The 56354-nt window shown below is 66.2% G+C and carries 57 protein-coding genes and 1 pseudogene (1 of these 58 running past the window's edge); 29 read left to right on the top strand and 29 right to left on the bottom strand.

Annotated features, from left to right (window positions below; all coding sequences use genetic code 11):
- Window positions 1–377, bottom strand: partial view of an NAD(P)-binding domain-containing protein gene (locus BST28_RS03155; RefSeq protein ID WP_083079863.1) — the 5' end (the start) only. The gene continues 1543 nt to the left of window position 1, outside the view; only the first 377 of its 1920 coding nucleotides appear in the window; its start codon is at window positions 375–377; its stop codon lies off the left edge, out of view.
- A gap of 119 nt (window positions 378–496) precedes the next feature.
- On the opposite strand from BST28_RS03155, the gene BST28_RS03150 reads away from it, so the two are divergent.
- The 10 genes from BST28_RS03150 to BST28_RS03105 all read left to right on the top strand — a co-directional run bounded on the left by BST28_RS03150 (window position 497) and on the right by BST28_RS03105 (window position 11527).
- A complete protein-coding gene (locus tag BST28_RS03150; protein ID WP_083079861.1) occupies window positions 497–2080 on the top strand; it encodes an acyl-CoA synthetase in 1584 nt (527 codons plus the stop codon).
- Between the two features lie 158 nt (window positions 2081–2238).
- Window positions 2239–3357 (top strand): zinc-binding dehydrogenase, encoded by a 1119-nt coding sequence (locus tag BST28_RS03145; protein ID WP_083079859.1) that lies wholly within the window; start codon window positions 2239–2241, stop codon window positions 3355–3357.
- A 23-nt stretch (window positions 3358–3380) separates the two neighbouring features.
- Complete coding sequence (locus BST28_RS03140) at window positions 3381–4802, top strand: aldehyde dehydrogenase family protein (protein ID WP_083079858.1); 1422 nt, start codon at window positions 3381–3383, stop codon at window positions 4800–4802.
- Window positions 4803–4867: 65 nt separating this feature from the next.
- Window positions 4868–5653: a crotonase/enoyl-CoA hydratase family protein gene (locus BST28_RS03135; RefSeq protein WP_083079856.1), complete on the top strand. Its 786-nt coding sequence runs from the start codon at window positions 4868–4870 to the stop codon at window positions 5651–5653.
- Window positions 5653–6804, top strand: a complete 1152-nt coding sequence (locus BST28_RS03130; protein WP_083080027.1) for an acyl-CoA dehydrogenase family protein — start codon at window positions 5653–5655, stop codon at window positions 6802–6804. The genes BST28_RS03135 and BST28_RS03130 overlap by 1 nt, the downstream gene beginning before the upstream one ends.
- Window positions 6801–7838: an acyl-CoA dehydrogenase family protein gene (locus BST28_RS03125; RefSeq protein ID WP_109560617.1), complete on the top strand. Its 1038-nt coding sequence runs from the start codon at window positions 6801–6803 to the stop codon at window positions 7836–7838. Before BST28_RS03130 ends, BST28_RS03125 begins: the two co-directional genes overlap by 4 nt.
- A 116-nt stretch (window positions 7839–7954) precedes the next feature.
- The gene (locus BST28_RS03120; protein ID WP_083079854.1) at window positions 7955–8461 is read left to right on the top strand and encodes a nuclear transport factor 2 family protein; all 507 of its coding nucleotides are present in this window, start codon (window positions 7955–7957) and stop codon (window positions 8459–8461) included.
- An 18-nt stretch (window positions 8462–8479) separates the two neighbouring features.
- A complete protein-coding gene (locus BST28_RS03115) occupies window positions 8480–9352 on the top strand; it encodes an SDR family NAD(P)-dependent oxidoreductase (RefSeq protein ID WP_083080024.1) in 873 nt (290 codons plus the stop codon).
- Between the two features lie 10 nt (window positions 9353–9362).
- Window positions 9363–10319 carry an alpha/beta hydrolase gene (locus BST28_RS03110; RefSeq protein WP_083079853.1) on the top strand — a complete coding sequence of 319 codons (957 nt, stop codon included), beginning with the start codon at window positions 9363–9365 and terminating at the stop codon, window positions 10317–10319.
- Between the two features lie 131 nt (window positions 10320–10450).
- Window positions 10451–11527, top strand: a complete 1077-nt coding sequence (locus BST28_RS03105; RefSeq protein ID WP_083080023.1) for a hypothetical protein — start codon at window positions 10451–10453, stop codon at window positions 11525–11527.
- A gap of 60 nt (window positions 11528–11587) precedes the next feature.
- Here BST28_RS03105 and BST28_RS03100 read toward each other — a convergent pair whose 3' ends face one another.
- Both BST28_RS03100 and BST28_RS03095 read right to left on the bottom strand, forming a co-directional pair.
- Window positions 11588–11869: a hypothetical protein gene (locus tag BST28_RS03100; protein WP_083079851.1), complete on the bottom strand. Its 282-nt coding sequence runs from the start codon at window positions 11867–11869 to the stop codon at window positions 11588–11590.
- Entirely contained in the window at window positions 11856–13031 is a 1176-nt protein-coding gene (locus BST28_RS03095; protein WP_083079849.1) for a 3-ketosteroid-9-alpha-monooxygenase, oxygenase component, read from the bottom strand. Before BST28_RS03095 ends, BST28_RS03100 begins: the two co-directional genes overlap by 14 nt.
- 135 nt (window positions 13032–13166) lie before the next feature.
- On the opposite strand from BST28_RS03095, the gene BST28_RS03090 reads away from it, so the two are divergent.
- Window positions 13167–14846 (top strand): 3-ketosteroid-delta-1-dehydrogenase, encoded by a 1680-nt coding sequence (locus BST28_RS03090; RefSeq protein ID WP_083079847.1) that lies wholly within the window; start codon window positions 13167–13169, stop codon window positions 14844–14846.
- A gap of 17 nt (window positions 14847–14863) precedes the next feature.
- On the opposite strand, the gene BST28_RS03085 is transcribed toward BST28_RS03090, so the two are convergent.
- Window positions 14864–15523 carry a PadR family transcriptional regulator gene (locus BST28_RS03085; protein WP_083079846.1) on the bottom strand — a complete coding sequence of 220 codons (660 nt, stop codon included), beginning with the start codon at window positions 15521–15523 and terminating at the stop codon, window positions 14864–14866.
- 138 nt (window positions 15524–15661) lie between these two features.
- Here BST28_RS03085 and BST28_RS03080 point away from each other — a divergent pair, with 138 nt between their 5' ends.
- The 3 genes from BST28_RS03080 to BST28_RS03070 are packed head-to-tail and all read left to right on the top strand — an operon-like array spanning window position 15662 to window position 18337.
- Window positions 15662–16189, top strand: coding sequence for a flavin reductase family protein (locus tag BST28_RS03080; protein ID WP_083079844.1), 528 nt, complete (start codon window positions 15662–15664; stop codon window positions 16187–16189).
- Window positions 16182–17729 carry an FAD-binding protein gene (locus BST28_RS03075; protein ID WP_083079842.1) on the top strand — a complete coding sequence of 516 codons (1548 nt, stop codon included), beginning with the start codon at window positions 16182–16184 and terminating at the stop codon, window positions 17727–17729. The genes BST28_RS03080 and BST28_RS03075 overlap by 8 nt, the downstream gene beginning before the upstream one ends.
- A complete protein-coding gene (locus tag BST28_RS03070) occupies window positions 17726–18337 on the top strand; it encodes a PaaI family thioesterase (RefSeq protein WP_083079841.1) in 612 nt (203 codons plus the stop codon). The genes BST28_RS03075 and BST28_RS03070 overlap by 4 nt, the downstream gene beginning before the upstream one ends.
- Window position 18338: 1 nt before the next feature.
- Here BST28_RS03070 and BST28_RS03065 read toward each other — a convergent pair whose 3' ends face one another.
- The 4 genes from BST28_RS03065 to BST28_RS24555 form a co-directional block, all read right to left on the bottom strand.
- Window positions 18339–18938 carry a hypothetical protein gene (locus BST28_RS03065; RefSeq protein WP_337339082.1) on the bottom strand — a complete coding sequence of 200 codons (600 nt, stop codon included), beginning with the start codon at window positions 18936–18938 and terminating at the stop codon, window positions 18339–18341.
- Window positions 18935–19627: an Rv1363c family protein gene (locus BST28_RS03060; protein ID WP_083079839.1), complete on the bottom strand. Its 693-nt coding sequence runs from the start codon at window positions 19625–19627 to the stop codon at window positions 18935–18937. The genes BST28_RS03065 and BST28_RS03060 overlap by 4 nt, the downstream gene beginning before the upstream one ends.
- A gap of 125 nt (window positions 19628–19752) precedes the next feature.
- Window positions 19753–20163, bottom strand: coding sequence for an Rv2576c family protein (locus BST28_RS03055; protein WP_109560629.1), 411 nt, complete (start codon window positions 20161–20163; stop codon window positions 19753–19755).
- A complete protein-coding gene (locus tag BST28_RS24555; protein ID WP_083079837.1) occupies window positions 20153–20548 on the bottom strand; it encodes a hypothetical protein in 396 nt (131 codons plus the stop codon). Before BST28_RS24555 ends, BST28_RS03055 begins: the two co-directional genes overlap by 11 nt.
- 135 nt (window positions 20549–20683) lie before the next feature.
- Here BST28_RS24555 and BST28_RS03045 point away from each other — a divergent pair, with 135 nt between their 5' ends.
- Complete coding sequence (locus BST28_RS03045; protein WP_083079836.1) at window positions 20684–21196, top strand: Rv2253/PknI dimerization domain-containing protein; 513 nt, start codon at window positions 20684–20686, stop codon at window positions 21194–21196.
- A gap of 7 nt (window positions 21197–21203) precedes the next feature.
- Here BST28_RS03045 and BST28_RS03040 read toward each other — a convergent pair whose 3' ends face one another.
- From BST28_RS03040 to BST28_RS03005, 8 genes are read right to left on the bottom strand one after another with little or no spacing between them, the layout of a single operon-like run.
- The gene (locus BST28_RS03040; RefSeq protein ID WP_083079834.1) at window positions 21204–22685 is read right to left on the bottom strand and encodes an MCE family protein; all 1482 of its coding nucleotides are present in this window, start codon (window positions 22683–22685) and stop codon (window positions 21204–21206) included.
- Window positions 22685–23884: an MCE family protein gene (locus BST28_RS03035; protein WP_083079833.1), complete on the bottom strand. Its 1200-nt coding sequence runs from the start codon at window positions 23882–23884 to the stop codon at window positions 22685–22687. The genes BST28_RS03040 and BST28_RS03035 overlap by 1 nt, the downstream gene beginning before the upstream one ends.
- The gene (locus BST28_RS03030; RefSeq protein WP_083079831.1) at window positions 23881–25344 is read right to left on the bottom strand and encodes an MCE family protein; all 1464 of its coding nucleotides are present in this window, start codon (window positions 25342–25344) and stop codon (window positions 23881–23883) included. Before BST28_RS03030 ends, BST28_RS03035 begins: the two co-directional genes overlap by 4 nt.
- Window positions 25341–26423 carry an MCE family protein gene (locus BST28_RS03025; RefSeq protein WP_083079829.1) on the bottom strand — a complete coding sequence of 361 codons (1083 nt, stop codon included), beginning with the start codon at window positions 26421–26423 and terminating at the stop codon, window positions 25341–25343. The genes BST28_RS03030 and BST28_RS03025 overlap by 4 nt, the downstream gene beginning before the upstream one ends.
- Complete coding sequence (locus BST28_RS03020; protein WP_083079827.1) at window positions 26423–27454, bottom strand: MCE family protein; 1032 nt, start codon at window positions 27452–27454, stop codon at window positions 26423–26425. The genes BST28_RS03025 and BST28_RS03020 overlap by 1 nt, the downstream gene beginning before the upstream one ends.
- Entirely contained in the window at window positions 27451–28644 is a 1194-nt protein-coding gene (locus BST28_RS03015; protein ID WP_083079825.1) for an MCE family protein, read from the bottom strand. The genes BST28_RS03020 and BST28_RS03015 overlap by 4 nt, the downstream gene beginning before the upstream one ends.
- 9 nt (window positions 28645–28653) lie before the next feature.
- Window positions 28654–29502 (bottom strand): MlaE family ABC transporter permease, encoded by an 849-nt coding sequence (locus BST28_RS03010; protein ID WP_083079823.1) that lies wholly within the window; start codon window positions 29500–29502, stop codon window positions 28654–28656.
- Between the two features lie 13 nt (window positions 29503–29515).
- Entirely contained in the window at window positions 29516–30328 is an 813-nt protein-coding gene (locus tag BST28_RS03005) for an MlaE family ABC transporter permease (protein ID WP_083079822.1), read from the bottom strand.
- Window positions 30329–30592: 264 nt separating this feature from the next.
- Between BST28_RS03005 and BST28_RS03000 the strand changes: the two genes are divergently transcribed.
- Together BST28_RS03000 and BST28_RS02995 are read left to right on the top strand one after the other, a co-directional pair.
- Window positions 30593–31366: an SDR family NAD(P)-dependent oxidoreductase gene (locus BST28_RS03000; RefSeq protein WP_083079820.1), complete on the top strand. Its 774-nt coding sequence runs from the start codon at window positions 30593–30595 to the stop codon at window positions 31364–31366.
- Window positions 31367–31406: 40 nt separating this feature from the next.
- Window positions 31407–31859 carry a hypothetical protein gene (locus tag BST28_RS02995; RefSeq protein ID WP_083079818.1) on the top strand — a complete coding sequence of 151 codons (453 nt, stop codon included), beginning with the start codon at window positions 31407–31409 and terminating at the stop codon, window positions 31857–31859.
- A 3-nt stretch (window positions 31860–31862) separates the two neighbouring features.
- On the opposite strand, the gene BST28_RS02990 is transcribed toward BST28_RS02995, so the two are convergent.
- Window positions 31863–32729 carry a carotenoid biosynthesis protein gene (locus BST28_RS02990; RefSeq protein WP_165758041.1) on the bottom strand — a complete coding sequence of 289 codons (867 nt, stop codon included), beginning with the start codon at window positions 32727–32729 and terminating at the stop codon, window positions 31863–31865.
- A 75-nt stretch (window positions 32730–32804) separates the two neighbouring features.
- On the opposite strand from BST28_RS02990, the gene BST28_RS02985 reads away from it, so the two are divergent.
- Window positions 32805–33602 carry a DUF1906 domain-containing protein gene (locus tag BST28_RS02985; protein ID WP_083079816.1) on the top strand — a complete coding sequence of 266 codons (798 nt, stop codon included), beginning with the start codon at window positions 32805–32807 and terminating at the stop codon, window positions 33600–33602.
- Between the two features lie 45 nt (window positions 33603–33647).
- On the opposite strand, the gene msrA is transcribed toward BST28_RS02985, so the two are convergent.
- The 7 genes and pseudogenes from msrA to BST28_RS02955 form a co-directional block, all read right to left on the bottom strand.
- Window positions 33648–34175 (bottom strand): peptide-methionine (S)-S-oxide reductase MsrA, encoded by a 528-nt coding sequence (msrA, locus tag BST28_RS02980; RefSeq protein WP_083079814.1) that lies wholly within the window; start codon window positions 34173–34175, stop codon window positions 33648–33650.
- Window positions 34172–34663, bottom strand: coding sequence for a peptide-methionine (R)-S-oxide reductase MsrB (gene msrB / locus BST28_RS02975; RefSeq protein WP_083079812.1), 492 nt, complete (start codon window positions 34661–34663; stop codon window positions 34172–34174). Before msrB ends, msrA begins: the two co-directional genes overlap by 4 nt.
- 37 nt (window positions 34664–34700) lie before the next feature.
- Complete coding sequence (locus tag BST28_RS02970; RefSeq protein WP_083079810.1) at window positions 34701–35471, bottom strand: SDR family NAD(P)-dependent oxidoreductase; 771 nt, start codon at window positions 35469–35471, stop codon at window positions 34701–34703.
- Window positions 35472–35629: 158 nt separating this feature from the next.
- Window positions 35630–36388, bottom strand: a complete 759-nt coding sequence (locus tag BST28_RS02965) for an SDR family oxidoreductase (RefSeq protein WP_083079808.1) — start codon at window positions 36386–36388, stop codon at window positions 35630–35632.
- A gap of 53 nt (window positions 36389–36441) precedes the next feature.
- A pseudogene (locus BST28_RS24550) lies at window positions 36442–36570 on the bottom strand (hypothetical protein); the annotation flags it as partial.
- Window positions 36571–36658: 88 nt separating this feature from the next.
- Window positions 36659–37156: a YkgB family protein gene (locus BST28_RS02960; RefSeq protein WP_080575615.1), complete on the bottom strand. Its 498-nt coding sequence runs from the start codon at window positions 37154–37156 to the stop codon at window positions 36659–36661.
- Between the two features lie 152 nt (window positions 37157–37308).
- A complete protein-coding gene (locus BST28_RS02955; protein WP_029248846.1) occupies window positions 37309–37761 on the bottom strand; it encodes a DUF5709 domain-containing protein in 453 nt (150 codons plus the stop codon).
- A 280-nt stretch (window positions 37762–38041) separates the two neighbouring features.
- Here BST28_RS02955 and BST28_RS02950 point away from each other — a divergent pair, with 280 nt between their 5' ends.
- The 7 genes from BST28_RS02950 (at window position 38042) to BST28_RS02920 (ending at window position 45936) form a co-directional block, all read left to right on the top strand.
- Window positions 38042–38782, top strand: coding sequence for a TnsA-like heteromeric transposase endonuclease subunit (locus BST28_RS02950; protein WP_099459185.1), 741 nt, complete (start codon window positions 38042–38044; stop codon window positions 38780–38782).
- A gap of 5 nt (window positions 38783–38787) precedes the next feature.
- Window positions 38788–40863 carry a Mu transposase C-terminal domain-containing protein gene (locus tag BST28_RS02945; protein ID WP_224860251.1) on the top strand — a complete coding sequence of 692 codons (2076 nt, stop codon included), beginning with the start codon at window positions 38788–38790 and terminating at the stop codon, window positions 40861–40863.
- Entirely contained in the window at window positions 40851–41876 is a 1026-nt protein-coding gene (locus tag BST28_RS02940) for a TniB family NTP-binding protein (protein WP_007172501.1), read from the top strand. The genes BST28_RS02945 and BST28_RS02940 overlap by 13 nt, the downstream gene beginning before the upstream one ends.
- 211 nt (window positions 41877–42087) lie before the next feature.
- The gene (locus BST28_RS02935) at window positions 42088–42777 is read left to right on the top strand and encodes a hypothetical protein (RefSeq protein WP_050483930.1); all 690 of its coding nucleotides are present in this window, start codon (window positions 42088–42090) and stop codon (window positions 42775–42777) included.
- A 71-nt stretch (window positions 42778–42848) separates the two neighbouring features.
- Complete coding sequence (gene cmtR, locus BST28_RS02930; RefSeq protein WP_007170255.1) at window positions 42849–43205, top strand: Cd(II)/Pb(II)-sensing metalloregulatory transcriptional regulator CmtR; 357 nt, start codon at window positions 42849–42851, stop codon at window positions 43203–43205.
- A gap of 81 nt (window positions 43206–43286) precedes the next feature.
- Entirely contained in the window at window positions 43287–43583 is a 297-nt protein-coding gene (locus tag BST28_RS02925) for a DUF1490 family protein (protein WP_033718759.1), read from the top strand.
- 64 nt (window positions 43584–43647) lie between these two features.
- The gene (locus BST28_RS02920) at window positions 43648–45936 is read left to right on the top strand and encodes a heavy metal translocating P-type ATPase (protein ID WP_083080017.1); all 2289 of its coding nucleotides are present in this window, start codon (window positions 43648–43650) and stop codon (window positions 45934–45936) included.
- A 52-nt stretch (window positions 45937–45988) separates the two neighbouring features.
- Here the strand turns inward: BST28_RS02920 and BST28_RS02915 are convergent, their stop codons facing one another.
- Window positions 45989–46375, bottom strand: a complete 387-nt coding sequence (locus BST28_RS02915; RefSeq protein WP_109560616.1) for an ArsR/SmtB family transcription factor — start codon at window positions 46373–46375, stop codon at window positions 45989–45991.
- An 88-nt stretch (window positions 46376–46463) separates the two neighbouring features.
- Here BST28_RS02915 and BST28_RS02910 point away from each other — a divergent pair, with 88 nt between their 5' ends.
- Complete coding sequence (locus tag BST28_RS02910; RefSeq protein WP_083079805.1) at window positions 46464–47252, top strand: arsenite methyltransferase; 789 nt, start codon at window positions 46464–46466, stop codon at window positions 47250–47252.
- A 247-nt stretch (window positions 47253–47499) separates the two neighbouring features.
- Here the strand turns inward: BST28_RS02910 and BST28_RS02905 are convergent, their stop codons facing one another.
- On the bottom strand, window positions 47500–48189 hold the full coding sequence (locus BST28_RS02905; protein WP_046284848.1) for a TetR/AcrR family transcriptional regulator: 690 nt from the start codon (window positions 48187–48189) through the stop codon (window positions 47500–47502).
- A gap of 206 nt (window positions 48190–48395) precedes the next feature.
- Here BST28_RS02905 and BST28_RS02900 point away from each other — a divergent pair, with 206 nt between their 5' ends.
- The 3 genes from BST28_RS02900 to BST28_RS02890 all read left to right on the top strand — a co-directional run bounded on the left by BST28_RS02900 (window position 48396) and on the right by BST28_RS02890 (window position 52565).
- Window positions 48396–48854, top strand: a complete 459-nt coding sequence (locus BST28_RS02900; RefSeq protein ID WP_046284847.1) for a PaaI family thioesterase — start codon at window positions 48396–48398, stop codon at window positions 48852–48854.
- A 90-nt stretch (window positions 48855–48944) separates the two neighbouring features.
- On the top strand, window positions 48945–49379 hold the full coding sequence (locus BST28_RS02895; protein ID WP_083079803.1) for a DUF6188 family protein: 435 nt from the start codon (window positions 48945–48947) through the stop codon (window positions 49377–49379).
- A gap of 69 nt (window positions 49380–49448) precedes the next feature.
- Window positions 49449–52565, top strand: a complete 3117-nt coding sequence (locus tag BST28_RS02890; RefSeq protein WP_082108291.1) for an MMPL/RND family transporter — start codon at window positions 49449–49451, stop codon at window positions 52563–52565.
- Between the two features lie 112 nt (window positions 52566–52677).
- Here the strand turns inward: BST28_RS02890 and BST28_RS02885 are convergent, their stop codons facing one another.
- The 3 genes from BST28_RS02885 to BST28_RS02875 are packed head-to-tail and all read right to left on the bottom strand — an operon-like array spanning window position 52678 to window position 56238.
- Window positions 52678–53091, bottom strand: a complete 414-nt coding sequence (locus tag BST28_RS02885; RefSeq protein WP_046284845.1) for a hypothetical protein — start codon at window positions 53089–53091, stop codon at window positions 52678–52680.
- Window positions 53088–55316: a tyrosine-type recombinase/integrase gene (locus tag BST28_RS02880; protein WP_083079801.1), complete on the bottom strand. Its 2229-nt coding sequence runs from the start codon at window positions 55314–55316 to the stop codon at window positions 53088–53090. Before BST28_RS02880 ends, BST28_RS02885 begins: the two co-directional genes overlap by 4 nt.
- Complete coding sequence (locus BST28_RS02875) at window positions 55300–56238, bottom strand: tyrosine-type recombinase/integrase (RefSeq protein ID WP_272937531.1); 939 nt, start codon at window positions 56236–56238, stop codon at window positions 55300–55302. Before BST28_RS02875 ends, BST28_RS02880 begins: the two co-directional genes overlap by 17 nt.
- Window positions 56239–56354 lie beyond the last annotated feature (116 nt).

Here is a 56354-nt window from a genome sequence, read left to right as displayed (position 1 = left end):
GGCTGAAACCCGCCCTGCTCGAGCAGCAGGCCGATGTACTCTTCGGCCACCGGGGTGCCGAGCGCAAGCGGGGCGATGCGGGCGAACAGACCGGGATCGTCGACCGGCGGCGCTGCCTGTGGACGCGGTGCGCCGAGCGCGGCCGCCACCGCGTCCACCAGCCGTTCACGGGTTTCTGGATCGGTGAGGCCAACCTGCTCCGGCGGGTCGGGCTCGAAGAAGATCTTGTCCGCGAACCGATCGACGACGGCAGGGTCGCCGGTCAGCTGCGCCAGTACAGCGACCAGGACGCCGGCGTCGGCCTGACGCAGATTGGCCCGCAGCTCCTCGGGATCCAGGCCCGTGCGGTCGGCCGTCACCGGCACGTCGGTCGTCATCGAACCTCCTTGGTCGTGACGACGAGTATCCGACCGGCGGCGGCCAAGCGCCCGGCTCGTGTCTACTCAGCGGGACGCTGTTTGAGTGTGGATTGACCGTTGGGCCTACAGTCCGGGGCATGAAGGAGCTGGATGCCGTGCTCGCAGCGGCCCGTAGCCACGCGCTCGGCGACATCCCGCGGCGCCCGGCCCGCAAGCACCCGGACAAGATCGCGCTCATCGACGGCGAGGTGTCGCTGACCTTCGCCGAGTTCGAGCGGCTTGTCGACCGCGCCGCAGCTGCGTTGCAGGACCGTGGATTCGGTCCCGGCGACCGTGTCGCGGTACTGGCGCGCAACTGCTGGCAGTACGCGGTTCTGGCCTTCGCCACCGCCCGGGCCGCGGTGGTGCTCGTTCCGATCAACTTCATGCTGACCGCCGAGGAGATCGCGTTCATCCTCGAGCACAGCGGGGTCAGCGGATTCATCGTCGAGGCCGATCTTGCTGCTACGGCCCAGACCGCGATGCAAGGCAGTCGGTCTGTTCGTACCACCGCGGCCTTGGTCCCGCCCGGCCAGACCCTGCCCTCGGGTTGGAGTGACTTCGCGCAGTGGCTGCAGACCACCTCAAAGGCTCCGCAGCCGTATGTCGCCGACGATCAACTGATCCGGCTGATGTACACCAGCGGGACCGAGTCGCGGCCGAAGGGCGCGATGCATTCCACCCGAAGCCTGATGGGCAACTACATCAGCTCGATCATCGCCGGGTCGATGGAGAGCACCGATATCGAGATCCACTCCTTGCCGCTCTATCACTGCGCGCAACTCGACAACTTCCTCATCACCGATATCTACCTCGGCGCCACCAGCATCATCCTCCCGCGTCCCGAACCCGAGGCTGTGCTGCGCGCCATTGAAAAGTACGGTGTCACGAGTTATTTCGCGCCGCCCACGGTGTGGATTTCGCTGCTGCGCTCACCGTTGTTCGACCAGGTGGATCTGTCCACACTGCGCAAGGGCTACTACGGCGCATCGGCCATGCCGGTTGAGATCCTGGCCGAAATCCGCGATCGGCTGCCCGGTCTGCGGTTGTGGAACTTCTACGGCCAGACCGAGATGGCGCCGCTCGCCTCGGCCCTCGGACCGGACGAACAGGACGCTCACCCCGGTGCGGCGGGACGGCCGGTGATCAACGTGGAGACCGTGATTCTCGACGAGGACGGCACCCCGGTCGGCGCCGGCGTGGTGGGTGAGATCGCCCACCGCAGCCCACATCTGATGCTCGGGTACCTCGACGATGAGGCCAAGACGGCGGAAGCCTTCCGGGGCGGCTGGTTTCATTCCGGCGATCTGGGCTACTACGACACCCACGGCCTGCTGCACGTGGTGGATCGCAAAAAGGACATGATCAAAACCGGCGGCGAGAACGTCGCCAGCCGCGAGGTCGAAGAAGTGCTCTACCGGCACGCCGGCATCGAGGAAGCCGCGGTGTTCGGCCTGCCCCACCCGGTATGGGTGGAGGCAGTCGTTGCCGCAGTGGTGGTCCGCGGCGGCATCGAGATCACCGAAGGTGATGTCCTCACCCACTGCCGGGCGCATCTGGCCGGGTTCAAGACACCCAAACGGGTGTTCTTCGTCGAGTCGTTGCCCAAGAATCCGAGCGGCAAACTGCTCAAACGCGAGTTGCGGGACCGGTTCAGCCTCGAGCAGCAAGCGGTGACGTAGCAGGTTGACCGCTGGGCGGGAACGCCGAAGCCACCCGGCTCGGTGGCCGAATACGGTGCCGCGAGGACGTCGCTGCGCGCCCCACAAGCCCCGCCGTCGGACGTACCGGCGACAACCGCGCCGCATCGAATCCGGTTTCGACCGAGAGGAATCCGATTGTGAGTACTCGACCGCGCCAGGGCCGTATCGCCCGTTTCGACGAGCCGGGCAGGCCGTTCCAGATCGATACCGTCCCGGTCCCGGAGGTCGGCGCAGGCGAGATCCTGATCCGGGTGACGCGCGCCAACATCTGTGGTTCAGATGTGCACGCCTGGCATGGAACGTTCGCCACCCGTGGCCTCGGCGGGCAGCTCCCCACCGTGCTGGGCCACGAGATGGTGGGCTCGGTCGCAGAGCTCGGCGCAGGCGTAGCCGCCGACGCCAACGGCAAACCGCTGGCCGTGGGTTCCCGGGTGGTGTTCCCCTACTTCTTCTGCTGCCATACCTGCCGCAACTGCCTGGCCGGACGCCGCAACGCCTGCCTCAACCTGAAGATGGCGATGCTCGGCCGTGCCGATGAGCCGCCGTACTTTGTCGGCGGCTACGGCGACTACTTCCTCCTACCGGCTGGTGCGGTCGTCTACACCGTGCCGGACTCGGTGCCGGACGAGATCGCCGCCGGAGCTAATTGCGCTCTGTCGCAGGTGATGTACGGCCTCGAGCGGGTCGACCAGCAACTCGGCGAATACGTCGTGGTCCAGGGCGCGGGCGCTCTCGGCCTGTACGCCGTCGCGGTGGCCAAGGCGCGCGGTGCTGCCAGAGTCATCGCCATCGACGGAATCCCGGAACGTCTCAAGTTGGCCGAAGCGTTCGGCGCCGACGCCGTCATCGACATCACCGAGGCCGCCACCGACAAGGAGCGGGCCAAGATCGTCCGAACGCTCACCGACGGCCAAGGCGCCGATGTGGTGGTCGAGGTGGTCGGCCATCCTTCCGCAATCGATGAGGGGCTCAAGCTGCTCGGTCAGTTCGGCCGCTACGTGGAGATCGGCAACATCAACATCGGCAAGACCTTCGAGTTCGACCCGTCGCGGTTCGTGTTCGGTAACAAGACCATGATCGGCGTCTCGCTCTACGATCCGGCCGTCCTGTCCCGGGCCCTGGACTTCCTGGCGGACCACCAGCACAAGCTGCCCTTCGAGCTGCTCACGGCCGCCTGCTACCCACTCGATGACATCAACGAGGCCTTTGCGGCCGCGGACGGCAAACGTGACGTCCGGGCCAGCATCGTGCCGTGAATCCTCTCGACCGGAAGGCGACCATGAGCAACCACGACTACGCCCGCAGCCAGCTGTTCATCGACGGCCGGTGGGTCGAGCCCGCCGGAACCGCCACCATCGAGGTGATCGATCCCGCGACGGAGCAGGTGTGCGGTTCGGTGCCCAGCGGTACCGAAGCCGACGTCGATGCCGCCGTCGCCGCGGCACGCCACGCGTTCGACCCGCTGATCACCGTCGACGAACGCCGCGCACGGCTGGACGCGGTTATCACCGCGATGGAGAAACGGCTGCCGGACATCGCCGAGACCATCACCCAAGAGATGGGCGCTCCGATCCGCATCGCGCAAAGCGTGCAGACCCAGGTCCCTCTTGCCGTCGCACACGGGTTCGCCGATGCGCTCGCCACGTTCGAGTTCGAGGAGCGGATCGGCAATTCGCTGGTGCTGCGTGAACCGTACGGCGTGGTCGCCGCCATCACGCCGTGGAATTACCCGCTGTACCAGGTGGTCGCCAAAGTCCTGCCGGCCATCGCAGCCGGGTGCACCGTCGTGCTCAAACCCAGCAACGACGCACCGCTGTCGGTGTTCGAATTCGTCGATGCCCTCGAGTCCGCCGGCCTGCCGCCCGGTGTAGTCAACCTGGTGTCCGGGCCCGGCCGAGTGATCGGTGAGCGCATGGCCGCGCATCCCGATGTCGACTTCGTGTCCTTCACCGGCTCAACCGGCGTCGGCAGCCGCGTCGGCGAACTGGCCGGGCAGTCCGTCAAGAAGGTCGCCCTCGAGCTCGGCGGCAAGTCGGCCAACGTGATCCTCGACGGCGCGGACCTGGCCACCGCCATCAAAGTCGGCGTCGGAAACGCCTTCCTCAACGGCGGTCAGACCTGCATGGCCTGGACCCGGATGCTGGTGCCGCTGTCCCGCTACAGCGAGGCACTGGATCTGGTGCAGGCGGCAGTGGCCAGGTATTCGGTGGGCGACCCGTGGGATCCGGAAACCCGCATCGGCCCGTCGGCCTCCCACGCCCAGTACCAGAGCGTGCTCGGGTTCATCGAGCGGGCGCCGCACGAGGGGGCGAGGCTGGTGGCCGGTGGCGGGCAGAAGCTCCGCGACGTGGGCTACTACGTCGCCCCTACGGTGTTCGCCGATGTCGACCCGGCTTCCGAGCTGGGCCAGGAAGAGGTGTTCGGGCCGGTGCTGGCCGTGATCCCGTTCCGGGACACCGACGAGGCGCTGGCCATCACCAACGGCACGCCCTACGGCCTGTCCGGTGCGGTGTGGGCCGCCGACGACGACACCGCGATCGCCTTCGCCCGCCAGGTCCAGACCGGCCAACTCGACATCAACGGCGGCAAGTACAACCCCGCGGCACCGTTCGGCGGCTACAAGAAATCCGGAATCGGGCGCGAACTGGGACGGTTCGGGTTCGAGGAGTATCTGCAGATCAAGTCGCTCCAACTACGGTAGGACCGGTATCAGGCACGCCTGACGCACCGACCGTTCACCCGACGAGAATTCGAGGTTTTTCAGCCATGACCACGTCAGCCGGGTCTCTGGTCATCACGACAGAGGACGCCGTCGCGGTGTGGACCATTGATCGGCCCCACATCGGCAACGCCATCTCCGACAAGGAGTTCGTCACCGCCTTCGAGACCGCCGTCGACGCCGCGAATCGCGACGCATCGGTGCGGGCGGTGATCTTGACCGGTGCAGGCAAGATCTTCTCCGCCGGCGGCAACGTCAAAGAGATGGCCGACCGGGAGGGAATGTTCGGCCTCGACCCGCTCGACCAGCGCTATGCCTACGTCGACGGAATCCAGCGTCTACCCCGTGCCCTGGCCCGACTCGAGGTTCCGGTCATCGCCGCGGTCAACGGCGCGGCGATCGGCGCCGGTTGCGACCTGGCCGCCATGTGCGACATCCGGATCGCCTCCGAACGGGCTTCGTTCGCCGAGAGTTTCGTGCAGATCGGCCTGGTTCCCGGCGACGGCGGCACCTGGTTTCTGCAGCGGGCCGTCGGCTACGAACGGGCCGCCGAGATGACACTGACAGGCGACCGTATCGACGCCGCGACCGCCCTGGCGTGGGGACTGGTCGGCCGCGTCGTGCCGCACGACGAACTCCTCAGCGCGGCCAAGGATCTCGCCGACCGGATCGCCAAGAACCCGTCGCATGCACTGCGGATGGCCAAGCGCCTGCTGCAGGAGTCGCGAACCGGCCCGCTGGAGTCGACGCTGGCGATGGCGGCCGCCATGCAGCCGCTGGCCCACCGCGACGCCGAGCATAAGCGTCGCATCGCCCAATGGCGGAGCTCCTGATGGCGCTTCCCCGCTTGGTTCCCGCGGCCACCGCGGAGTCGGAAGGTGCCGCGAAACTGCGCGCCGAGGTCCGCGGCTTCCTCGCCGAGCAACTCACCACCGGTGGTTTCACCCCGTCGGTGGACGCGTGGTTGTGCGGTTGGGACGAGGCCTTCACCGCAGCGCTGGCCGCCCGCGGTTGGCTGGGCATGACGGTGCCGAAGGAATATGGCGGCCAGGGCCGTTCGTTCATCGACCGGTTCGTGGTGACCGAAGAGTTGCTGGCCGCCGGGGCCCCGGTGGCAGCGCACTGGATCGCCGACCGGCAGATCGTTCCGTCGCTGCTCAAGTACGGCACCGAGTCGCAGAAGCGGGAATTCCTGCCGAAGATCGCGGCCGGTGAGTGCTTCTTCGGTATCGGCATGAGCGAACCGGACTCCGGTTCGGATCTGGCCAGCGTTCGCACCCGCGCGGTGCAGGCCGAGGGCGGCTGGCGGCTTACCGGCACCAAGGTCTGGACGTCGGGGGCACACCGCGCCCATGCGTTCATCGTCCTGGCCCGGACCGCACCGGTGGACCCGGCCCATCGGCACAGCGGGCTGAGCCAGTTCATCGTGCGCCTCGACGGTCCCGGTGTCGAGGTGCGGCCCATCGTCTCGATGGGCGGCAGCCACCATTTCAACGAAGTCATTCTCGATGACGCGTTCGTTCCCGACGCCATGGTGTTCGGCAGGATCGGTGAGGGCTGGCGCCAAGTCACCTCGGAACTGAGCTTTGAGCGGAGCGGCCCCGAGCGACTGCTGTCCACCTTCCCGCTTCTGGCCGCCTCGGCGGAGGCCATGGCCGGTCAGCAGATCCCCCATGACACCCACTTGGGTCGCTTGGTGGCCAGGATCGCGGGGCTGCATCAAATGTCGACCGCCGTGGCGGGCGCGCTGGAACGCCGCCAGCCCGCCGACGTCGCGGCAGCCGTGGTCAAGGTGCTCGGCACCAGCACGGAGGGCGATGTCGCCGACTTCGCCGATCTGCACACCGGCGACGGCTCGCCGATCGAACCGTCCTACCGGGAGCTGATCGCGGCCGCGGTGGACCAACGGCCCGGCTTCACGCTGCGCGGCGGAACCAATGAGGTGCTGCGGGGCGTGATCGCGCGGGGATTGGGGATGCGATGACGACCTCGGAACGCAACACCAACGCTGTCGACCGGGGCCTGGTCGACATGATGAACGCGGTGTTCGCCGACTACCGGGAGACGCACCCGCCGACCGGGCCGGTCGGCCGCGACACCGAATTGTGGTCCAGGCTGGACCAACTGGGTTTGGTGCGGTTGTCCGGCTCCGCTCAGGCCGGGGGCAGCGGTGCGGGCTGGTATGAGGCTGCCGAACTGATGTCGGCCGCGGTCCGGCACGGCGTCCGGGCCCCGCTGGCCGAGCACGACGTCCTGGCCTGTTGGCTCCTCGAGGCGGTCGGGGCGCCGATCGACGCGGCTGCACGTACCGTCTGCACACTCGATGCGTCCGGCACCGCCACCGCGGTGCCCTGGGCCTCGACCGCCGAGAAGGTTGTGGTGATCTGGCGGCACGATGACATTCATCTGGTGGCCGACGCCGACAGCGCCGATCTGCGAATCACATCGGGCAGCAACCTGATCGGCGAACCGCGCGACACCGTTTCCGCTGAGGTCGCGGCGCTCGCCGGGGTCGCGGTGGCCGAGGAGCTTCTGACGAAACTTCGGCTCCGGTCCGCCTTGGTGCGCTCGATACAGGTGTGTGCCGCCTTGGACAAGATCCTCGAGCTCTGCGTCGAGCACACCGGCGCCCGCACCCAGTTCGGTCGCCCGCTGTCGAAGTTTCAGGCGATCCAGCATCTGGTCGCCGACATCGCCGCCGAAGCCGCATTGGCCCGGGCGGCAACCGAAGCCGCCCTCACCGCAGCCGTCGGCACCGACTGGTCGGCACCCAACCTGGGGTTCCTCGTCGCGGTGGCGCGGTCCTGCGCCGGCCACGCGACCTCGGTGGCGGTCCGAAACGGCCACCAGGCGCTCGGGGCCATCGGCACCACGGTCGAACACCGGCTGCACGAGTACACCCGTGCCGCACTGGCGTGGCGCAGCGAGTTCGGTTCGGTCCAGCACTGGGACGAGGAGGTCACCCGGGCGGCGCTGGCCGCCGGGGCCGCCGGGCTGTGGAGCCTGCTCACCGACTGAGCACAGCGCTGCTTCGGTGTTCCACTGACCGGTTACCGACGTGCCGCCGTGGGCCGATCGGCGGTTGACTCCAATGAGCAGTTGGTTTCCGCACTGATACTTGGGAGACATGTTCCGTGAGCACTGACAACACCATCTCGCTGACCGAGCTGCACAACTTCATCGGCGGATTCTGGTACCACTACGATCAGGCCGACTACCCGAATATGGCCGCCGCTTTCGCCGCGGACGCTACCTATCTCAGTCGGAGCGACTCCGGCGCATGCCCCTTCGAAGAATCCCTCGCCGCTGACCTGACCGGTGCGGCGGAGATCGTGCCGTGGCTGATCGAACATCGCGACGCAAGTCCATACCCCTTGCGCCACCACACCACCAACCTGCACATCACCGGCCACGAGGGTGACGTCACCTACGCGCGCTTCTACATCTTCGTCAACCAAATCACCAACTTCGTTCCGTTCGCGGTGTCCAGCGGAGTCACCGAGGTCGGTGTGCGTCGCGGAGGCAGCAGCCCCAGCGGGCTCGAGTTCACCATGATGTCGGTCATTCTCGATGTCACGAACTCCGAACCGTTGGTCGGCAGCGGGCTTCCCGGCGCTAAGAACACCGCAGCGAACACCTGACCGGTGGGCACCGGTTCCTTGAACGCACGCGACGTCTTCGGCGGCGGTGTCGCCGTCATCACCGGAGCCGGCGCCGGAATCGGCGCCGGGCTCGCCCGGCAGGCGCACCGGCTCGGCATGTCGCTGGTCTTGGCCGACGTCGACGGCGCCGCCGTCGCGGCACTGCGGGACGAGATCACCGCCGATGGCGGAACAGCCGTCGACGTGGTGTGCGACGTCCGGGACCCGGCTGCGGTGGACGCGCTCGCCGAACGGGCCTACCGCGACGTCGGCCCGGTTCGGCTACTGGTCAACAATGCGGGAGTCGAGCAGTTCGGCTACCTGTGGGACACCCCGGTGGCCAACTGGAACCGGGTATTGGACATCAATGTCAGTGGGGTTTTCCACGGCGTCCGTTCCTTCCTGCCCAAGATGATCGCCGCCGGCACCCCGGCTTGGGTGTGGAACCTGTCGTCGATCGGGGGGGTTGCGGCCGTCCCCCTGCAAACCCTTTACATCGTCAGCAAGCACGCGGTGCTGGCGCTGACCGAATGCCTGCGGCTGGAGGTCGCACTGGCCGGGCACGGTGATCGCATCCATGTTCAGGTGGTCCTGCCCGGCGCGGTCAAATCCAACATCTTCGAGGCCGCCGGCGGTGTCGACACCGACGGCGCCGCCGACGTGGCCGTGGCAGAGTCCCAGCGCGAAGCCATGCTCGACATCAAAGCCGGCGCACTAGATCCCCTCGAGGCGGCCGAGGCGGTGTTCGAGCAGTCTGCGCTGGGCGGGTTCTACCTGCTGACCCAGCCCGAACAGGTCCGCGCGGCGATGGCCGAGCGGGCGCAGGGGCTGACCACGCTGGTGCCGCCGCAGCCGCGCAGTCGGTCCCGCTTCGATCCCGCCAAACCCTAGGGAGTCCCCCGTGATTGCGTCGCGTCGCCCTGTGTTGGATCCCGATGCCGCTGCCCGGGTGGCAGCGTTCGGCCCAGCCATACCGCTACGGGAGCGGGGACTGGCAGCGGTGCGTGCTTCGCTGGAATCCGCGCCCCTGCCGGCCGACATGCCGGAGATGGCCGACATCACCGACACCGCAGTTCCCGGTCCCGCCGGGGACATCCCGGTGCGGATCTACCGCCCGGAGTCCAGCGACGGGCCCGCGCCGGTGGTCGTCCACCTTCATGGCGGTGGCCTGGTGATGGGTTCGAATCACTCGTTCGAACCGATGGCACGGGCGATGGCCGCAGCAAGCGGCGCGGTGGTGATCGCGGTCGACTATCGGCTGGCACCGGAGAATCCGCCGCCGGCGCAGTTCGAGGACGCCTGGGCCGCCACCGAATGGGCTGCGGGCAATGCCGAGGCACTCGGGTTGGATCCGCACAAACTGGTCATTGCCGGTGACAGTGCCGGCGGCGGTGTGGCAGCAGCGGTCGCTTTGTCGGCGCGGGACCGTGGTGGACCGGAGATCTTCGCGCAGGTGTTGATGTATCCGGGCCTGGACCGGGACATGGGGGCGGCGTCCGTGGTGAGCCGACCGGATGCCCCGATGCTCAGCCGTGATGACATCGACTATCTGCATGAGCTTGCCGACGTCGGCGCCGACGCACCGCATGATGTCCGTCGCTTCCCCGCATACGCCTCCGACGTGAGCGACCTGCCGCAGGCCATCGTGATCACTGCTGAGCTGGACCCGATCTCGGACTGGGGTGAGCGCTATGCCCGGCGGTTACGCGACGCCGGGGTGCAGACCACCGTCACCCGGTATCCCGGTATCTACCACGGTTTTTTGATGCGCTCGGAAGCGACCGCGCGGGGGCGTCTGGCGATGGCCGAGATCGGGGCGTTGCTGCGCGCCAAATTCGCTCATCCACTCCCCTTCTAAAAGATTCACTCGCCGCGGTCACGTCCCGGTGGCCGGACACCATGGGTCGCGAGGCCGGTGACACCGCAGACAATCGAGAAACAGCAATGGCGCTCAACGACGCCGCCAGTTCACCAGAAGGAGTCCTCGTGATGCTCACCGACGAGCGGCGAACGGAGCTTTCCGACATCCTCCGCCCCGCTTCGCCGCCCCGCGAGATCGACAACGTCTACACCGACGATCAGCGGGAACGTCTCCTCGACGTAGTCCGCACGGATGGCCCGTGGAAGCTGATCCTGGCTCAGCACTTCGCGTCGCCGGAAGAGCTGATCGCGACCATGAGCGGCCGGTTCCCCGAGGGGTACACGCCCACTTTGGACCTCTTCTTGACTCCGACCTTTCGCGGATTCCTGGCCAATCACGGCACTGTGCTTTATCCCGAACTGCACGACTGCTTCTACAACGCCGAATTTCTCGACATGGCGAAGTCGTATTGGCACGCCCAGTACGCCAAGCCGCAGATGATGCTGTTCAACATCAACGGCCCGTGCGCCAATCGCGATCCCGGGCACCTTGATTCGCCGAGCTTCCGTGGTGTCCGCTACGAGAACGCCCCGACCTGGCTGGTCAGTGTCATGGGCAAGTCCGGGTTGTTCACCGACTATCTGATCAAGATGGCGCAGGTCATCACCTGGTTCTCGTTGGACAAGGGCAGTGGGTTCACCTATTGGCCCGACGGTCCGCTCAAGGCGCCCAAACGGATTGAACCGCCGGTGTACAACCGCGGTGTGGTGGTCCAGAACGAGATGCTGGTCCACCGGGGCGAGGCCAACGGTCCGCTCGATCAGCAAGTGCCCGCCGGGCTGGCGTTCGACACCGTCTTCGCCGGCGATCCGGAGTCGCGCGATCATTGGGTGCTCAAGAACGGCGACGAGGTCATCGCACGTCATCACACCGACGAGCTGCGTTTCCTGGTGCACTGGTCATCCGAGGTCTACCAGGACTACGACGAGCTCAAGAAGAACATGGACCACACCGACGACCTGACCGTCGACAAGGCCATCGACATGATGGTCGACGATCTCGGCAAGCGGGGCATCAAACTCGACATCCCGGGCGCCCCGCTGCACGACCCCGCCTTCATCGCCGCCCTGAACGCCGGCTACGACCTCGGCGGACCAGCGGTCTACCCGGACGAGGCACCCTTGAGCGCCTTCCAGTTCAGCTGACCCAACGTATTCCCGATGTGGCCCTGCGGTCAGTCCGCACGGCCCAGGACTAGGGCGCGGTCAGTGCTCGTCGAGCACCGGCAACGAACCCGCGTCGACAGCGGCCTCGATCGAAGCGCGCAATTGCGAGCAGGTCAGGAACATACCTGGCCGCAGGGCCGCACCGTCGACCGATCGACGTGCGTCCGCCCTCGGGCGCTCCTGGCACCGGCCGATGGCGGCGCCGTCCCATTGCACGCTGGTCTGCTCCCAGCTGCTCTTGCGAGCCCACACCTGGGCCCCGCATGACCCGCAGGTCACCGGCGTCATCGGTGCGTCGTTGAGCCGATTATCGCGAGGCATCAACGTGTTTGGTCAGGCCCACCAATCGCGGTAGCCGGTTGTTGGCGAGGTTGTCCTCGACTTCAGCCATCCACGCCTCGCGGGGACGGGTGGTGTCGATCTCGAACTCGAAGCGATCCACCATATCGGGGCTGACATCATCGACGTCGACGTAGAACTGTTCGTACCATCGGCGTACCTGGTAGACCGGGCCGTCCTCTTCGCACAGCAGCGGGTTGTCGATCCGCGCCTTACGGCGCCAGATGGCCACATCCTGCTCGAAGCCCATCTTCACGAAGTCGCCGAGCGCGACCGCCATCTGCATCGCGGCGTCTTCCGGCAGCGTCTCCGATTTCTCTACCGTGATCCCGTATTGCAGAACAAAGGAATTCGCATCGATCGGGTAGTGGCAGTTGAGCAGAACCGTGCGTTGATCGCCGTGTTCGTAATGGTAAGTCAGATCGTCGATCATGAACGAAGGCCCGTAGTAGGAGGCCACCGACGTCGTTCCCAGAATCCGGGCGCCCTCACCGGAGCCGAGATCCGGACGCGCCTCGCTCTGGTAGTACTGCGTGGCGACGTGGCCCTCGAACACGTTCTTGAAGCTGGTGGGAAGTCCACCGTGAATGTAGAAGAAGTGCGCCATGTCGACGATGTTGTCGATGATCTCGCGGCAGTTGGTGTTGACGACCGTGGTGTACCAATGCCAATCGGTCCACTGTTGGCTCCCGACCCCATCGATGCGCGGAATCGTCACATCGGCGGGCGGAGCCTTCTTCTCCGGGTCGTTCCAGACGAACAGCATGCCGTCCTGCTCCATGGTCGGCCACGCCGCGGTGCGGGCCAGCCTGGGAACCCGTCGGCTGTAGGGGATCTTCTTGCATTTGCCGTCGCCGCCCCAACGCCAGTCGTGGAACGGGCAGGCGATCTCGTTGCCCTTGACCTCGCCGTCCGATAGGTCGCCGCCCATGTGTCGGCAGTAGGCGTCGAGAACATTGAGCTTTCCGTCCGCCCCGCGGAAAACCACCAACTTGCCGCCGAACGCGGTGACGGCGTGCGGTTTTCCGTCGCCAAGGTCGCGGGTCAGCCCGAGGCAATGCCAGCCGCGCGCAAAGCGAGTCGGTGCGGCCTGCGCCTCGATCTGGCGAACCTCTCCGAGGCAATCGGGCTCTAACGCTGTCATTTCGGACATCCTCGCTGTTCATCGCTGGTGGGAACCCTTGCTGTTGTAACACCGCCACACTGGTCGATCAGCCCGGTGTTCCACTGACCGGGCACGGGGGAGCCATGTTGTGACCATCGGCCCCAGAATCGGCCGGTGACCGATCCCCACAACATCACCGTCGATCTCCTCGTCGTCGGCTCTGGAACCGGGATGGCGGCCGCACTCGCCGCCCAGGAAGTGGGCCTGTCGACGCTGATCGTGGAGAAGACCGGCTACGTCGGAGGCTCCACCGCACGCTCGGGCGGGGCGTTCTGGATGCCGGCCAACCCGATACTTGCCTCAGCAGGCTCGAGTGACACACCCACCGCAGCGCGCGCCTATCTGGACGCAGTCGTCGGTGACGCCGCCCCACACGATCGCGCGCACGCCTACCTCGATCACGGTGCGGCGACAGTGGAGATGTTGCGGCGTACCACGCCGATGAAATTCCAATGGGCCAAGGGCTATTCGGACTACCATCCGGAACGCCCCGGAGGCAGCGCGCTCGGGCGCACCTGCGAATGCCGTCCGTTCAACACCGCGATGCTCGGCCCGGAGTTGGCGCGGCTGCGTCCCGGCGTGATGAAGTCCTCGTTTCCCATGCCGGTGACCGGGGCAGATTATCGATGGCTCAACCTCATGGCGAGGATGCCGCTGAAAGCGGTGCCCCGCATCATGTTGCGTGCCTTCCAAGGCATCGGCGGACTGCTGTTGCGTCGGCGCTACGCCGCAGGCGGTCAGGCGCTGGCAGCGGGAATGTACGCCGGAGTCCTGCGCGCCGGCATCCCGGTGTGGACCGACTCACCGGTTTCATCCCTGATCGTCGACGGCGACCGGGTCACCGGGGCGGTCGTGGACCACGACGGCGCGCAGGTCTCGGTCACCGCCCGGCGCGGTGTCGTGCTGGCCGCAGGTGGCTTCGACCACCTGATGAGTTGGCGGCACAAATTTCAGTCCGAACGGCTCGGTGAACACGTCAGCCTCGGCGCCGAGGGCAACACCGGCGATGCCATCCGTCTGGCCCAGGACTCGTGCGGCGCCGGCATCGCGCTGATGGATCAGGCGTGGTGGTTTCCCGCCTTCGCGCCCCTGCCAGGAGCAGAACCGACGGTCATGCTTGCCGAGCGTTCCCTGCCGGGCTGCCTGCTGGTCGACCAGACCGGGCGGCGTTTCGTCAACGAAGCCATCGACTACATGTCGTTCGGGCAGAAGGTGCTCGACCGTGAGCAGGCGGGAAACCCGGTCGAAACCATGTGGATGATCTTCGACCAGCAGTACCGCAACAGCTACCTTCTTGCTGCAGAACTGTTTCCACGCATGCCGATCCCCACGACGTGGTACGACGCGGGCATCGCGCATCGCGCCGAGGATCTGCCGACTCTGGCCGGCGCCATCGGCGTCGATCCGTCGACCTTCGTCGAGACTCTGGATCGGTTCAATGGTTTGGCCCGGGTGGGTGTGGATGCTGACTTCGACCGCGGCGTGAGTGCCTATGATCGCTACTACGGCGATCCCACGATCACGCCCAATCCCAACCTGCGTCCCTTGGACCGGGGCCCGTTCTACGCGGTGAAGGTTGTCCTCAGTGACTTGGGCACCTGCGGTGGCCTTCGTGCCGATGTTCGCGGGCGAGTACTACGCGAAGACGGTTCGGCGGTCGAGGGGCTGTACGCGATCGGAAACACCGCTGCCAACGCCTTCGGCGCAAGCTATCCGGGCGCCGGTGCCACCATCGGTCAGGGCCTGGTGTTCGGCTACATCGCGGCGCTGCACGCGGCCGGCAAGCTCAACTGAGCCGACCGTCCGCGTACTTAGGCCTGGTCGTCTTCGGCGGCGATGCGGCGTTCGACCTCGTACCAGTAGTCGCGCACCGGGAACTTGGTGCCGTCTTCGGCCCCCTTGGCGAAAACCTCGTCGACTTCGTCCAAGTCTTTGATCATTCGCAGCGCCAATTCCCGTTCGGCCGCGTAGTAATCCTCGGACCACCGCAGCGCCAGCCGGGCATAAGCCCATGCCGGTTCCGCGCCGGCCCAGCGTGCCTCGGTTGCCGCGGCCTGGTGCATCTGCTCGACGTGTGCGACGTAGGTGGTGAGGACCTCCCGCAGCCGGCCGGGGTTCATCAGGTGCCCGAAGATGACCCGCAACAAAGGGTTGTGCTTGAGAGTGGGCGGCTCGACCGGCTCATCGTTGGCCCATCGCGTCACCGCAGTCAGGCCGGCATCGGTGATCTGGTACATCCGGCGGCTGCGCACGCCGGCGTCGACGCGCGACGTCACGAGGCCTTGTTGCTCAAGCCGCTTCAACTCCGAATAGATCTGGCTGTAGGCCGGACTGGAGTAGAAGAACCGAACCGTCCAGTTGAACCACTTCTTGATGTCATAACCCGACAGCTGGTCCCCGCCCGACAGCATCCCCAGTAACGCCCATCCGGTGGGCGATACGCTCACCCCGTCGGGACCATCGCCGGTCATTACGCTCACTGAACAAGGCTAACAACCTCTGGCACCCTGGATACGCCTCAATTACCGCTGATCGGGAGCCTGCGTTGCGCCGGGCGGTCCTCGAGGGCGACGGTAGCCAGCAGGAAATCACCACCGCAAGGGAGAGGCATGCCCGAACAAGCCACCGGAGCCCACACCGGTCAACTGCGCACCCCGCTCCCCCCGGAGATGCGTCGCGTCCTCGGTCACTTCTGCACCGGGGTAGCCGTCATCACCGCCCATGACGGGCAGCGCCCGCTCGGCTTCACCTGCCAATCGGTGACCTCGGTGTCGCTGGACCCGCCCTACATCTCGTTCTGCCCGGCCACCACCTCAACCAGCTGGCCCCGGATCCGGCAGGTCGGCACACTGTGTGTCAACGTCCTATCCGAGCGGCAACAGGACGTGTGCGCCCAGTTCGCCGCCCGCGGAGCAGACAAGTTCGCCGGGCTGGGATGGTTGCCGGGCGTCAACGGGGCGCCGGCACTGGAGGGCACGCTGGCGTCGATCGAGGCCGAGGTGGAATTCGAGCATGCAGCCGGCGACCACACGATCGTGGTGGCGCGGGTAACCGGTCTGCAGGCCCACGAGGAACGGCGCCCGCTGTTGTTCTATCGGGGCGGGTACGGCGGATTCGACGGGGACCGCCATGCCTGACTTCGACACCGACTTCGATGTGATCGTCGCCGGCTCGGGTGGCGGCATCGCCGGGGCTTATACCGCTGCGCGTGAAGGCCTTTCGGTGCTACTGATCGAAGCCACCGATTACTTCGGCGGAACCACCGCATACTCGGGCGGGGGCGGAGTCTGGTACCCGTGCAATCCCGCCCTGCAACGTGCCGGCTGCGACGACACGATCGACGCCGCTCTGCGGTACTTTCACGCGGTCGTCGGCGACCGAACGCCGCGCGACCTGCAAGACGCCTACGTCCGCGGCGGCGCCGGGTTCATCGAATACCTGGAGAAGGACCCGGGATTCGAGTTCGCGCCCTATCCCTGGCCGGACTACTACGGCTCGGTCCCCGGTGCCCGCAACGACGGCTACCGCCACACCGTCCCGGTGCCGCTGCCTGACGAACGGCTCGGACGCTACCGCGGCTTGGTACGCGGACCGCTGGACACCGAACGCCTCGGTTCACCGGCACCCGATGTCCTGACCGGCGGTCGTGCCCTGGTGGGCCGGTTCCTGGCGGCACTCGACAAACTTCCGAACGCCTTCTGCTGGCGCAACGCTCCGCTGACCGAGCTGATCGTCGACAACGGCCGGGTGATCGGCGCGGTGGTCGAACGCGACGGCGCCCCGACACGGGTACGGGCTCGGTCCGGCGTGCTACTCGCCGCGGGTGGCTTCGAGCAGAACGCGGCGATGCGCGCGCAGTACGGTGTGCCCGGTCGCGCCACCGACACGATGGGCGCTCCCGGCAACGTCGGACTCGCTCACCGGGCAGCCATGGCGATCGGTGCGGCCGTCGATCTGATGGATCAGGCCTGGTGGTCACCCGGGATGGTTCACCCGGACGGGCGGGCGGCTTTCGCCCTGTGGTTCACCGGCGGCATCTTCGTCGACCAGAACGGCCGCCGATTCGTCAACGAGTCGGCCCCCTACGACCGGCTCGGCCGCGACGTGCTCCGCCAGGTCGACGCCGGTGACGCAACGCTGCCGTTCTGGATGGTCTATGACAACCGCAGCGGCGATATCCCCCCGGTGGGCGCCACCAACGTGTCAATGGTCGACGCCGCCGAGTACCGCACGGCCGGGTTGTGGCACACCGCAGACACCCTCGCCGATCTCGCCGCCGCCATCGGAGTACCGGAAGGCAATCTGAGCGCGACGATCGACCGTTTCAACACGTTTGCGTCCCTGGGCACCGACGAAGACTTCGGCCGAGGGAACGAGGCCTACGACCGGATGTTCACCGACGGCGCCTCCCCGCTGGTTCCCATTGACACGCCGCCGTATCACGCTGCCGCCTTCGGTCTTTCGGATCTGGGCACCAAAGGCGGGCTGCGAACCGACCCCCACGCCCGGGTGCTCGCCGCCGACGGTTCCCCGATTCCGGGGCTTTACGCAGCCGGGAATACCATGGCGGCCGTCAGCGGAACCACCTACCCGGGTGGCGGCAACCCGATCGGAGCATCCATGTTGTTCAGCCATTTCGCCGCACTCGACATGGCCGCGGCGGAGATCAGCGAGTGAGCCGTGAATTCAGCCCGGCCGAAGTGCAGCTCGGCGAGGCCGTCTTCGGTCCGTTGACGCAGTCGTTGCGTGAACTCATCGACGTCACAATCCGTAGCGGCGCCGATGAAGCCGACGCCCGCCGGGCACACGCGCTGATCGAGGAAGCCACCGAACTGCTCGGGGCCCGGCTGGACCCGAAGCCTTTCGGTGTTCCCAGCACCGGCGATGGACGCTACCTGCCGTGGGGCAACGTGGCCATGGGGCTGCGCAATGCGATCGCTCCCCCGCTGATCATTCAATACGACGACACCGGCGGAGTTGCCACGGATCTGGTTCTCGGCGCGGCCTACGAAGGCCCGCCAGGACAGGTACACGGTGGCATGTGCGCGCTGGTCCTCGACCACGTGCTGGGTGCGACCGCCCATCGGCCCGGACAGCCGGCCTTCACCGGCACACTGACCCTTCGCTATGTAGCGCCCACACCACTGGGCCGGTTGCGGGCCGAGGCCTGGATAGACCGCGAGGACCGTGGAAAGACCTTCGCGGCCGGTCGCATCCTCGACGCGCACGGGGTAGTCACCGTGCAGGCGGAAGGGGTCTTCATCAGGCCCAGAAGTAGCGCCTGAGCTACACCGGGTCGAGCGCCGATATCCGCCATTCGTTGTCGGTCCTGGTGAGGCTGACCACCACACTGCTGGCGGTGCGTGCGGGCTCGGGCCGGTCCCGGCTGACGGTCTCCTGATTGAGGAACACCAGCACCTTCGCGTCCTTCGACCGGATTTCCATCAGGGCCGCATTCAGCACCTGAGCAGATGCCTTGATGCCCTTGGTCCGCACGGCCGGAGCGACCACGTCGTTGCTGAACTTTCCGTAGTAGGTCGAGAAGCCGCCGGTCATCAGGGTCCGCGCCCTGTCCAGGTCGCGATCGAGGGTTTCGGGCGCGTAGGACAGCAACGCCACCGTCCCCGACGATGCCGCCTCGACGGCGCTTTGGGCGGCCGCGACATCCGACTGCCGATCGAAACGGTGGACGCCGGCGTAGAGCACGCCCGCCAACACCGTCGTCGCCGACAAGAGTGCCGCGAGAGCCAACGTCTTTCGCCGCGCGGAGAGCGCGGTCTTGGTTCGGGCCGCCAGCCCGGGGGCCGCGACCGGATCGCCGGCGGGGTCGGCCGGCGGGTCGGCGCTCCCGGTGACCGCGGGATCGACTGTCTCGTTCACCGTCACGGCACGAACTCCACCTTCGACATCTTGATCTGATCTCCTTCACGCTGCAGGTCGACCGTGAGCCGCCAGCGTCGCGGAGCCTCCTGTGCGCCTGCCGCGTTGGTCACGGTCGAGGATGCGGCCACCAGCACCACCGCGGCATCGGGCGTCATCGACTCGACGGCGGCGGCGTTCACCGTGGCCTTGGTGGTCACCTTCGCGTCCTTGGAGACCTTGATGAAATCATCAGCGGCGCCTTGAAATTCGGTACGGAAGGGTCCTGTGGAGTTGTCGACGATACGCTGCACGCTGCCTTCGGCATCGTTGTAGTCGATCGACATCAAGGTAACGACGACCTGGCGCGCGGCGGCGACGAACTCAGCGCGATGCCGCTGATCGGCCTGCGCGTGCTGATGTTGGCGGATCATCCACGCGCTGAAGGCCAGCAGCGCACAGCTGCACAACACGACCGCCACCGCAGCTAATCGTCGCCAGCCGGGCGCATGATCCCGGACCCGGGCGAATCGAGACCGACCGCCGTTGGCGAGTGGCTCGGCAATACCGGCGCGGGGTTGGCCGTCTTTGTCAGCGCCGGCGTTCTGCGCCTTCTCCTGCAACCGGATCGCCCGGGCGCGCGCCTGTGCCGCCACTGCTTCGGCTTCGGCGGCCTCAGCCTCCGCCAGTGCCACCAGCGTCCCGGTTTTCGACATACCGCCCACCGGTTTCCCTTCATTGCCGGGCCGGCCGTTCGCGGGCCCGCGTACGCACCGTAATCAGCCGTGCTGCCGGTCGCCCACCTGATTCCCATCCAGTGGGCGGCGTCAGCGGCGGCGGATCACCAGTGCCGCAAGGCGCACAGCGCGCCCTTGGGGCCGTCCGCGGTGGCGACCACGGCCCCGTCCACCGACAGCTCGCAGTGAAACATCGGCTCGGCCGACAGTCGGCCGCTCGTCGCCGTCACCATCGCCCAGCGCTGCGGGTCGATCAAGTCGGCGTGGAACACCCATGGCTGTCCGGGGCCCACTTCGACGCGAGCCCTGGGGCTGAATTCATACGGGTTGTGGCTGTAGTCAGCCCAGCTCGGCGGATCGACGTCGCGGTAGTAGATATCGGCTGACACCGGGGTGGCAGCGGTGACGGTATAGACGACGTGGTGCGGAGTCGATGTGTCCGCGTGGACGGCCGGCGCGGAAGCGAACCAGCCGGCCCCGCTCAGTGCCGCCGCCAGCGCAAACCTACGTATCACCACGACTCCACCGCGCGGCGCCGTTCTTGGATTGGCAAGTCAGAAACAATCCGTCGGGAGCCTGTGCGACCCAGTTTTCGTAGCCTTCACAGCTCGAATCCAGGTGCTTGACTCCGGCCATGGACGGCGATCGGAAGTATCGCGGCTCGTATCGGCGCGGTGAGCCGCAGAACACCAGCCTCCCGGGCTGGATGGAGGGACCCGCGACCGCGGTCCCGAAGACGTAGTAGTCCGTCGCCTGGCACGGCGCGCCGAGTGTGACACCGGGGGTGATCCCGGGTACGCACGCCGGGTCGTCACAGGAGACGGGTTCTGCGTAGGCGCGAACCGGGACCGCCCACATCGCGATCACGACTGCCGCAACCACTACCGCTGTTCGCCGCATACCCCGGCACTCTGGCAGGACAGCCGGCCCCGCAGACATCGATGGTCCACTCAGCGGACATGTCGAATCGTCGGCCGCGGCCTGCGGTGTTTACTTCGGAGCACCGCCGATTCCGTGCCTGTGCGAGGAGGGGCAATGCTGCGTGCGCCCGCACTCGCGGCGACCGCCGCCGCCGCGATGCTCAACGCCGTGTCCACCGGTGCGGTAGCGGCGGCCGACCACCCGGACTGGGGCCTCAATGGCACCTACACCGCAACCTCCAACGGTGAGTGGGCGCGCAAAAACGAGGTCTTCTACGAGCAGGAGAGCCGGCGCAGCACCTGGACGATCACCACGCACTGCAGCTATCCGGGGGAATGCACCGGCACCGTGCGCAGTGACGGAGGCTGGACGGCACCGATCTACCAGCAGAGCAACGTCTGGTACGTCAAACGCCCTGTCGATAACTGGGTCCCCTGCCCGGACGGCAGTACCGCCCCCGGGCTGCAGACTTTCCGGTTCAAGGCGATGACGCCCGAGGGCGCCTATGCGGACCCGGCATCGACCACACTGACCGGCGAGGACATCACGACCGGACCCAGCGGAGCGTGCGGAGTGAACAAGCCGGTATACATCAATATGCCGTTCAAGCTCGTCAAGCTCGGCTGACCCCGGCTTACTTCGGCAGCAGATCTTCCCAGCTCTGGGTTTCCGGCCGCACCAGGTCGGTCTGGCTGTACACCTTGCCGTCGGGTGCCGCGTACTGCCCGGTCCGCGGGTTATAGGTGGCAACGGCGACCGGGGGCCGTTCTGCTCCCGGCACATAGCCGCTCGGCGCCACCCCAGGGGGCATCGGCGTACCCTCGACCGGCCCGAAGATCTGTTCTTCCACCGTGATTCGATCGTCTGGCGGAATACCCTGCGCGATGAGGCTGGGGTCGATCGGATACGGCCCTGTTGCGTGCTGACGCATCGCCAGGGGTTCGTAGGGGCGGTCGCTCTCGCAGATCTCGACGGTGGGCGCACGTTTTCCAGGCTGGGCCATACACGGGTAGTTCCGCGCGCCGCGCACCCCGATGGCGGAATCCTGCGGGAGTTTGCAGTACAACCCGTCCGGGGTGTCCACGTCGCTCAGATCCGCCGGCGAACGCCACGACGATGGCGGTAAGAATCCGACCGAGCACGCCGGCGGGTCGCCGAGAGTGAGGCTGAACTCGGACAGTGCCATGCCGGTCGGGTTGTTCAACGAAGACCCGTAGGACTGGGTGGCGGCCAGATAGGGCGGCAACAGCACCAGCAACTGTTCGATCGACCGATGGTAGGTGACGCCGATCTGGCCGACCGTGCGCAGATTGGCCAGCAAGACCGGCAGCGTCGGCCGGACCTGTTCGAGTAGCCGGGACGCTTCGTCTGCGGCGCCGACTCCGGTGCGGAGGATGGTTTGCACCTCGGTGTCACGTGCCGCGACCTGCTGGGTGATCCCGGCCAGGCTGCGCGCCCACGTCCGGAGGGCGTCTGCGCTGTCGGCCTGGCCCTCCAAAAGGGTTCGGCTGTCGTCGATCAAGCTGCGAGTGCTCTCGGCGACGCCGTTGAGGTCGGCGGCGAGCCGACTCGATGATTCGAACAGGGCGCCGAGGTCGTTCCCGGTTCCGTTGAGCGCCTTGAAGGATTCGTCGAGCACAACACCGAGCTTTCCGGTGGGGATGCTGTCCACGAGCGCGCTCATCTGATCAAGCATGGGTCCGACCGGCTTCGGCAGCGACGCATTGTCTGCGCTGATGGTGGAGCCGTTTTTGAGATAGGGTCCGCCATCGCTACGGGGCACCAGGTCGACGTATTGTTCGCCGACCGCGGAGACGCTGCGGACGTTGGCCTGTAGATCTGCGGGGATCTTCGGCGACGGCTTCAAGGACATCGTTACTTCGGCGCCGCCACGAGTGGGCCGGATCTCGGTGACCTTCCCCACCTCGACACCTCGGTAGGTCACGTTGGAGAACTGGTAGAGACCTCCGGTGGAGGGCAGGTGGAGCGTTACCGAGATGCGTCCGATGCCGAGCAGCACCGGAGCCTGCAGGTAGCCGAAGATCATGGTGCCGACACCGATCACCGAGGCGACCGCGAAGATGATCAACTGATTCCGGACGAAACGTGTCAACATCAGCTGCCGCCCGGGCCGGGGACGAAGGGCGCCTCGGACGTGTCCATCGGCGAGTCGATGAGCGGCGGTACGGTGGCCACCTCGCTGGGGCGTTCGGCCAGCGGGGCCTTGAGCGGATCCCGCGTGTAGGTGGAGTACCAGGGGTCCCCCGGTGCCGGCACCAGCGAGGCACCCGGTTCGCCCCACCTGGTGCCGAGCAGTATGCCGCTCTTGAGCCGGGGGATCGTGAAGTCGAAGACGATGAACTGATTCATGTAGTCACCGCGGATGCCACGGTCGATGAACTCTTGGGTATACGGGTACGTCGGTAGATATGCCAGGGCGGTGGCCAGATCGGGTCCGACATCGGCCAACGCACGTACCGTCGGTTCGAGGTTCTTGAGGTTGCGGACGATGTCGGCCTGCGAGTCGTTGAGGAGTTGCGTTGCGGTGGCACTGAAGTCGCCCAACTTCCTCAGGGCAGTGGTCAGCTGCGGACGCTGTTTGTTGAGCACGTCGAGCGCTGCCGGGATGCGGTTCAGGGCGGCGGTGAGCACGTCCCGCTGGCCGGCGAAGGTCTCGGCCAGCCGATTCAGCGATGAGATCGAGGCGATGATGTTGTCGTGCTGGGTGTCCAACAGGGTCACCACGGTGTTCATTCGGGTCAGCAGATCGCGAATCTGGACCTGCCGTCCGTCGAGCGCTGCGGTGAAGTTGCGGACGATGTCGCCGATCTGGGTCAATCCGCCGCCGTTGACCACCACCGACAGCGACGAGAGCGTCTGCTCGGTCGAGGGGTACGTCGAGGACTTGGAGATCGGGATGGTCGCACCGGGACGCAGTCGCCCGGTCGCCGGTTCGCCCATGGGGGGATCCAACGCCAGATGCATCGATCCGAGCAGGCTGGTCTGGCCCACGGCGGCGACCGCATTGGCAGGAATGTCGACGTCGGATCTGACCGAGATCTCGACGTCGGCGCGCCAGTTGTCAACGGCCATTCGGCGGACCGTGCCGACGATCACGTCGCCTACCATGACCGGCGAATTCGATTCCAATGAGCCGACATTCGCTATCTGCACGTGGTAGGTGGTGGCTCCGGAGCCGGTTCCTACCGTGCCGGGAAGCGGTAGCGAATTGAGGCCGTCGAACGAGCAGCCGGAGGACAGGAGGGCGATACCGCATGCGACGGCCGCCCCTCTTCGTCTCAAGGTCGTCGTCACGGCGCTCCTCCCGTCGATGTCAGTCCGGCTTGAGGCAGCAGCAGCTCGGGAAGGTTCGATGCGGCCGGCGTCGGTGGTGGCAGCACCGGGACTCCTGGCGGAACGGGTGCGCCGGGATAGAGGGCCGGGTGCCGGTCGGCGGGTAACCCGTCGGGGGTGTAAGCCCCTGGTGGGTGCGGCGGATCGGTCCATCCGGGCGGGGGCGGCACGTCGCCGGCTCCGGTGTAGGCAGAGACCGCGGGCGGTATCTCCGCCGGCCCCGGGGCCGGCCCTCCCCCGCCGGGGGCCAGTCTCGGGTCGGAGTAGATGACGTTCTTCGGGGCGGGCCCAAGGTAGGCGTTGAACGGCAGCGGGAGATAGTTGAAGTTCATCAGTCGCAGTGCCGGGCCCAGGTACTCCGCACATGCCTTCCCGGACGTTTCCGCGGTGGCATTCTCGACCGCGGCGATCGCCGAGCAGATCGTGGCGACGGGGTTTGCGAAGTTGTTCATCGCGAAAGAGCCACGGGGGCCACCGGTATCGGGGTTGTAGATGTTGTAGCCGTTGACCAGAGCGTTCGGTGCGGCGTGCAGGATGTTTTTGACCACCATGCTGTTGTCGGACAACACCTGGGTTACGTTCGCTAGTCGCTGTACCTGTTGGGCGGACTGATCCCGGGACCCGGCGATGAAGCGTTGCACCTTTCCGATTGCGCCCGAGAGTTCGTTGATGGCCGAGTCGAGGTCGGAGCGGCTGCCATCGATCACGCTTGTCACGTCGGCGAGCCGGTCCTGAAACTCCACGATCTGGGTGTTGCTGTCGCGTAGTGCGGTGACGAAGACCTGAAGGTTCTTGATGACACTGACGATGTCTCCGCTTCCGTTTCCGAGGATTCGGCCGACGTCCGACAATTGCCTGATGGTCTCCCGGAGTTTGTCGCCGTTTCCCGCCATGGCATCGGCGGCGGTGTCGATGAAGCGTCCCAGTGACGTGTTGGACACCCCACTGGAAGGGCCCAACTCGGCGGCGAGACGGGTGAGCTGATCTTTGATCTCATCCCACTCGACCGGGATGGCGGTGCGATCCTCGCTGATCTCAGCGCCGTCGACCATGGTGGCGCCGCTGGCCGCTGGACTCGACCCGTATGCGGGCGTCAGCTGCACGTAACGGGCGGAGACTAGGTTGGGCGCCACGATGATGGCTTTCGCGTCGGCGGGTATGGGCACGTCGTGATCGACTGAGAGGGTGATCCTTGCCCGCGTCCCCAGCGGCTCGATGGATTTGACGGTGCCTACCCGCACCCCGACCACCCGGACCTCGTCGCCGGGATAGATGGCCGTCGCCGACTTGAAATAGGCGATGATCGTCCGGGGGCCCGCGAACTTCTGATAGCCGAGGTACCCGGCAGCCGACGCTAGCAGTACCGCCACGACGATTACCAGGAGCTTTTTGGCCGGCCCCAGCGGCTTGTCACCGATCATCGGGAACCTCCCGGAATCCCGTTGTACGGGAACGGGAATTCTGCGCGCGGCCCGGCGTTGTCGGGCGGTTGCCCGGCGTCGACCCCACGGCGGAGGCCGAGCGCGTAGTCCAGGAACGGTTGAATCGCCGGTCCCGGAAGCAGGTTGGACGCAAAACCGTAGTAATAAAAGCCGTTGTTGACGGCCTCACCTTGCGTCAGTTGGTATTTGGCGAGGCCTGTGAGGGTTTTGGTGAGGTTGTCGCGGTTGCGTTCGAGCATCGCCGAGACCTTGTTGAGCTGCTCGAGGGTGGGAGCCAGTTCCTGCTCGTTGTCGTCTACCAGACCGGAAAGCTGCTGAGCCACCGCTGTGGTGTTGGCAAGGAGATCGACGATCGCATGGCGCCGGTCCTGCAGCACCCCGAGTAGATCATCGGCGTTGAGGATGAGCCGGTTCACTTGGTCGCTGCGTTCGGACAGGATGCCGGTGACGTTCGAGGCGGTCGTGAGCAGGCCGGCCAGCGACTCGTTGCGGTTGTTCAGCGACCTGGACAACCGGCTGATGCCGTCGAAGGTGGGAGCCAACTGCGGGGCAAGACGTTCCACGGTCGCCGACAGCGTGTCCAGGGACTGGTTGATGGCCGCGGTGTCGGTGGCGGCGGTGTTCGTCGTGAACTCACCGAGCGCATCGGTCAAGGAGTACGGCGAGGCGGTGCGGGACAGCGGGATGACACCTCGTGCGCCGATGCTGCCGCTGCCACGCGGTTCGATCACCAGAACCCGTTCTCCGAGCAGGGTTCCGATGCCGATGTGAGCCGTGGTGTCTTTGCCGAGCCGGACCTTGCTGTCGACGGCGAAGGTGACCAGCGCTTTACCGTGGTCGAGTTCGACGCCGGACACCGCACCCACGTTGACGCCGGACACTTTCACGTTGTTGCCGGCGGCCAGCCCGCCGGCCTCGGCGAAGACCGCCTGGTACCGGATCGAGGTCGCCATGGCCAACAGCTGTTTGGGATGCAGTCCGATCAGGATGACCAGGACCATCACCACCAAGCCGACGAGCCCGGTTCGGACCAGCGCAGAGTCACGATATTTAAGCATCAGGGCTCTCCGCACCGTCCGGTCTGCTGGATCACCCAGGGGAAGTGGGCGGTGCGGCCTTGTAGGTCCGACACCCGGACCGAGACGCCGCAGATGTAGAGGTTCAGCCAGCTGCCGTATGAACCGAGCCGCACCAACTTGCGGTAGTTCTGCGGTGTCTTGTGCATCAACAGGTCGAGGCGGGCGAGATCGGTGTCGTTCGCGAGCAGCGGAGCAAGCCGGGTCAGCTGGTCGACAGTTCCCGACAGGGGCGCTCGCGCCTCGGTGAGCAGCGTGGCCAACGAAGCGCTTCCGTTGTCCAGTGCCGTGATGGCCTCACCGATCGGATCACGCTCCTGGGCAAGGCCGCTCACCAGCCGCTCCAGGCCGTCGACCGCATGGGAGAACTTGTTGCCGTCCTTGGCCAGTACGGTCAGCGTGTCGTTGAGATTCTCGATGAGCCGTTCGACGGTCTGCCCGTTGTCGGCCACCGCGTTGGTGAACGACGACGTCCTGGCGAACAACGACTCCAGGTCACCGCCCTGTCCCTGCAGGATCTGGATCAGGGAGCTGGTCAGCGTATTGACGTCGTCGGGATTGAGTCCCTGGATCACCGGTTTCAGGCCGCCGAGCAATAGGTCGAGGTTGAGGGCCGGTTCGGTCCGGTCGGTTCCGAAGCGGTACCCCGGTGGCCGGATGCGAGCAGGGCCGGGGTCGTCGATGAGTTCGAGGTAGCGGTCGCCGACGAGGTTGAGGTAGCGCACCGCAACCTTGGTGCTCTCGGTGAGCCGGATGTTGTCATCGGCGTCGAAGGCGACCAGCGCGGTGTTGTCCGACTGCAGCGCGACCTTCCGGACGGTGCCCACCCGAATGCCGGCGACTCGAACCGAGTCGCCGGTCTTCAGGCTCGAGACGTCCTGGAACACCGCCGAATAGGAGTTGGTGGAACCGGACCGGTACTGGCTGAAGATGACGAGCAGGGCCGCGGTGAAGAGCACCATCGTGATTCCGAACGCGCCCAACTTGACGGCGGTCTTTCCGAGCCCGCTCATCCGGGATGCCCGATCTGTGCGCTGTTGCGTGGCGGTCCGTCGATCGGCCCGTACAGCAGCTGTTTGAGGCCGTCGGAGTTCAGCAGGATTCCCTCGTTGCCGTACTGCGCGGGGTTGGCATCGACATCGGTGATCACGAACGGTGGATGCTTCTGGTATCCGACCTTGGGCAGATCGGTGCACTGCGGTCCGCCGGTTGCCGCCACCTTCGGCAGATTCTGCGGATACCGGTAGCGTTCCTGGCCCAGGACCACGGTCTGCAGCAGCAGGCCACCCGGCACGGGTGTGCCTGGGGCTTTGGCCAATTGGACGGCTCCGCCCAGACCGCAGGTCAGCGCCTCGTGGTACTGGTTGGTGAGGTCGGTGGTGGGGCCGAGCAGTGCCATGGTGTCGGTGATCGCCTGGCTGTTGGTGCCGACGACGTCGTTGCCGGTCTCCGCCAGGCCGATCACGCTGAGCAGCAGCGCATCCAGGCTGTGTTGCTCGCTGACCACCGTACTGCTCATCCGCGTGGCCGCGCCGGCGGTGCTGACCACATCGGGTGCCGCATCGGCATAGGCCTCGAGCACGCGGGGAGCGACGGTGAAGTCGTGTTCCAGGGCCGTCAGGCTCGGGTCGACCCGCGCCAGAAACTCATCGAGATCGGACATCATCTGCCCGATCCGGTCTCCCCGGCCGTCCAACGCCGTTGCCAGGGCTCCGAGCGTCTCGTTGAGTTTGGCGGGTTCGATTTTCGCCAGCACCGACGACAGCCGCTCGAAGACCGTGTTGATCTCTACCGTGACATGGTCGGCGTGCAGCACCTGCCCACGCTGCAGAGAGTGTTCGGACGGTTCGGCCGGCGGGATCAGGTCGACATACTTGGAGCCGAACACCGTCGACGAGGCGATGTCGATGCGAACGTTCGCCGGTATGACGTCCATGTACGACGGGTCCATGGCCAGATGCAGGGCCGCGCGTCCGTCCGCCAATGATTCGATCGACTTCACCGAACCGACCTGCGCCCCATGCAGCTTCACTTTGGCGTCCGGATTCATGACCAGGCCGGCCCGGCTGGACAGCACGGTGATGGGAACGGTTCTGGTGAAGCTGCCGCGAAACAGTCCTACTGCCAGCGCGACGGTGGCCGCTACGACGGCCACCGTGGCCAATCCCGTCAGGGATCGTCTGATGCGCGAACTCGTTGCCATCACGCCGCCCTAGCCGGACAGGTTGAAGTTGCCGTTGGAGCCGTAAACGGAGAGCGACACCAGCAGGGTCACGGAGATTACGACGATGAGTGACGTCCGCACGGCGTTGCCCACGGCAACGCCGACCCCGGACGGTCCGCCGCTGGCGAAGTAGCCGAAGTAGGTGTGCACGAGCAGCACCGCGATGGCCATCAGGATTGCCTGCAGGAACGACCACAGCAGGTCTTTGGGGTTGAGAAACGTCCCGAAGTAGTGGTTGTACAGGCCGGCCGACTGCCCGAACATCACCACGGTGGTCAGCTTGCTGGCCGCAAACGACAGGATCACCGCGATCGAATACAGCGGCGTGATCGCCACCATTCCGGCCACAATGCGGGTGCTCACAAGGTATTCGACGGCGTGGATTCCCATGGTCTCCAGCGCGTCGATCTCTTCGTTGATCCGCATGGCGCCCAATTGAGCGGTCACGCCGGCGCCGAAGGTGGCGGCGAGGCCGATGCCGGCTACAACGGGAGCGGATATCCGGACGTTGATGAAGGCGGCCAAGAATCCGGTCAGGGCTTCGATGCCGATGTCGCCGAGGGAGCTGTAGCCCTGCACCGCAAGCGTGCCGCCCGCTGCCAAGGTGAGGAATCCGACGATGACCACGGTGCCGCCGATCATCGCCAATGTTCCCGCGCCCATACTGATTTCGGCGATGAGACGAACGACTTCGCGGCGGTAGGCGGTGGCTGCGTGCGGCACACCTGCGAGCGCGCGGCCATAGAAGGCGGTGTGGTCGCCGAGTCGGCTGAGGGTGTCGATCGGTCTGTTCAGCTCCCGCGCCACCTGCGGGTAGAGCACTCGTAGGCCAGCCATCGTGGTCTCCCGGCTAATCCGAAGTCAGCTGGATGCCGATGGCGGTGACCACCACATTCACCACGAACAACGCCATGAAGGCGTACACCACCGTCTCATTGACGGCGTTTCCCACGGCCTTGGCACCGCCGCCGCTGATCGTCAGACCGCGATAGCAGGCCACGACTCCGGCGATCAGACCGAACAGTGCCGCCTTTACGCACGAGATGATCACCTCGGGCACCCCGGTCAACAGGGTGATCCCCGCCGCGAAAGCGCCGGGATTGACGCCTTGGATGAAGATGGAGAAGGTGTACCCACCCAGGATCCCGATGATGACCACCAGGCTGTTGAGCAACAACGCCACCACGCCCGACGCCAGCATCCGGGGAGTCACCAGCCGTTGCACCGGGTTGATGCCGAGCACCTCCATGGCGTCGATCTCTTCGCGGATGGTGCGCGATCCCAGATCGGCGCACATCGCCGTCGCCCCGGCGCCGGCCACGATCAACACCGTCACCATCGGCCCGACCTGCGTGACCGCGCCGAACGCCGCCCCGGCACCCGAGAGGTCCGCCGCGCCCAGCTCACGCAACAGGATGTTCAGCGTGAAGCTGACCAAGACGGTGAAGGGGATCGCGACCAGCACGGTGGGCATCAGCGACACCCGCGCGACGAACCAGGACTGCTCCAGCAGCTCCCGGCCCTGAAAGGGCCGGCAGAACAGGAACTTCACCGCGTCGACCGACATCGCCAGCAGGCCTCCGATGGCCCGCAGGGGCCCGGATGTGCCGGCGCCGACCGCGGTCAACCCGGCGTACCAGCGGTCCTGGGCATTACTCACCATGTGCCGCAAAACCTCCACTGCCGGACCGAATGCCGTCGCTGACGCCGCCCGAGTCAGCGGCTTGCCCAAGACGGTGACAGCCGAACCTGACCGGCGACACGCCACGTCCCATCCACCGGGAAGGGTCGCATCACCGCAGCGACTCGGGCGGGAACGTAGCCTGCTGTTGATCCGCACAACCGGAGAACCAAGACCGACAGGAGTCGTTCTGTGTCCCAGCCCGCCGAACCCCAGCCTGGCTGCTTGCGCTATGTCGACCGCCGAGTGCTGATCACCGGGGGCGGTTCGGGTATCGGACAGGCCTGCGTCCTGCGGATCCTCGCCGAAGGTGGCCGCGTGGTCGCCGCGGACATCAGTGCCGACGGCCTGGACGACACCGTTGCGAAAGCCGGCGAGCTGGGAAGTCGCCTGTCGACCGTGGTGATGGACATCGGTGATGAACCCTCGGTTCGCGCCGGGGTGGCCGAGGCGGTGCACGTGCTGGGCGGACTTGACACCCTGGTGAACGCCGCCGGGATCCTGCGCTCCTCGCATTTGGCGCAGACCACGCTGGCCGACTTCGAGCAGGTGCTGCGGATCAACCTGGTGGGCACATTCCTGGTGACCCGTGAGGCCATCCGTGCGCTGCACGAGGGCCGGTCTCCCTCGGTGGTCAACTTCAGCTCGACGTCCGCCCACTTCGCTCACCCCTACATGGCTGCTTATGCGGCCTCCAAAGGCGGGGTGTTGTCGATGACCCACGCCTGGGCGATGGAGTTCGCAAAGGCCGGTATCCGGTTCAATTCGGTTCAACCCGGTTCGATTTCGTCGGGAATGACCGACGGAACGGGGGCATCACGGAAAAGCGTCGGCCCCGGGCTTCCCGAGGACGCCGATTTCACGCTGTTCGGCAAGGTGGCGCCGATGCTCCCGCTGGACGGCGGCGCGATCTTCGCCGATCCGGACGCGGTCGCAGGCGTGGTGGCGATGCTGGGAAGCGATGACGCCTCCTTCATCACCGGTACCGAGGTCCGGATTGACGGCGGCTCCCATATGTAACGGACTGCGCGGAGTAGGGCACGACCGACGGAGGAGAGGCATGAAGACTGCGGGCCTGCTGTGCACGCTCTCCGCGTTCGCGGCGGCCGGGGTATGCGCCTCACCGCCAAGTCATTCCGAACCGTTCTTCGCCAACTACCAGCTGCTGCTGCCGGACCGCTTTGACTTCCACACCTGGACATGGGCGGTATCGCACTGCATACCGGCCGCGGATGACTGCGCGCACATCCAGGCGATTCCGATGCCGGTGGCCAAAGCGTTCGAGTACTCCGGCGACGCCCACCTCGCCGACGGGCGCTACACCCTGACCGTCGATATCCCGGACGGATTGCGCTGCGGCAACGTCTATTACGGGCAGATCATCCCGACGCGTGACGTGTACTCCTGGGATGCGGCGACGTTGCAAGGGACGTTGACGTCGTCGCCGGCCGGCGGATGCGATGGGGCTCCCGGCGGGGTTCTCACCTATCCGTTCAGCTTGGTTCGCCTTTGATCGCTACCGCGGCGTTGTCGTCGGGTCGCCCCCCGGATACAGCCGCGCAACGCTGATCGCCACGACGAGGCCCATCGTGAACCATGACATCGCGCAGCAGGTCGAGTAGATGTCAGACAGCGGAATGACCCTGCCGCCCTGAAGTGTCGCCGTGGCATCACCGACGCGAAGCATCTCCAGGTTGACCTGCAGCGCGAGTCCGAACCAGATGACGGCCGGCATCAACAGCGTCGCTCGCGGCGGCGTTGCCGTCGGTTCTCGCCGCCACCGCCGTTCCACCAACGAGAAGACCTGGAACATCACCCATCCGGTGAACAGCCACCCGAAGTAATTACTCAAGGGAACGCCGAGCGCCCCACTGGGCGACCCATAGGAATACAGGCCGCGGGCGTAGGCCGCGATCGGGTCGATCACCAGGTCATATCCGCCGAGGATGAACGTGGCGATGACGGGGGTGACGATCACGAAGGCCCGGTGGCCGCGGTCCTCGCCCACGATCACCCGGGCCAGAACCCATGCCAGCCAGGCCAGCACCACCCAGCCGAACACGACCGTGAACGGAACCCCGAGCGCGCGTGGTCCTTCGAAGTGGTGAACGTAGGAGCCGAAGGGGAAACCGGTTGCGACACTGCACGCCTCGAAGCCGAATGCCACGGTTACCGCAACAGCGAAATAAGTGATGGCGCCGGCCGGCCGGTACAGCGTCAGGGTGTGCAGCACGACGAACGCGGCCAGCGCGGCGCCGTACACCGCCTCGGCCACATTCTGTATCGGCGTGCCGGCGCTCAGGGCCGCTGTCACCGTCGCGGCGAACCACACCGCGACCAGACACCAGCCGGCCACGGCCCGCCCTCGAGTGCGTGTCGACATCGCCGCATCGTAACGGCGCAGCCTGCCCGGCGTGGGCAACACCATTAACAGTAGCCACATTGTTAACATCGGGCGATGCAGGACCATCCGGTGACCCGTCGCCTGTCACACCCGGTTTCCCGGCGTGATGTGCTGCGGTACGCATCCGCCGCGGCGCTGGCCGGGGTGGGCGCTGCAGCCGCTGCCGGCACGCCCACCGCCTCGGCCGCCGCGCCGACGCTGATCGACTACGCCATGCGCCAGATCCCGGCGCAGGACATCCGGGCCGCCGGCCATGCCGGGGTGATCAACTACGTCTCGACGTCCCGGCCGGGGTCGAACTTCGGCGCCAAACCGATCACCCGCCCCTACGCGGAGTCGCTGACCGCCGCGGGACTGGTGATCGTCAGCAACTACCAGTACGGCAAGCCGGGCGGGACAGCGCCGTCGGACTTCACCCGCGGCTACGCCGGCGGCGTCTCGGATGCGCAGACCGCCTGGAATCTGCACACCGCGGCCGGTGGCGGCCGCAATGCACCGATCTTCTTCAGCGTCGACGACGACATCAACCGTGACACCTGGAACAACGTTGCGCTGCCATGGTTTCGCGGTATCAACTCGGTGATCGGAGTGCAGCGCACCGGGGTCTACGGGGGCGTCAACGTCTGCCAGTGGGCCGCGGCCGACGGTGTCATCGGAAACTCACGCACCCCCGGGTACCGCTGGGCCTGGCAGACCCGCTCCTGGTCGCGCGGCCAACGATTCCCCGGGGCGGTGCTTTTCCAGCGCATCGTGAGCACCGCGTCGACGCCGGGACCGATCGTGGGTGGGATCGAGGTCGACGTCAACGACGTGCTGGCCCAGGACTGCGGGCAGTGGAACTTCCATCAGTGAAGCGGCGGTAACCGGGGGCTCGGCGGCCGGCCCTGGTCACCGGTTTCAGCCGGCCGGCGTCACAGAGTCACTGCTGCGGGGCAGCTTCCAGTCCGGTCGCACGTAGTGGCACGTATAACCCGCGGGGTAGCGCTGCAGGTAGTCCTGGTGTTCGGGCTCTGCCTCCCAGAACTCCCCGGCCGGAGTGACTTCGGTCACCACCTCACCCGGCCACCGTCCCGACTTCTCGACATCGCCGATGGTGTCCAACGCGATCCGCTTCTGCTCCTCGTCGAGGTAGAAGATCGCCGAGCGATAGCTGGTGCCGACGTCGTTGCCCTGGCGGTTCCTGGTGGTCGGGTCGTGGATCTGGAAGAAGAACTCCAGCAGGCTGCGGTAGTCGGTCTGGTCCGGCCGGAAGGTGATCTCGATCGCCTCGGCGTGGCCGGGATGGTTGCGGTAGGTCGGGTGCGCATTCTGGCCCCCGGTGTAGCCGACCCGGGTGGAGACCACTCCGGGCTGCTTGCGGATCAGGTCCTGCATGCCCCAGAAACACCCTCCGGCCAGGATGGCCACCTTGTCGCGGGCGGTCATTTCTGCTGCTCCCCGGCCTCGACCGCGTCGCTCGGCGCCGCAGTCGGTTCGCCGAACAGGCTCAGGTACTGCCCGTAGCCCTCGGCGGCAAGGTCATCGCGGTGGATGAACCGCAGGGCTGCCGAGTTGATGCAGTAGCGCAAACCGGTTTCGCCCGGGCCGTCGGTGAATACGTGGCCCAAGTGGCTGTCGGCCTGAGTGGAACGCACCTCGATACGCTCCACCAAGTGGCTCCGGTCGCGTTTCTCCACGACGTTGTTCGCGTCGATGGGCCTGGTGAAGCTGGGCCAGCCGGTGCCGCTGTCGAACTTGTCGAGTGAGGCGAACAACGGCTCACCGGAGACGACGTCGACGTAGATACCGGGCTCCCTGTTAGCCCAGTACTCCCCGGAGAATGCCCGCTCGGTCCCGTTCTCCTGGGTGACGTAGTACTGCTTGGGGTTCAACGCCTCGACTGCGGCGAGGTTCTTGGTGTATTGGTGTGACACGGTTCCTCCTTGGTTGGGTGCTCGGCCGATCGGCCGGCTAATTGCGGCCCGCCATGATGCCGCCATCGACGTTGAGAATCGCGCCGGTGACCCAGCTGGCCTGATCGGAGAGCAGATAGGTGACGGCGTTGGCGACGTCGGCGGGGGTGCCCACTCGCCCCAGTGGATGCAGCGGAGCGAAGGTCGCCAGGGTGGCGTCGATCTCGTCCTTGGGTAGGAAACCTTCGTAGAGTGGCGTCTTGACGACGGCCGGTGCCACCGCGTTGACACGAATGTTGTGCTCGGCCAGCTCGATAGCGAGGTTGTGGGTGAGCGCATGCAGCCCCGCTTTTTGCATCGAGTACACCGACGACGGTGTCAGCCCGATTGCCTGATGCGCCCACATGCTGCCGATATTGACGATGGAGCCGCCCTCGCCCTTGGCGACCATGCCGGCGACGACGGTCTGCGTGAGGAAGAACAGCGCGTGGTTGAGCTCCATGTAGGAGTCGTAGGCCTGCGAGTCGTAGGTGAGAAATGGTTTCGGGATGAAGAATCCTGCCGCATTGACGAGAAGTGTGGCGTCACTGTGCTCTTCGGAGAGCACCCGCTGCACGTCGGCGACCGCGGCGCGATCCGTGAGCTCCGCGGTGATCCCGCGGACCACCCCGCGCCGACCGGTCAGCGCGGCGACGGTCTCACCGACCCGGGTTTCGGAGCGTCCGATGATCACCGCGCTGCCGCCGTGGTCGACAACGTCGTTCGCGACCTGCCGGCCCATTCCCGAACTGCCCCCGACGACAACGACTTTCTTAGCCTCGAAATGCATGTCGCGGCCTTCCTATCCTGATCTCATCTGACAGCCGGTGTATGTCGGGCCGTCGTTATCCGAATTCGAGTCGGCCCAAATCGGGCGCTACTCGAGATTGCGGCCGTTCCGGGTGAAGTGTCATCACCCCGGCGCCGGGTTCACCCGGGTGATCGGCCCTAAGCGCTGTAGTCGGCGCGTGCGTCGAGCCAGTCGGAGTATCGGGTGCTGAAGATGGTGGCGTGCTTGTCGGGGGCGAGGCTGTGATCGTCGATCACCGCCCCGAAGTACGGCGCCCGGGCGTCGGCGACGACCCGGCGCCGATCACCGATGGCGGCAAGGCCCTGACGCGCAAAGTCGTCCATGGCGACCTTGTCGGGCCCGGCGATCTCCGTCACCGCGTTGCTCGGACGAGCAACGGCCGCGCGGGCCACTGCGGTAGCGACGTCGTCGGCGGCGATGGGCCGGAACACCGCCGGCGGCAATAGGACGATGTCGCCCTCCGTCGCCGAATCGGCCAGGGCGACCGCGAACTCATAGAACGGTGTCGCCCGAACGATCGAATAGGGGCGGCCCGACTCCTTGATCAGCTTCTCCTGGGCTGCTTTTGCCGTGTTGTATCCACTGTCGGGCATGACCTCCGCACCGACCACAGACAATGCGACGTGGTGTCCAACTCCTGCTTCCCGCTCGGCAGCGAGGAGGTTGGCGGTCGCGGTCGTGAAGAAGTGCATCACCGGCTCGTCGTCGAACAATGGTGAGTCGGCGACGTCTACCAGGACATCGGCGCCGGAGACGGCATCGGCCAGGCCCTCACCGGAGAGGGTGTCCACACCTGTGCGACGTGAGGCGGCGATCACGTCGTGACGCTGTCCGCTGAGGGTGGCGACCACCTTCGAGCCGATCAGCCCATGGCCGCCGATAACTACGATCTTCATGATGAGCCTTCCCGTGTTTCGGTTGACCGGCGACACTCGGCTACCGAGGCCGCCTACAGATTGATCGCGTTCCCGGCCAGGGCGTGAAAGCATTCCTGCAGCCCTTCGCCCAGCGTGGGATGGGTGTGGACGTTTCGCGCCAGCTCGGTGACGGTCAGGTCCCACGGCCGCGCCAGCGTCAACCGGCTTGGGCGGCGCGGATCGCTGCCACATATCCCCCGGAGCCTGCGCCGAGGACGATCAGGTCGTAATGGTCACGCGATGGCGATGTCATCTCTGCGCTCGGGCTGCCTCGATGGCGTCCGCCAGCAGCCACAACGCTAGGCCGAGGAGTGCGATGTCCTTCATCAAGAACTCCCCGTCGGCAGACAGAACGGGAAAGCCACCGGCAGACGCCTCACCGGTGCCGGGCGTGGTGACCATGAAGCTCAGTGTCGTCACGAAGAACAGCGACGCGAAAATGCCACCCACCACCGCGGCCTTCGGCAACCACGGCTTGAGGGCCAGCAGGGTGGCGGTGATCAACTCGACGGTTCCGTTCAGCCGGCCGAACGCGTCGACGGAGATGATCTGGTACGTCCAGCTCATGAGCGGACTGTTGGCTACCCAATGTGAAATACCCTGGGCTTCATACGAAGTGAACTTCATCGCACCGAACCAGGCGAGCACTGCGACCAATCCATACCGCGCGATGTATGCGGCCACACGCGTCGGCTGATCTTGTATAGGCGTGCCCATCAACATCGGTGTAGCGCCCTCGTGTGACATTGGATTCTCCGTTCTGCGGGTAAAGGTGCTACCCACCATCGGTGCGCGGCGGGTGAGTTGTCTTCATCCCTGTCCGGAAATCACCCGGGTGAGGTGCCGACGAACGGGCAGGTCTGTGATCGCGTCTGCCCCAATCACGCACGGTTGCCGGATCATTGCAGCTCCCACCCCCAGCCGCGGACATCCTCGTCGGAAACGATGTGCATGGCGGCCTCTTCAGCCGAGGCGGCGCCGCCGTCGATGCCGACATCGTGGGCGAGGTACTCCGCAGCCGGATCCGTCGGGTCGAAGTCGAAGGAGACGAGCCGCCCTGCTCGCATGTCGCCTACCTGGTCGTCGATCGCCTCGCCATCGCTATCGGCGCTGTCACCGATGCCATCGCCGTCCCACTGGTCGGTCACATCGGGCAGCTCACGGGCCAGTCGGCGCGCCAGGCTTTCATGGGTGCGGGCTTCCCGGGTGGTGAGTCCCCACGCCTGGAGTTCACGCGGGCGTTCCGGGGGTGAGTAGCCCTCGTCCAGGTCGATGCCCGTCTGTTCCGAATCCGTGCTTTCCTCCGGTTCCAGCAGATGGGCCTGCACGTCGTCGAATTCAGACATGTCCATCGGCGCTACCTCCGTATCCGCAACCGCAAGGCACCTTGCGTGTTGGCGCCGCCGACCACTCGGCTCTTGCTAGGAGGGTGCCGCCGGACGGGGTGAGTCGTCATCACCCCCGCGGTCTGTTCGCCCGGGTGATCGAGAGGAGCATCGGCGCCTGGCGGTGACCGGGCCGGCGAACTACAGCAGTGTCCGTTGACATCCGATGTGATGTATTGCCACCGTATCTGCGGTATCGGCGTGTCTTTGCCAATCTATCCGAGGTACCGCCGGTAGCGTTGTTTAGGTGAGTGTGGCGCCGGCGGCGCTATGGCCGCAGGTCAACGGTGGCGTTGAGGTGGAATTCAACTCCTCCGGGGGTTCTTCGCGCTTGCCGCTGGCGGAGTGTGCCGCAGTGGCCTTTGAGTTGGACTGCTCACCCGTGCGTGGTTTCCCAGCGTTTCGCGGGCAGGGCAATTATCCAGGCCTGTGGTGGTTTTCGACGACTCGTGAGCACGTTGGGTACGAGTCGTGGTCGGAGCGTGACCATTTGATCGCGCTGGACGCCGATCCCGCGGTGGTTGGTGTTGCGTCGCAGCCGTTCCGGCTCCATTGGGGTGACGGCAGGCACCACGTGCCTGATTACTTCGTGCGGTTGTCCGACGGAACGGCGACGGTTCTTGACGTGCGGGCCGATGACCGAATATCGGATGCTGATGCTGAGTTGTTCGACCGGTCCGAGCAGGCGTGCCGTTCCCTGGGATGGGCCTATCGGCGAGCGGGCGTTGCGGATCCGGTCGTGACGGCGAATTTGCGCTGGTTGTCTGGGTATCGGCATCCACGGGTGTACCGCCCGGCGGTCGCCGCAGCGTTGGAGGCGGTGTTCGACTCGGCGCGGCCGCTGATGACCGGGGTGAGACCGGTCGGTGAAGCGATCATGGTGTTGCCGGTGCTGTTTCACCTGTTGTGGCACCGGCGACTGGGCGTGGATCTTTCCGCGGCTGTCTTGACCGAGGAGTCGATCGTCGGGCCCGCGTTGTCACGATGACGGGTATGCGGTCGGGTGTCATCCGCGAGGGCGATGAAATCCGGTTATCCGACGGCGTATTCACGGTTGTCACACTTTCGGGCAGTTCAGCCAGGCTGACCGATGCGGTCGGCGGGCAGTCGGTGGTACCGCTGTCTCGGCTGCTGGGCGACCCGGCGTTGGAGTTGGTGTCAGGATCGCGACCGGCTTTGTGTTCCGAAGAAGCGTTGGCCGGGGTGCCCGAGGCTGCCGCCGAGCGGGCCCGCTGGTGGGAACGGCACTTGATCGAGGTGTTGACGGGTCGACGGGTTGATTCCGAGGCGGGTAGCCGGCCGCGGCCGGAGTTCGATCCGGCGTCGCGTTCGTTGCGGCAGCGCGAATTGGCCAAGCTCGCCGAGCTGCGCTCGGCTGGCCACGAGATCAGCTTGTACACGTTGCAGCGGCAACGCTATGCCTACGAACGAGACGGCCTGCTGGGGGTTGTGGATCGCCGGCACATTCCCCGGCGGGCGATGTTCGGCCGCGTCGACGAGCGGCTGGTGGCCGCAGTGCGGCAGGCCATCGATGACGAGACCGACGTGTCGACCGGGACGGTGAGCCGCCTGCAGCGACGGGTGACCAAATCGCTGGTGGCTCAATACGGTGCCCAGGACGCACCGGCGATGCCGTCTCAGCGGACGTTCTATCGTCTGGTGAAGAGGCTGTCGGAGGGCCGGCACACGTTCGGGTCCGCGCGCACCCGGCGTTCGTTGTCCAAACAGCCCGACGGCCCGTTCGGTGCGCTGACGGTGGCGCGCCCCGGCGAGGTGGTCGAGATCGATTCGACCCCCCTGGATGTGCGGGTGGTCCTCGATGACGGCACGGTGGACCGGGTCGAGCTGACCGGCATGGTTGACGACGCGACCTGCTCGATTCCGGCCGCGGTGTTGCGGCCCACGACCAAAGCGGTCGACGCGGCGCTGCTGCTGGCCCGAGCGTTGACGCCAGAACCGATGCGGCCGGAGTGGTCCGATGCGCTGCGGATGTCGCGGTCGGTGCTGCCGTATCGCTGTTTGACCGGCGTGGATCAACGGTTGGCCGATGCGGCCGCCCGGCCGGTGATCGCCCCGGAGACCGTAGTGTGCGACCACGGGAAGGCGTATCTGTCGCAAACCTTCCGGCAGGCGTGTTGCACGTTGGGGATCAATCTGCAGCCCGCCCACCCGGATACGCCGACCGACAAACCCAAGATCGAGCGGACCCTGCAGTCGGTGGCCACCTTGTTCGCCCAGCATGTCGCCGGGTATGTCGGCTCCAGCGTCGAGCGGCGCGGCAAGAACGCCGAACAGGACGCAGTGTGGTCGATCGTGGAGCTGCAAGCCCTGCTGGATGAGTGGATCGTCGCGGTATGGCAAAACCGGCCCCACGACGGCCTGCGTGACCCCGTCACCCCGGGCAAGGCGTTGACGCCCAACGAAAAGTACGCCGCCTTGGTCGAGGTCGCCGGGTATGTTCCGGTGCCGCTGTCGGCCGAGGACTACATCGAGTTACTGCCGTCGTGCTGGCGGCGCATCAATTCCTACGGGATCCGGGTCAACAACCGCAGCTACGACGCTAAGGCACTCAACCCCTACCGCCGCCAGCACTCGGGGGTGGAATCCAAGAAGGGCCAGTGGGAGGTGCACTACGACCCCTACGACGTGTCGCGGATCTGGGTGCGCAACCATCACGACGAGGGCTGGCTGGCCGCGACCTGGACGCATTTGCGCAGCCACCCGGTACCGTTCGGCGAATTGGTATGGCAGCATGCGCGGTCCGTGCTGGCCCAGCGCGGATGCGATCAGGCCACCGAAGCCGAGATCGCCCGCGCGGCCGATGACCTGCTCGACCGGGCCGCGCAAGGCCCCGCCCCCACCCGACAGGAATCCAAGGATCGCAGGGTGGCGGGTCGAACGCGAGCCACCGCGACACCGGCCTGGCCCCGCCCGCCGGATACCGCAGAACCCTGCGATGAGGAGCCGCCGCCAGGCGGTGACGAGGACGCCGACGACATCGAGATCGCCCAAGTCATTCCACTACCGGTGTTCGATGCACGCAAGGAGGCTGAATCGTGGCGGCTGTGAACACTTTTGCCCCGGTGAGCCAACTCGAGGACCGGCGCCAACCCACCACCACGCTCGAGGGTTGGCGCCGTTTCGTCGATGCCGATCCACCCGAGTTCACCCTGTTACCCGATGAGCAGTGGAGCACCCTGTCGGAGACCGAACGGACCAACTACAACGAAGCCCGGGTAGCGCATCACAGTGAACTGGTCGTGGTCACCACGTCGGCGATCCAGCGCATCACCAACGAAGGCCGGCTGCTGACCCTGCTCAACCAACGCGAGATCGGCGCCCGGCGCGGGCTGATCATTTCCGGGGCGGCCGCGACCGGCAAGACCACCGCGGTCAAACAACTCGGCCGATTCCACGAACTGCGTATCAGGACACGATTCGCCGACAAGTCCCGGATCCCGATCGTATACGTGACCGCGCCCCCGAAAGGCTCGGCGCGCAAACTCGCGATGGAGTTCGCGCGATTCCTGGGCCTTCCGCCGATGCAACCGCGGATGAATGTCACCGATATCGCCGACGCTGTCTGCCAGGTCCTCATCGACGCCCGAACCGACATCGTGATCGTCGACGAGATCCACAACCTCAACCTCGATACCCGGGCCGGCGAGGAACTGTCCGATCACCTGAAGTACTTCACCGAACACCTGCCCGCCACGTTCGTCTACGCCGGCATCGACGTCGAGCGCTCCGGTGTGTTCACCGGCACCCGCGGACGCCAGCTCGCCGGGCGCTGCGGTGTGATCAACACCAGCCCGTTCCCGTACGCCGGGGAATGGAAGTCGCTGGTGGCCGCGATGGAAGGCACCCTGCGGTTGCACCATCACACCGCGGGAACGCTGGTCGCCGAAGCCAAATACCTGCATCGACGCACCGGCGGAATGATCGGCAGCCTGGCGCACCTGATCCGCTCGGCTGCGATCCGCAGCATGCTCGACGAAACCGAGAACCTCACCAGGGATCTGATGGACACGGTGCTCATCGACTACGCAGCCCAAACATCGGCGCAACGCCATGCCAGCTGACGTATCAACCCCACCGGCGTGGCCGCAGGGGCCTGCCGCGCCACTACCGCGCACCGTCACACCGTTTCGTGGCGAAACGGTGCAGTCCTATCTTGATCGGCTCGCGCACGCCAACCACCTAGAACCCCGAGGTCTGCGGCGCTACCTGGCCGACGGTCCAGCGATCTGCCGTCCCCGGCCGGACTGGTTGGCAACCGCCAGCGGCCAGCCCGTGGGCATCCTTCACGCCCGGCTCATCGGGCTGGCCGCCCCCGACCGCGACACCACCCGCCAACGCCGCCACGCCCGGCCCGCATGCCGCCTGTGCATGGCACGCCGCGGTGTCTATGAGCCGGTCTACTGCTGGTTGCCCGACTACGCGACCGTCTGCTGCCGCCACCGCCGATGGATCGGTGCAGGCACCTCCACCCTCGACGATCAACGCGATCTGCGCTGCGCCCCCGCGGTGATCGCCGCAGCGCAGCGCCATGCCCGACTGGATCGGTGTCACGGCGACGCTGCGCGCTTCGCGGTCAGGGATGCCGCGCGGATTCACCGCTGCTGGGCACGCAGCACCAGCCCGTTTACGCTGCCGCCTGCCCGCGCCGACGCCGACACGCACATCGGCGCCTACCCGGACCTGATCGCCTTGGCCGCCATCCTGGCCGGCGCTCATCGCCGGATCTGGGGCACCGCGCCAGCCACACCCGCCCGTGCCCGCGCCGTCGATGCGGTCTACGTCAACGTCAGCGCCCGGTTTCCCCAGCACCGCGACCAAACCCGCCCCATCGAACAGTGGATCCACGATCAACAACTCAGCGCCACCCGCCGCGCACACCACTTCGACGCGTGGAAACCACGACCAGGTCAATCCCCGCGATCACCGTGCCCGGCTGGGCCAGCTGGGCGGCGTCAGGGCTGACGGCGGCGTGTGGAGCCATGGCACAATTCAGCCCTTGCTGACATATCAGTATGGGCTGTACTGTTTGGTGCATGCTGACGTGTGAGACGCGGGAATCGGCGCTGGCTCGGCTGGGCCGAGCGCTGGCGGATCCGACGCGGTGTCGGATTCTGGTGGCACTGCTCGATGGGGTGTGCTACCCGGGCCAGTTGGCTGCGCAGCTGGGGTTGACACGGTCGAATGTGTCCAATCATTTGTCGTGTTTGCGGGGCTGCGGGCTGGTCATCGCGACCTATGAGGGCCGGCAGGTTCGCTACGCGCTGGCCGACCCTCACCTCGCCCGTGCTCTGGGCGAGCTGGTCCAGGTTGTTTTGGCGGTGGATACCGACCAGCCCTGTGTCGGCGAGGACGCCGCATCGGGCGCAGCCGAGGCCACCGTTGGTCGATGACCATCAGTGGCAGCGATCCGGTGACCTTGAAGATCGCGGTCGCTCAATCGTAGTGAGTTGGCAGAACAGAAGGGATAAGCAGTGGCTATACATGGGTTCGTGGCCAAAGCAGCCGGGACAGTGTTCACCGGGCTGGTCGGGGTGAGCGCCTACGAGGTGCTGCGCAAGGCGGTGGGCACGGCGCCGGTTCACCGGGCAGCGGTGACCGTGACGGAGTGGGGACTGCGCGGAACTCGGAGCGCAGAGGTAGCAGCGGAGTCGGCCCGGCTGAAAGTCGCCGACGTGGTCGCCGAAGCCCGCGGACGCATCGGCGACGATGCCCCTCGGCCGCCCGCCGCCAAGGCTGACGATGACGACTGCTGCCAAGTGATGGGTTAGCCGTTTTCACGGGGAAAGGTCGATTGTGCCTACTGCTGAGGTTTCCTCCGATCACGGGGCCGCGCTGGTTGTCGTGTCTGCGGGTGCGCGACGAATACGGGTGCGTGCTAACTGGTTTCGGTTCGACGCGGTGCGGGCTGTCGCGATCGAGGACTCGGTCGCCACGGTGGCTGGTGTGGATGCGGTCCGCGCGTATCCGCGCACGGCTTCCGTGGTGGTCTGGTATTCACCCGAGCGCTGCGACACCGCTGCCATTTTGTCGGCGATCGCCGCCGCCGAGCACATCCCTGCCGAGTCGGTGCCCGCCCGGGCGCCGCACTCGGTCGAGGGAGGCAACCCCGGTGTGCTGCAGAGGATCCTCGACTGGAGCGAGCGGACGCTATCCGGCGAGCAAGCTGACAGGGTTTCACAACGACCAGTGCAACGAAGCGATGGCTGCTGCGACCACGACGACAGCCACCCTGAGTCGGAGCGGCTGTGGGGCGTTGTCAAGCTGCGGCGGGCCGCGTTCTCCGGGGTGGTGCTGACAGCCTCACTGGTGACGGCGTGGCTGACTCCATTCGGGCCGGTGGCGTTGGGATTGAAAGTCGTGGCGCTCGCGGTGGGCGCTTCGACGTTCGTGCCCTCAACCGTTAGGCGACTGACCGAGGGCCGTGTCGGTGTAGGCACGTTGATGACTATCGCCGCCCTCGGCGCTGTTGGACTCGGTCAGGTCGGCGAGGCTGCGATGCTGGCGTTTTTGTTCTCCATCAGCGAGGGTTTGGAGGAATACGCCGTGGCGCGTACCCGCCGCGGCTTGCGTGCTCTGCTGGCGCTGGTGCCGGATCGGGCCACGGTCCTGCGCGCAGGTGTCGAAACCGTGGTGGCCGCAGCCGAACTGCGCGTCGGTGATCAGATGATTGTCAAACCCGGGGAACGTCTGGCCACCGACGGCATCATTGGTGCCGGGCGCACCGCCCTGGACGTCTCGGCGATTACCGGCGAATCGGTTCCGGTAGAGGCCGGACCCGGTGATGAGGTGTTCGCCGGGTCGATCAACGGGTCCGGAGTGCTGCAGGTGGACGTCACCGCGACCGCCCAGGACAACTCGTTGGCGCGGATCGTGCAGATCGTGGAAGCCGAACAGGCCCGCAAGGGCGCCAGCCAGCGCCTGGCCGATCGGATCGCGCAGCCGTTGGTGCCGGGCATCATGATCGCCGGGGTGCTGATCGCCGGGGCGGGGAGCATCTTCGGCAACCCGCTGGTGTGGATCGAACGCGCTCTGGTGGTGCTGGTCGCCGCGTCCCCGTGCGCGCTGGCCATCGCCGTGCCAGTGACCGTCGTGGCGGCAGTCGGTGCCGCCTCGAAGATCGGGGTACTGATCAAGGGCGGTGCCGCGCTGGAAGTCTTGGGCACCATCGGTGGGATCGCGCTGGACAAAACCGGAACGTTGACGGCCAACCGGCCCACCGTCATCGACGTCGCCACCACCAACGGTGCTACCCGCGACGAGGTGCTGGCGGTGGCGGCCGCACTGGAAATCCGCAGTGAACACCCGCTGGCCGCGGCCGTCCTGGCGGCCAACACGGCGCCGATCGTCGCAGCCGACGAGGTGCAGGCCATTCCCGGTGCCGGGCTGACCGGCCAACTCAAAGGACACAGCGTCCGACTGGGGCGGCCCGGCTGGATCGACCCCGCCGACCTGGTTGATCAGGTGGCACGTATGCAACAAGCCGGGGCCACAGCGGTTCTCGTGGAACGCGACGACCAGCTACGTGGTGCCATCGCCGTGCGCGACGAGCTGCGTCCCGAGGCAGCCGAGGTCATCGCCGGGCTCCGCGCCGGCGGCTACCAGGTGACGATGCTTACCGGCGACAATCACGCGACCGCCGCCGCGCTGGCTGCCCAAGCCGGCATCGAGCACGTCTATGCCGAACTGCGCCCGCAGGACAAGGCCCGCCTGATCGCAGAACTGGGCGCTCACCGGCCCACCGCGATGGTCGGCGACGGCGTCAACGACGCTCCAGCCCTGGCCGCCGCCGACCTGGGAATCGCGATGGGCGCCATGGGAACCGACGTGGCCATCGAAACCGCCGACGTCGCCCTGATGGGCCAAGACCTACGTCACCTGCCCCACGCACTAGCACATGCTCGACGCTCCCGGCAGATCATGCTGCAAAACGTCGGGCTCTCCCTGGGCATCATCACCGTGCTGATGCCGCTAGCGGTGTTCGGCACCCTCGGCCTGGCTGCCGTCGTGTTGGTGCACGAGCTTGCCGAAGTCGTCGTCATCGCCAACGGTGGACGCGCCGGGCGCATCAGGCCTCTTGCCGGGCCAACACAAGACACCCGGCCGCAGGCCGACTCAAGGTAGCGGCGGCGCGCCACTTAATCCGAGGCATCGCAGGTCAGCGCTCAAGCGTGCCTCAGCCACAACGACAACGGACAACAAACACCCCGCCGAGTGCATCTAGGGCCGCGGGCACCAGCCGGTAGTACGCCCACTTGCCGCGCTGGGTTCGGTCGAGCAGGCCGGCCTCGACCAGGATCTTGAGGTGATGCGACACCGTCGGCTGGGATAGCCCCACAGGGGCGGTCAGGTCGCATACACACGCCTCGGCGCCCTCATGGGCCGCGATCAGCGACACCAGTCGCAATCGGGTGGGCTCGGCGAGCGCCTTGAGCACGCCGGCCAACCGCTCGGCGGCGGCCGCATCCAGCACCCCCTCGGCGATCGGGCTGCAACACGCCGCAAGATCGGCGACGAGCAGCGCGTCATCGCGGTCGGTTGAGGACGCGATCGTGGCGGACATGACCACAGTATGACATACGCATTGACAGATATCGATGCATCGTGCAGACTGCTCCCATAGATACTTGTCGATGGAAGGAGTGGGTGGGATGACCGCCGAACACAATGAGCTGCGTGATCAGGTCCGGGCGAGCTACGGCGCCGCCGCCACCGCGGTGCGTAGCGGTGAAACCAACAGCGATGTGCTGACCGCCGCGAGCTGCTGCGGGTCCGCCGATTCCGCCGATATTGGGACCATCTTCGGCGCCGGCCTCTACGGCGACGACGTACATTCCGAGCTTCCCATCGAAGCCGTTGCGGCCAGCCTGGGCTGCGGTAACCCGACCGCGGTCGCCGACCTGCACCCCGGAGAGCGGGTGCTGGATCTGGGCTCTGGCGGCGGGATCGACGTGCTGTTATCGGCGCGCCGGGTCGGCCCGAACGGGTTTGCTTACGGCGTCGACATGACCGACGAGATGCTGGCCCTGGCGCAGGAGAACAAGGCCAAGGCCGGTGCCACCAATGTCGAGTTCCGCAAGGGCACCATCGAAGACATTCCGCTGCCCGATGCCGCCGTCGATGTGGTGATCTCCAACTGTGTGATTAACCTGTCGGCCGACAAACCAGCCGTGATCGCCGAGATGTTCCGGGTGCTGGTGCCCGGTGGGCGGATCGGGATCTCCGACGTCGTCGCCGAGGACCACCTCAGTGCGGCCCAGCGCGCCGAACGCGGCTCCTACGTCGGCTGCATCGCCGGAGCGTTGTCCCGCCAGGAGTACCTCGACGGGCTGGCCGCCGCCGGGTTCACCGATGCCACGGTCACGTTCACCCACCAGGTGGCTGAAGGGATGCACGGCGCGATCATCCACGCCACCAAACCCGCCGCATCGTCCGAGTGAGACAGCCGCAGCGAAAGACCGCATCACTGCCCCCGACCCACCTCACGTTGACAGTTGCCAGTGAAGTTATCTGGTGTCGCGAGCATGTGTGTATGACTGTTACCGATTAGGTGCGTCCCGTGCCGATCAGCCTAATCGGGAACGATTGAATCGCACGGTGTGCCCGCCTAGGGATTGCGCGGCTGCCATCCCGGCCCGTTTCTCCTGTCGCCTGCCCGGTTGCACTGATTGCGCCCCGGGAGAGCGCTCACCCCGGGCGGTTGTCGTCTGTGCCCCTTTGACCGTCGGGCTGTGGAACTGCGGATTGGGCTTCCTGGGTCCGGTGAGTGGCCAGGAAGTCGTCGACGATGCGGGCGCAGTCGTGTGCGGTGATGGATCGCAGGCCGGTCATTCGTGCGAACGCGAGTGGTCCGATGAGTTGGCACAGTGCGAGATCCGGGTCCAGGCCGTCGAATTCAGCAGCGGCCTCAATGTCTTGCAGGATGGCGTCGAAGGGCTGCCGGTATTGGTTGATGACCCGCGCTCGCAGCGCCTGCGGGGCATGTTCGGTGCTGGCGTGATCGATTGTGGTCGGGCCCAGGGCGAGCCAGGCCAGCATGGTGATGTGTGCTGGGGCGTCGGCGAACAGCGCAGACTGTCGGGTGAGCAGTTCGATGAGTCGTTCGCGCAATGTCCCACTGGCCGGCCCGGGTGGGGTTACTTGAGGTAAGAGTCGCTCGAAGGTGGCCGCGAGCAACTGCGATGAGCTGCCGAAATGGCGGTAGAGGGTGGTGCGGGCCACCTTGGAAGCTTTGGTGACCGCCTCGATGGTGACGGCTTCGATGCCACCGCTGCTGAGCAGCGCGGTCGCGGCGTCGAGCAAGCGGTTGCGCGACCGGGTCCGGCGGGGGTCAATATCGTCGTCATCGGGCACCGGCGGTACCTGCTCGCTGCTCACACCCACTCACCCCTCGCCTCATTCCAGATTCCCGACCAATTACCCGCGTCACCGCCCGTAACGGGTACCGTACCAACGGTAGCGCAGCGAAACTATGTGTACCGAAGGTGTCGTTGGTGGCCGATCACTCACCGCATCACGATGTCGCGTCCGGCCGCTCGGGTGCGGCACGGCCTGAGCTGCTGCCCGCACATACTCGGACGTGTATGGGTTGCGGACCGCAGAATCCGCACGGTCTGCAGCTGGTGGTTTACCGCAGCGGCGACACGGTGTACGCGGACGTGACTTTCGACGAACGCCACGTCGGCGCGCCCGGTCTGGCGCACGGCGGGGCGGTCGCCGCCGCCTGCGACGACGTGCTGGGGTTCGCGCTGTGGATTGCCGGCGCGCCCGCTGTGACACGCAGCCTGACCGTCGAATACCTCCAGCCGGTCGTGCTGCATCGATCCCACCGCATCACCGCGCACATTGCCTCCCGGGAAGGCCGCGTGCTGCACATCGGCGCAACCGGCACCGACCCCGAGGGGGCCACCCGATTCACCGCAAATGCGGTGTTCGTCGTGGTCACCGCCGATCACTTCGCCGCCTATGGCGACGTAGCAGCGTTCGAACATCTTCTTCGGCGGCTCGGGGACAACGGGGCGCCGAGCGATCCGGAATCCTGACCCGCAACCCGTAACGCTATTACTAGTAGCGCAGCGCTACTTGCCGTACCATTTCAGTGCAGACCGGTTGGGCGTCGACGGAGGTGCGCGATGTACACCACGTGGATCGAAGGTTGCACCGTGCAGCGGATGTCGTTGCAGGGTGATCTGGTGTTGAGCTTTGATGACGCCAACGAGGTAGTCATCAGTTGCCTGCTGTGGCTTGCCCTGCCGGCTAGCGGTGAGTTTCCGGCCGAGGAAGTGCTCATCGACCCGCGCGAGGTCGCCGCCCACCAACGTCCGCTACTGGATCTGGCGGGTGCGGTGTGCACGAAGGCATGCCACGACGATTCCGGTCGGCTACTCCTGAGCTTCTCCAACGGCCTGCGCATCGAGGTCAGCGCCAACGAGCGCGCCACCGTCTGGGAGCTCTACGGCAAACACCACGGTTACATGGCGTGCCTGCCGCACGGCAGGGTCAAGGTGGTCCGCCATGACATCCCCTACGACGAGGACGACAATGCCGGTGCAACGACCCCCAACTAAGGATCTTCGTCATCGCCGGCAGCCGAGTCATTGTGACCGGCGGCAGCGTCTTTCGTGGGCGCAGGCGCGGTGAGTGCGGACAACCCGGGCGGTGCGGGCACGGCAACCCTGCCTGTGCGGGCCCGCAACGGGGTGGCCGATCCGGGCCAATCCAGTGAGTACAGCAGCCGGTTAGCAACACTGGCCGGGTTCACGGTGCGTCATAAAGCACTGGTCATCGGCGGCTGGATCGCCGTCGCCGTGCTGCTTGCACTGGTGTTCCCGCAGCTGGAAACGGTGGTACGGCAGCAATCGGTGAACCTGATCCCCCGCGACGCCGCGTCGTTTCAAACCGTGGACCGCATGAGCGCGGCCTTCGGTGAACAGGGCTCCAAAACGATGCTGGTCGTGGCGATGGAAGACCCCGACGGCTTAACCGCGCCGGTGCGCAACCGCTATGAGCAGTTGGTGGTGCAGCTGCGCGCCGATACCGACCACGTCTTGCTGGTTCAAGATCTGCTCGCCGACCCGGTCACCGCGGCGCATGCGACCAGCAATGACGGCAAAGCCTGGTATCTGCCGGTGGGTGTGGCCGGCACCCTGGGTGACCCCAAGGCCGCCGAATCCGTCCAAGCCGTGCGCGACATCGCCGCCGGTTTATTCGCCGGTTCACCGACGACCGTGCACGTGACGGGCCCGGCGGCCACCTTCAACGACCAGATCGCTGCCGCCGAACACGACCTGCTGCTGATCTCGATCGCCACCGCCGCGCTGATCGCACTGATCCTGCTGATTGTCTACCGGTCGGTGTTCACCGCCTTGCTGCCCCTGCTGGTGATCGGGGTCAGCCTGGCCGTCGGCCGTGGTGTGCTGTCTGTCCTCGGCGAGAGCGGCATGCCCGTCTCGCAGTTCACCGTGGCGTTCATGACCGTGATCCTGCTCGGGGCGGGCACCGACTACACGGTGTTTTTGATCAGCCGCTACCACGAACAGCGCCGCGCACATGTCCCCGCCGATCAGGCCGTCATTCATGCCACCGCCAGCATCGGGCGCGTGATCCTGGCCTCGGCGGCCACCGTTGCGCTGGCCTTTTTTGCCATGGTTTTCGCTCGCCTCAGTGTTTTCGCCGGGCTCGGCCCGGCCTGCGCGGTCGCCGTGCTGGTCGGATTCCTGGCCACCGTGACCCTGTTGCCGCCGGTGCTGGCGCTGGCCGCCCGCCGTGGAATCGGCGAGCCGAAATCCGATCGAACCCGCCGCTACTGGAACAGTGTCGCTGTCGCGGTGGTCCGCCGGCCGGTGCCACTGTTGGCCGTGAGCCTGGTGATCCTGCTGGCCCTCTCGGCCATCGCCACCACGATGAAGATCAGCTACGACGACCGCAAAGGCCAGCCTGCCACCACCGCCAGCAACCAGGGTTACCAACTGCTGGATCGCCACTTCCCCAAAGACGTCGTCATCACCGAATTTCTCGTCGTGGAGAACCCCGACGACATGCGCACCAGCAAAGGTCTGGCCGACCTCGACGAGATGGCCTCCCGGGTCGCCCAAGTATCCGGGGTCACCAAAGTCATCGGGATAACCCGCCCCACCGGCACCCGTCTCGAACAAGCCCAACTGTCTTGGCAGAACAGGCAGATCGGCGACAAGATGGCCGACGCCGTCGCCGATGGCGACGCACGAAAAGGCGACCTCACTCAACTCACCGACGGCGCCGATCAACTCGCTGGCGGCCTGGCCCAGCTCGATGCCGCCCTGCACGCGATCTTGACCCCGCTGTCGGGCGTACTGGCCCGAGCCCAATCCGGTGACACCCTGCTGTGGTCATCTCGACCGTTGCTGCAAGAACTTTCGGCCTCCGCACCCACCGTCGACCAAGCCATCCAATCCGGCCCCGGGCTGCGGTCGCGGGCGGATCAAGCCGAAACCGCCCTCGCCGTGCTGGCCCCCCTCGTCGATGGCCTGAACACTTCCGAGTGGTGTGCCACCACGCCGCAATGCGCGCAAATCCGTAACCAGGTCCGGATCCTGGTGAGTTTGCGCGATAACGGATTCTTCACCGAAGTCGCCACCCTCGGCGATCGCTACAACCCTGACACCGACGCCACCATTGCTGGCACCCTTGCCGACATACAAGCCGCTGCCGCAGCACTTGACAAGGCCTTCGGAACTCAGGGTGATCCCGCGGACCCGGCCGGCAACATCGGCCGGCTCCAAGAGGGCGTCGGCCAACTCGCTTCCGGGGCGCAAGCGCTGGCCGCCGGTGTGCACGCCCTGGCCGACAGCAACATCGAAATGTTGGCTCGGATGGGCCAGGTCGCCGCCCAACTGCAGAACTCGGCCCGCGCCAGCGCCGGCTCTGACGCAGCGAGCGGTTTCTACCTGCCCGCCAGTGCCTTCGATAACCGTCAATTCACCGACGTTGCCAAACAATTCCTCTCACCCGATGGCAAAACCGCCCGCTTTGTCGTCGAATCCAGCTACGACCCCTACAGCGCGCAGGCGATCACCCTCGCCCGCCAGATCGTCGAGACCGCCGACACCGCCCGCCCCAACACCACCCTGGCCAACGCCACTATCGCCGTTGCCGGGTTCCCCGCCGTCAACTCCGACATCCAACGGCTCCTGTCGGCTGACTTCACCCAACTGGCCATCAGCACCCTGGTCATCGTCGGACTCATCCTCATCCTGCTCTTGCGCGCCCTGCTCGCCCCGCTATACCTGCTGGGGACGGTCGTGCTGAACTACCTGGCCTCACTGGGCATCGGAGTGCTGGTCTTCCAATGGGGACTCGGCTACGAAATCGCCTGGCCCGTCCCGTTGCTGGCTTTCATCATCCTGGTAGCCGTCGGCGCCGACTACAACATGCTGCTCGTCTCACGGCTGCGGGAGGAATCCAAACACAACATTCGCGTAGGGGTACTGCGCACCGTCGCCCGCACCGGCTCGGTCATCACCTCGGCCGGAATCATCTTCGCCGCCAGCATGTTCGGACTGATGTTCGGCTCCATCGCGATCATGATCCAAGTCGGCCTCATCATCGGCTGCGGACTCCTACTCGACACATTCCTCGTTCGCACCCTCACCGTCCCCGCCATCGCCACACTCCTGCGCGAAGCCAGCTGGTGGCCCAACACGCCGCGCTCTATCCCACCTCCACACCGTCAGGCCCGCCTGAGCGATCCGTATTACGACACAGGCACCCTGTAACCGCCGCAGATTGGGGGATTACGGCTACGGGTGCGTGGTTTCGGCGCCACAATGGCTGGAATCGCGAGTGAAGTGCAGGCGGTGCCCCAAGCCGTTGTTGCGATGGCACCCATTAGCCGCCGCCCCCTGCACCGTTTCCGGCGTCGAGTTGTCCGTAGAGCAGTGCGATTGTCGATTCTTGTTCGGCAAGCTTGGTTCTCAGTGCGCGGATCTCACCGTCCTTGGCGACCAGTTGGGCACGTAGGGCGGCTACGACGGTGCTCTCGCGGCCCGTCGCGGCGTCGAGCGAAGGCGGCTGGCGTCGGTAGGCGTCGATGATCGCGACGAGGTCGCGGTGCTTGTAGACGGTCTTGCGTTCTACGCCGGCGCGGGCAGCGACGGTGGATATGTTGATGATGGCGTTGGTCTTGCGCAGGTGTTTGATGGCGCGTTCGATATCCCGGCGCTTGGTCTGGGAGATGTTCTTACGGTAGTCGGCCAGGGCGCGGCGGGCGTTATCCGAAGGGGGAGGGGGGCGTTGCCTCATCCGGTTGCGTTGGGGTCGGCTTTGCGTAGAACAGATTCGTGGCTGCCGCGGGTCTTGACCTTCAACAGCGGCAACCGGTTTGAGGCACCAGCACCGCCCACACTGGCTCCGTTCGCGAGGCCCTCGGTGTCGGTGTGCAGACGCTCGATGATCGCGTCCAGAGAGGCGATCTCCCGGCGCCGTTCGTGAATCCACACGTTGTCGTCGGTGAGTTCCCGCCCGCTACGTCGCCGGTACTGTTCGCGGCGGACCTCGATCAAGTTGACGGTCTTGGCGCGCTGCGCGATCAATTCGTCGAGATGAGTGGCGTCGGTGGCGAAATGCCCGCATGACAGACAAGCATTTCCTTTGTCACAGCTCTTCAGCGGAGGAAGCAGGCACACGCCGTTGGGAAGTACCCGATCCGTGCGGGCCGCCAGTTGAGTCATGTCATAAATATCGGATGGACTGATTGCGATATCGGTGCCGTGTGCGCCGACCTTCTTGTGCCGCAGGAATTCTGACTCAGCTGTTGCAGCAAGCGTCGCAGCGTAGCGCAGGGTCATCTCAGGGGATGCGTGCCCAAGGTATCGCTGTACCACGTGAATGGGAACGCCGTCGTTTAGCAACTCGGTGGCCCGGGTATGGCGCAGCCGATGGGTCTGGCTGAACCGCAGCGGACGCCCGGCCGAGTCGGCCAGGCCGTGAACCTTGTCGAGTTTGTTCAGTGCCACACCGTAGGACTGGTAGGTGCGGGCCCGGTGGCCCTGATGCTGGTGGCGCAGTCCGAGGAACAGGTACTTCGGGCTCAGCCCAGGGTAGCGGCGGCGAACCCACTGTTGCTGTTCGGTGATCACGTTGACCACCGCCTTCTCAACCAGGATCGACGGCAGTACCCCGTCGACCTTGGTCTGCTGGTAGCGCAACTTGGCGACGAATGCGTTGGGGTCATCGGAATCTGTGGGGCGTTCCTGGCCGGGAATAGCGGTCAGAGGGTCGAAGTCGAGCATCAGTATCTCCGAGGCTCGGCGTCCGGTCAGCGCCTGCAGCAGCCAGACGCGCGCGGCTTGCGGGTCTCCGAGGCCGGCGACAACCGAGATCGTTGCATCAGGGTGAGTGATGGCCACCGGCATACCGCGATCGGCCGCCAGCACATCGAGGTAGCACAGCATCTGCTGCAATTCCGACGTGGAGAACCACGTCAGCTCCCGCTGCCGGTTGGCGCGGCGCGTTCGAAACGCCGCGCCCCACAGACGCGTGTAGGTGTCGGTGATCTGAGCCCACCGGGGGTCGCCGGTCGCCGCAGCGGCTTCCTCGGCGTGATCAACCATGAAGGCGTAGAACACCTGGGCCTGCGACTGGGTCGAGTCCACCGCGGATGCTGACAACGGCCGGTCTGGTTTGAACTGTGCGGATGGGGATTTCAGGTAGTTGGAGAACTCGGTGAACAACAACCGCAGGGCGGCGCGGTCATCGGCCAACAGTGGGGTGCTGATGTTGCGGGCGGCCAAGAACGGGCCGAGGTGCCTGGCCATGTTGCGAGCACGATCGGCTACCGATGACCAGCGCAGCAATTCCGCGGTTATGGAGGTGCGCAGCCAGAACCGCACGCCCTCACGCAGCCAGGGCGGGTGGATCGCGGCAAGTTTGACGACTTGGTCATGGCTGGGTTCATGTTCGCGCTGTGGTATGCGGGGATCAGCCCGTAGATCCCAGATGTCATGGGCCCACCACGGGGCATCGGTGCAGCGCACCGATACGTAAAGATGCAGGTGCTCGATCAAGGCCACGACCTGGCGCCGAGCCCCCGCGGAGGGCAGGCGGGCGTTGCGGCGCTCAAAGCGCACCACGGCGTGACGTACGACATCCTCGGCCGCGAGGTCTGCAATGCTCACTGGAGGCCGGTGATACCGCTGCTGGTGCTCGGCGGCGGCGTCGGTCAAGGCGACGGCCGTCCACTTCAGCAGGAACGGCTCGATCTTGCGGATTCCTTCGTGGCCGCACAACCACACCCACCACGCCATTTCTTGGCGAAAGCGTTCTGGGACATCGGCGGGGGTGAAGTCGTGGCCGTCGGGATTGTTCAGGTAGCGCTGGTTGCGCACGAACACGGCGTCGAACGGTGCAGCGTCGATGCGGTAGTGCAAAGTTCGCCACGATTCAGGGACCTGCTGCCATTGCCGATCCCACACGGTGGCCGCCGCGGATCCTGCAGAATCGACGTGACTGTTACGGGGTTGAGTCATGGCTCACCTTCCAGCCGGCGACGAAGCTCTTCCACTGCGCGACCGTGCGCATCTCGGCGTCGGCGGTCACCCACCCGTAGATCGACAGCGTGGTCTGCACATCGGCGTGGCCGAGACGGCGCATCACCACGTGTTCAGGCACCCCAGACAACAGCAGAGCTGTAGCGTGGGTGTGGCGCAGCCAGTGAGGAGTCCAGTCCTGCGGCAACACATCAGCATGGGCGGCCGTGAGGGTGTCCACCTTGTCGTAGACGGTTTCCGGGCGCAACGGTGCATAGCGCTGGCCGCGTGCCAGATTGACGAACACGAAGTGCGACGCCAGATCGGCAACCGCGACGTCGGCGGCCCACCCGATCAGCTGCCACACGTACTCGCTGTAGAGGGCTACCAGATCATCGCCGATGTAGATCCGGCGTGCACCGGACTTGGCTCGTACCCCATGGGGGTGATCGTCGCGGCCGGCCACCAGAATCGACGGAGTCTCACCCCCGGTGATATGGAAATCATTGTGGCGCAAAGATAATGCTTCACCTATTCGCATTCCGGTCTCGGCCAGGACGGCGAAGAATAACCGGTCACGCAAACCCGCCTCGCTGCCGGTCCACTCACCCGACGGCGACTGCACACTGCAGCCATCCAGGATGGCGTTGACTTGATCGGGCAACAACACCGGCGTCTCGCTGCGATTGGGTGCACGCCGGCGGTGCACAGGCACCTCCTGATCACGTCGCGGTCCGACACCAGCCAGGGTGGGGGCATAGCGGCGCCGCGAGGATCGGGCGTGGGAGGAAAACAAGCGGCGGTACGGGCGGGTCAAATCGTGGGCGTCGGCGAAGTACCGGTACATCGACAACACCGCAGCCCCCCGCGGCTGCAACGACGACTCGGCCATCCCAGGCCCGGGCTCACCGATACGGACCATGCCCGGCAGATCCCCAGTCCGCAGATAACACAGGAACTCGAGCAATGATCAGAACCTGTGGATGAGCCTCGGTGAGGTGGCGTAGGAAAGGGCGCACCTTCCCGAGGATGATCTTC

The sequence above is a fragment of the Mycolicibacter kumamotonensis genome (assembly GCF_002086285.1).
Classification (GTDB): domain Bacteria; phylum Actinomycetota; class Actinomycetes; order Mycobacteriales; family Mycobacteriaceae; genus Mycobacterium; species Mycobacterium kumamotonense.
The sequence above is the reverse complement of the archived record's forward strand: the minus strand, read 5'-3'. Positions and strand labels throughout refer to the sequence as shown.

Bases quoted from the DNA above. Each gene is read 5' to 3' on its own strand.
- BST28_RS03150 (WP_083079861.1), top strand. From the start codon at position 497: ATGAAGGAGCTGGATGCCGTGCTCGCAGCGGCCCGTAGCCACGCGCTC.
- BST28_RS03140 (WP_083079858.1), top strand. From the start codon at position 3,381: ATGAGCAACCACGACTACGCCCGCAGCCAGCTGTTCATCGACGGCCGG.
- BST28_RS03135 (WP_083079856.1), top strand. From the start codon at position 4,868: ATGACCACGTCAGCCGGGTCTCTGGTCATCACGACAGAGGACGCCGTC.
- BST28_RS03130 (WP_083080027.1), top strand. From the start codon at position 5,653: ATGGCGCTTCCCCGCTTGGTTCCCGCGGCCACCGCGGAGTCGGAAGGT.
- BST28_RS03125 (WP_109560617.1), top strand. From the start codon at position 6,801: ATGACGACCTCGGAACGCAACACCAACGCTGTCGACCGGGGCCTGGTC.
- BST28_RS03105 (WP_083080023.1), top strand. From the start codon at position 10,451: ATGCTCACCGACGAGCGGCGAACGGAGCTTTCCGACATCCTCCGCCCC.
- BST28_RS03100 (WP_083079851.1), bottom strand. From the start codon at position 11,869: ATGCCTCGCGATAATCGGCTCAACGACGCACCGATGACGCCGGTGACC.
- BST28_RS03095 (WP_083079849.1), bottom strand. From the start codon at position 13,031: ATGACAGCGTTAGAGCCCGATTGCCTCGGAGAGGTTCGCCAGATCGAG.
- BST28_RS03085 (WP_083079846.1), bottom strand. From the start codon at position 15,523: ATGACCGGCGATGGTCCCGACGGGGTGAGCGTATCGCCCACCGGATGG.
- BST28_RS03080 (WP_083079844.1), top strand. From the start codon at position 15,662: ATGCCCGAACAAGCCACCGGAGCCCACACCGGTCAACTGCGCACCCCG.
- BST28_RS03075 (WP_083079842.1), top strand. From the start codon at position 16,182: ATGCCTGACTTCGACACCGACTTCGATGTGATCGTCGCCGGCTCGGGT.
- BST28_RS03060 (WP_083079839.1), bottom strand. From the start codon at position 19,627: ATGTCGAAAACCGGGACGCTGGTGGCACTGGCGGAGGCTGAGGCCGCC.
- BST28_RS24555 (WP_083079837.1), bottom strand. From the start codon at position 20,548: ATGCGGCGAACAGCGGTAGTGGTTGCGGCAGTCGTGATCGCGATGTGG.
- BST28_RS03045 (WP_083079836.1), top strand. From the start codon at position 20,684: ATGCTGCGTGCGCCCGCACTCGCGGCGACCGCCGCCGCCGCGATGCTC.
- BST28_RS03040 (WP_083079834.1), bottom strand. From the start codon at position 22,685: ATGTTGACACGTTTCGTCCGGAATCAGTTGATCATCTTCGCGGTCGCC.
- BST28_RS03030 (WP_083079831.1), bottom strand. From the start codon at position 25,344: ATGATCGGTGACAAGCCGCTGGGGCCGGCCAAAAAGCTCCTGGTAATC.
- BST28_RS03025 (WP_083079829.1), bottom strand. From the start codon at position 26,423: ATGCTTAAATATCGTGACTCTGCGCTGGTCCGAACCGGGCTCGTCGGC.
- BST28_RS03020 (WP_083079827.1), bottom strand. From the start codon at position 27,454: ATGAGCGGGCTCGGAAAGACCGCCGTCAAGTTGGGCGCGTTCGGAATC.
- BST28_RS03015 (WP_083079825.1), bottom strand. From the start codon at position 28,644: ATGGCAACGAGTTCGCGCATCAGACGATCCCTGACGGGATTGGCCACG.
- BST28_RS03010 (WP_083079823.1), bottom strand. From the start codon at position 29,502: ATGGCTGGCCTACGAGTGCTCTACCCGCAGGTGGCGCGGGAGCTGAAC.
- BST28_RS03005 (WP_083079822.1), bottom strand. From the start codon at position 30,328: ATGGTGAGTAATGCCCAGGACCGCTGGTACGCCGGGTTGACCGCGGTC.
- BST28_RS02995 (WP_083079818.1), top strand. From the start codon at position 31,407: ATGAAGACTGCGGGCCTGCTGTGCACGCTCTCCGCGTTCGCGGCGGCC.
- BST28_RS02990 (WP_165758041.1), bottom strand. From the start codon at position 32,729: ATGTCGACACGCACTCGAGGGCGGGCCGTGGCCGGCTGGTGTCTGGTC.
- BST28_RS02985 (WP_083079816.1), top strand. From the start codon at position 32,805: ATGCAGGACCATCCGGTGACCCGTCGCCTGTCACACCCGGTTTCCCGG.
- msrA (WP_083079814.1), bottom strand. From the start codon at position 34,175: ATGACCGCCCGCGACAAGGTGGCCATCCTGGCCGGAGGGTGTTTCTGG.
- BST28_RS02970 (WP_083079810.1), bottom strand. From the start codon at position 35,471: ATGCATTTCGAGGCTAAGAAAGTCGTTGTCGTCGGGGGCAGTTCGGGA.
- BST28_RS02965 (WP_083079808.1), bottom strand. From the start codon at position 36,388: ATGAAGATCGTAGTTATCGGCGGCCATGGGCTGATCGGCTCGAAGGTG.
- BST28_RS02960 (WP_080575615.1), bottom strand. From the start codon at position 37,156: ATGTCACACGAGGGCGCTACACCGATGTTGATGGGCACGCCTATACAA.
- BST28_RS02955 (WP_029248846.1), bottom strand. From the start codon at position 37,761: ATGGACATGTCTGAATTCGACGACGTGCAGGCCCATCTGCTGGAACCG.
- BST28_RS02945 (WP_224860251.1), top strand. From the start codon at position 38,788: ATGCGGTCGGGTGTCATCCGCGAGGGCGATGAAATCCGGTTATCCGAC.
- cmtR (WP_007170255.1), top strand. From the start codon at position 42,849: ATGCTGACGTGTGAGACGCGGGAATCGGCGCTGGCTCGGCTGGGCCGA.
- BST28_RS02915 (WP_109560616.1), bottom strand. From the start codon at position 46,375: ATGTCCGCCACGATCGCGTCCTCAACCGACCGCGATGACGCGCTGCTC.
- BST28_RS02910 (WP_083079805.1), top strand. From the start codon at position 46,464: ATGACCGCCGAACACAATGAGCTGCGTGATCAGGTCCGGGCGAGCTAC.
- BST28_RS02900 (WP_046284847.1), top strand. From the start codon at position 48,396: ATGGGTTGCGGACCGCAGAATCCGCACGGTCTGCAGCTGGTGGTTTAC.
- BST28_RS02895 (WP_083079803.1), top strand. From the start codon at position 48,945: ATGTACACCACGTGGATCGAAGGTTGCACCGTGCAGCGGATGTCGTTG.
- BST28_RS02885 (WP_046284845.1), bottom strand. From the start codon at position 53,091: ATGAGGCAACGCCCCCCTCCCCCTTCGGATAACGCCCGCCGCGCCCTG.
- BST28_RS02880 (WP_083079801.1), bottom strand. From the start codon at position 55,316: ATGACTCAACCCCGTAACAGTCACGTCGATTCTGCAGGATCCGCGGCG.
- BST28_RS02875 (WP_272937531.1), bottom strand. From the start codon at position 56,238: ATGGTCCGTATCGGTGAGCCCGGGCCTGGGATGGCCGAGTCGTCGTTG.